This window comes from Maribacter sp. 2-571, from assembly GCF_050589625.1.
In the GTDB taxonomy this organism is placed as follows: domain Bacteria; phylum Bacteroidota; class Bacteroidia; order Flavobacteriales; family Flavobacteriaceae; genus Pelagihabitans.
Genome location: NZ_JBNGOP010000003.1, coordinates 173,014 through 229,501, shown reverse-complemented (window position 1 = coordinate 229,501; position 56,488 = coordinate 173,014). Strand labels below are relative to the sequence as shown.

At 44.8% G+C, this 56,488-nt stretch carries 56 protein-coding genes (1 of these 56 cut by a window edge); 21 read left to right on the top strand and 35 right to left on the bottom strand.

Annotated elements, in window-relative coordinates; genetic code table 11:
* Positions 1–179: 179 nt before the first annotated feature.
* Genes ACRD7P_RS03630 through ACRD7P_RS03620 form a run of 3 tightly spaced genes read left to right on the top strand, consistent with a single transcriptional unit; the run spans position 180 to position 3,256 of the window.
* Complete coding sequence (locus ACRD7P_RS03630; protein WP_430906132.1) at positions 180–1,847, top strand: ArnT family glycosyltransferase; 1,668 nt, start codon at positions 180–182, stop codon at positions 1,845–1,847.
* Positions 1,848–2,504 carry a DUF4271 domain-containing protein gene (locus ACRD7P_RS03625; protein WP_430906131.1) on the top strand — a complete coding sequence of 219 codons (657 nt, stop codon included), beginning with the start codon at positions 1,848–1,850 and terminating at the stop codon, positions 2,502–2,504. It abuts the gene before it with no gap.
* 5 nt (positions 2,505–2,509) lie between these two features.
* Positions 2,510–3,256, top strand: a complete 747-nt coding sequence (locus tag ACRD7P_RS03620) for a uroporphyrinogen-III synthase (RefSeq protein WP_430906130.1) — start codon at positions 2,510–2,512, stop codon at positions 3,254–3,256.
* A 246-nt stretch (positions 3,257–3,502) separates the two neighbouring features.
* Here the strand turns inward: ACRD7P_RS03620 and pckA are convergent, their stop codons facing one another.
* The 3 genes from pckA to ACRD7P_RS03605 all read right to left on the bottom strand — a co-directional run bounded on the left by pckA (position 3,503) and on the right by ACRD7P_RS03605 (position 5,850).
* Complete coding sequence (gene pckA / locus ACRD7P_RS03615) at positions 3,503–5,113, bottom strand: phosphoenolpyruvate carboxykinase (ATP) (protein ID WP_430906129.1); 1,611 nt, start codon at positions 5,111–5,113, stop codon at positions 3,503–3,505.
* Complete coding sequence (locus ACRD7P_RS03610) at positions 5,080–5,358, bottom strand: hypothetical protein (RefSeq protein ID WP_430906128.1); 279 nt, start codon at positions 5,356–5,358, stop codon at positions 5,080–5,082. Before ACRD7P_RS03610 ends, pckA begins: the two co-directional genes overlap by 34 nt.
* Positions 5,359–5,463: 105 nt before the next feature.
* A complete protein-coding gene (locus tag ACRD7P_RS03605; RefSeq protein ID WP_430906127.1) occupies positions 5,464–5,850 on the bottom strand; it encodes a DUF423 domain-containing protein in 387 nt (128 codons plus the stop codon).
* An 86-nt stretch (positions 5,851–5,936) separates the two neighbouring features.
* On the opposite strand from ACRD7P_RS03605, the gene ACRD7P_RS03600 reads away from it, so the two are divergent.
* Together ACRD7P_RS03600 and ACRD7P_RS03595 are read left to right on the top strand one after the other, a co-directional pair.
* Positions 5,937–7,307: a saccharopine dehydrogenase family protein gene (locus ACRD7P_RS03600; RefSeq protein ID WP_430906126.1), complete on the top strand. Its 1,371-nt coding sequence runs from the start codon at positions 5,937–5,939 to the stop codon at positions 7,305–7,307.
* A gap of 102 nt (positions 7,308–7,409) precedes the next feature.
* Positions 7,410–7,880, top strand: a complete 471-nt coding sequence (locus ACRD7P_RS03595) for an Lrp/AsnC ligand binding domain-containing protein (protein WP_430906125.1) — start codon at positions 7,410–7,412, stop codon at positions 7,878–7,880.
* 248 nt (positions 7,881–8,128) lie between these two features.
* On the opposite strand, the gene ACRD7P_RS03590 is transcribed toward ACRD7P_RS03595, so the two are convergent.
* The 4 genes from ACRD7P_RS03590 to leuS all read right to left on the bottom strand — a co-directional run bounded on the left by ACRD7P_RS03590 (position 8,129) and on the right by leuS (position 13,961).
* Positions 8,129–8,824: a zinc metallopeptidase gene (locus tag ACRD7P_RS03590; protein WP_430906124.1), complete on the bottom strand. Its 696-nt coding sequence runs from the start codon at positions 8,822–8,824 to the stop codon at positions 8,129–8,131.
* 469 nt (positions 8,825–9,293) lie between these two features.
* Positions 9,294–10,394, bottom strand: a complete 1,101-nt coding sequence (gene ald, locus ACRD7P_RS03585; RefSeq protein WP_430906123.1) for an alanine dehydrogenase — start codon at positions 10,392–10,394, stop codon at positions 9,294–9,296.
* 472 nt (positions 10,395–10,866) lie between these two features.
* The gene (locus ACRD7P_RS03580; protein WP_430906122.1) at positions 10,867–11,121 is read right to left on the bottom strand and encodes a SemiSWEET family sugar transporter; all 255 of its coding nucleotides are present in this window, start codon (positions 11,119–11,121) and stop codon (positions 10,867–10,869) included.
* A 26-nt stretch (positions 11,122–11,147) separates the two neighbouring features.
* Positions 11,148–13,961: a leucine--tRNA ligase gene (gene leuS, locus ACRD7P_RS03575; protein ID WP_430906121.1), complete on the bottom strand. Its 2,814-nt coding sequence runs from the start codon at positions 13,959–13,961 to the stop codon at positions 11,148–11,150.
* A gap of 42 nt (positions 13,962–14,003) precedes the next feature.
* Between leuS and ACRD7P_RS03570 the strand changes: the two genes are divergently transcribed.
* From ACRD7P_RS03570 to ACRD7P_RS03540, 7 genes are all read left to right on the top strand, one after another.
* Complete coding sequence (locus ACRD7P_RS03570) at positions 14,004–15,932, top strand: T9SS type B sorting domain-containing protein (protein ID WP_430906120.1); 1,929 nt, start codon at positions 14,004–14,006, stop codon at positions 15,930–15,932.
* 50 nt (positions 15,933–15,982) lie between these two features.
* Positions 15,983–17,119, top strand: coding sequence for a DinB family protein (locus tag ACRD7P_RS03565; RefSeq protein WP_430906119.1), 1,137 nt, complete (start codon positions 15,983–15,985; stop codon positions 17,117–17,119).
* 137 nt (positions 17,120–17,256) lie between these two features.
* Positions 17,257–18,135 (top strand): cell division protein FtsX, encoded by an 879-nt coding sequence (locus tag ACRD7P_RS03560; protein WP_430906118.1) that lies wholly within the window; start codon positions 17,257–17,259, stop codon positions 18,133–18,135.
* A gap of 290 nt (positions 18,136–18,425) precedes the next feature.
* The gene (locus tag ACRD7P_RS03555; RefSeq protein ID WP_430906117.1) at positions 18,426–18,689 is read left to right on the top strand and encodes a DUF3098 domain-containing protein; all 264 of its coding nucleotides are present in this window, start codon (positions 18,426–18,428) and stop codon (positions 18,687–18,689) included.
* A gap of 5 nt (positions 18,690–18,694) precedes the next feature.
* The gene (locus tag ACRD7P_RS03550; RefSeq protein ID WP_430906116.1) at positions 18,695–19,480 is read left to right on the top strand and encodes an undecaprenyl-diphosphate phosphatase; all 786 of its coding nucleotides are present in this window, start codon (positions 18,695–18,697) and stop codon (positions 19,478–19,480) included.
* Positions 19,480–20,178 carry a tRNA pseudouridine(55) synthase TruB gene (gene truB, locus ACRD7P_RS03545; RefSeq protein WP_430906115.1) on the top strand — a complete coding sequence of 233 codons (699 nt, stop codon included), beginning with the start codon at positions 19,480–19,482 and terminating at the stop codon, positions 20,176–20,178. The genes ACRD7P_RS03550 and truB overlap by 1 nt, the downstream gene beginning before the upstream one ends.
* Positions 20,179–20,253: 75 nt before the next feature.
* Positions 20,254–20,988, top strand: a complete 735-nt coding sequence (locus ACRD7P_RS03540) for a hypothetical protein (RefSeq protein ID WP_430906114.1) — start codon at positions 20,254–20,256, stop codon at positions 20,986–20,988.
* Here ACRD7P_RS03540 and ACRD7P_RS03535 read toward each other — a convergent pair.
* The 8 genes from ACRD7P_RS03535 to ACRD7P_RS03500 all read right to left on the bottom strand — a co-directional run bounded on the left by ACRD7P_RS03535 (position 20,965) and on the right by ACRD7P_RS03500 (position 29,199).
* On the bottom strand, positions 20,965–21,573 hold the full coding sequence (locus tag ACRD7P_RS03535; RefSeq protein WP_430906113.1) for a thioredoxin family protein: 609 nt from the start codon (positions 21,571–21,573) through the stop codon (positions 20,965–20,967). The genes ACRD7P_RS03540 and ACRD7P_RS03535 overlap by 24 nt on opposite strands.
* 353 nt (positions 21,574–21,926) lie before the next feature.
* Entirely contained in the window at positions 21,927–22,391 is a 465-nt protein-coding gene (locus ACRD7P_RS03530) for a hypothetical protein (RefSeq protein WP_430906112.1), read from the bottom strand.
* 2 nt (positions 22,392–22,393) lie between these two features.
* On the bottom strand, positions 22,394–22,807 hold the full coding sequence (locus ACRD7P_RS03525; RefSeq protein WP_430906111.1) for a hypothetical protein: 414 nt from the start codon (positions 22,805–22,807) through the stop codon (positions 22,394–22,396).
* 209 nt (positions 22,808–23,016) lie between these two features.
* Positions 23,017–23,898 (bottom strand): YitT family protein, encoded by an 882-nt coding sequence (locus tag ACRD7P_RS03520; RefSeq protein WP_430906110.1) that lies wholly within the window; start codon positions 23,896–23,898, stop codon positions 23,017–23,019.
* A 192-nt stretch (positions 23,899–24,090) separates the two neighbouring features.
* Entirely contained in the window at positions 24,091–25,494 is a 1,404-nt protein-coding gene (locus tag ACRD7P_RS03515) for a TolC family protein (protein ID WP_430906109.1), read from the bottom strand.
* Positions 25,491–26,846 (bottom strand): HlyD family secretion protein, encoded by a 1,356-nt coding sequence (locus ACRD7P_RS03510; RefSeq protein WP_430906108.1) that lies wholly within the window; start codon positions 26,844–26,846, stop codon positions 25,491–25,493. The genes ACRD7P_RS03515 and ACRD7P_RS03510 overlap by 4 nt, the downstream gene beginning before the upstream one ends.
* 3 nt (positions 26,847–26,849) lie before the next feature.
* Positions 26,850–28,520: a peptidase domain-containing ABC transporter gene (locus ACRD7P_RS03505; protein WP_430906107.1), complete on the bottom strand. Its 1,671-nt coding sequence runs from the start codon at positions 28,518–28,520 to the stop codon at positions 26,850–26,852.
* Positions 28,513–29,199: a TetR/AcrR family transcriptional regulator gene (locus ACRD7P_RS03500; RefSeq protein ID WP_430906106.1), complete on the bottom strand. Its 687-nt coding sequence runs from the start codon at positions 29,197–29,199 to the stop codon at positions 28,513–28,515. Before ACRD7P_RS03500 ends, ACRD7P_RS03505 begins: the two co-directional genes overlap by 8 nt.
* 134 nt (positions 29,200–29,333) lie before the next feature.
* Between ACRD7P_RS03500 and ACRD7P_RS03495 the strand changes: the two genes are divergently transcribed.
* From ACRD7P_RS03495 to ACRD7P_RS03480, 4 genes are all read left to right on the top strand, one after another.
* Positions 29,334–29,705, top strand: a complete 372-nt coding sequence (locus ACRD7P_RS03495; protein ID WP_430906105.1) for a hypothetical protein — start codon at positions 29,334–29,336, stop codon at positions 29,703–29,705.
* 198 nt (positions 29,706–29,903) lie between these two features.
* Positions 29,904–30,491, top strand: coding sequence for a DNA-3-methyladenine glycosylase I (locus tag ACRD7P_RS03490; RefSeq protein WP_430906104.1), 588 nt, complete (start codon positions 29,904–29,906; stop codon positions 30,489–30,491).
* An 83-nt stretch (positions 30,492–30,574) separates the two neighbouring features.
* Complete coding sequence (locus ACRD7P_RS03485; protein WP_430906102.1) at positions 30,575–31,150, top strand: hypothetical protein; 576 nt, start codon at positions 30,575–30,577, stop codon at positions 31,148–31,150.
* A gap of 6 nt (positions 31,151–31,156) precedes the next feature.
* Positions 31,157–31,864 carry a DUF2490 domain-containing protein gene (locus tag ACRD7P_RS03480; protein WP_430906101.1) on the top strand — a complete coding sequence of 236 codons (708 nt, stop codon included), beginning with the start codon at positions 31,157–31,159 and terminating at the stop codon, positions 31,862–31,864.
* Here ACRD7P_RS03480 and aat read toward each other — a convergent pair.
* From aat to ACRD7P_RS03465, 3 genes are all read right to left on the bottom strand, one after another.
* Positions 31,853–32,488 (bottom strand): leucyl/phenylalanyl-tRNA--protein transferase, encoded by a 636-nt coding sequence (gene aat, locus ACRD7P_RS03475; RefSeq protein ID WP_430906185.1) that lies wholly within the window; start codon positions 32,486–32,488, stop codon positions 31,853–31,855. The genes ACRD7P_RS03480 and aat overlap by 12 nt on opposite strands.
* 126 nt (positions 32,489–32,614) lie before the next feature.
* Complete coding sequence (locus ACRD7P_RS03470) at positions 32,615–32,998, bottom strand: DUF3127 domain-containing protein (RefSeq protein WP_430906100.1); 384 nt, start codon at positions 32,996–32,998, stop codon at positions 32,615–32,617.
* 260 nt (positions 32,999–33,258) lie between these two features.
* Positions 33,259–34,131, bottom strand: a complete 873-nt coding sequence (locus ACRD7P_RS03465; protein WP_430906099.1) for a flavin reductase family protein — start codon at positions 34,129–34,131, stop codon at positions 33,259–33,261.
* A gap of 180 nt (positions 34,132–34,311) precedes the next feature.
* Between ACRD7P_RS03465 and ACRD7P_RS03460 the strand changes: the two genes are divergently transcribed.
* Positions 34,312–35,460: a sensor histidine kinase gene (locus tag ACRD7P_RS03460; RefSeq protein ID WP_430906098.1), complete on the top strand. Its 1,149-nt coding sequence runs from the start codon at positions 34,312–34,314 to the stop codon at positions 35,458–35,460.
* Positions 35,461–35,486: 26 nt separating this feature from the next.
* A complete protein-coding gene (locus ACRD7P_RS03455; RefSeq protein WP_430906097.1) occupies positions 35,487–35,843 on the top strand; it encodes a hypothetical protein in 357 nt (118 codons plus the stop codon).
* A 13-nt stretch (positions 35,844–35,856) separates the two neighbouring features.
* On the opposite strand, the gene ACRD7P_RS03450 is transcribed toward ACRD7P_RS03455, so the two are convergent.
* Positions 35,857–36,249, bottom strand: coding sequence for an HIT family protein (locus ACRD7P_RS03450; protein WP_430906096.1), 393 nt, complete (start codon positions 36,247–36,249; stop codon positions 35,857–35,859).
* A gap of 32 nt (positions 36,250–36,281) precedes the next feature.
* On the bottom strand, positions 36,282–36,758 hold the full coding sequence (greA, locus tag ACRD7P_RS03445) for a transcription elongation factor GreA (protein ID WP_430906095.1): 477 nt from the start codon (positions 36,756–36,758) through the stop codon (positions 36,282–36,284).
* 458 nt (positions 36,759–37,216) lie between these two features.
* Here greA and ACRD7P_RS03440 point away from each other — a divergent pair, with 458 nt between their 5' ends.
* Positions 37,217–37,654: a hypothetical protein gene (locus ACRD7P_RS03440; RefSeq protein ID WP_430906094.1), complete on the top strand. Its 438-nt coding sequence runs from the start codon at positions 37,217–37,219 to the stop codon at positions 37,652–37,654.
* Here the strand turns inward: ACRD7P_RS03440 and ACRD7P_RS03435 are convergent.
* The 6 genes from ACRD7P_RS03435 to ACRD7P_RS03410 form a co-directional block, all read right to left on the bottom strand.
* Entirely contained in the window at positions 37,651–38,658 is a 1,008-nt protein-coding gene (locus ACRD7P_RS03435; RefSeq protein WP_430906092.1) for a Gfo/Idh/MocA family protein, read from the bottom strand. The genes ACRD7P_RS03440 and ACRD7P_RS03435 overlap by 4 nt on opposite strands.
* A 56-nt stretch (positions 38,659–38,714) precedes the next feature.
* Positions 38,715–39,362 (bottom strand): NAD(P)-dependent oxidoreductase, encoded by a 648-nt coding sequence (locus ACRD7P_RS03430; RefSeq protein WP_430906091.1) that lies wholly within the window; start codon positions 39,360–39,362, stop codon positions 38,715–38,717.
* A 216-nt stretch (positions 39,363–39,578) separates the two neighbouring features.
* On the bottom strand, positions 39,579–40,049 hold the full coding sequence (locus tag ACRD7P_RS03425; RefSeq protein ID WP_430906090.1) for an SRPBCC family protein: 471 nt from the start codon (positions 40,047–40,049) through the stop codon (positions 39,579–39,581).
* Positions 40,050–40,297: 248 nt separating this feature from the next.
* Entirely contained in the window at positions 40,298–40,747 is a 450-nt protein-coding gene (locus ACRD7P_RS03420) for a transposase (protein WP_430906089.1), read from the bottom strand.
* A gap of 448 nt (positions 40,748–41,195) precedes the next feature.
* Positions 41,196–42,113 (bottom strand): ABC transporter substrate-binding protein, encoded by a 918-nt coding sequence (locus ACRD7P_RS03415; protein ID WP_430906088.1) that lies wholly within the window; start codon positions 42,111–42,113, stop codon positions 41,196–41,198.
* Positions 42,114–42,122: 9 nt separating this feature from the next.
* Complete coding sequence (locus ACRD7P_RS03410) at positions 42,123–44,249, bottom strand: TonB-dependent receptor (RefSeq protein WP_430906184.1); 2,127 nt, start codon at positions 44,247–44,249, stop codon at positions 42,123–42,125.
* Positions 44,250–44,886: 637 nt separating this feature from the next.
* Between ACRD7P_RS03410 and ACRD7P_RS03405 the strand changes: the two genes are divergently transcribed.
* On the top strand, positions 44,887–47,361 hold the full coding sequence (locus ACRD7P_RS03405; RefSeq protein WP_430906087.1) for an ATP-binding response regulator: 2,475 nt from the start codon (positions 44,887–44,889) through the stop codon (positions 47,359–47,361).
* On the opposite strand, the gene ACRD7P_RS03400 is transcribed toward ACRD7P_RS03405, so the two are convergent.
* The 8 genes from ACRD7P_RS03400 to ACRD7P_RS03365 all read right to left on the bottom strand — a co-directional run bounded on the left by ACRD7P_RS03400 (position 47,336) and on the right by ACRD7P_RS03365 (position 54,314).
* The gene (locus ACRD7P_RS03400; RefSeq protein ID WP_430906086.1) at positions 47,336–48,709 is read right to left on the bottom strand and encodes a sigma-54-dependent transcriptional regulator; all 1,374 of its coding nucleotides are present in this window, start codon (positions 48,707–48,709) and stop codon (positions 47,336–47,338) included. The genes ACRD7P_RS03405 and ACRD7P_RS03400 overlap by 26 nt on opposite strands.
* A 403-nt stretch (positions 48,710–49,112) precedes the next feature.
* Positions 49,113–49,412, bottom strand: coding sequence for a hypothetical protein (locus ACRD7P_RS03395; protein WP_430906085.1), 300 nt, complete (start codon positions 49,410–49,412; stop codon positions 49,113–49,115).
* Positions 49,413–50,010: 598 nt separating this feature from the next.
* Positions 50,011–50,316, bottom strand: coding sequence for a hypothetical protein (locus ACRD7P_RS03390; protein WP_430906084.1), 306 nt, complete (start codon positions 50,314–50,316; stop codon positions 50,011–50,013).
* Between the two features lie 231 nt (positions 50,317–50,547).
* Positions 50,548–52,086, bottom strand: a complete 1,539-nt coding sequence (locus tag ACRD7P_RS03385) for a DUF4301 family protein (protein ID WP_430906083.1) — start codon at positions 52,084–52,086, stop codon at positions 50,548–50,550.
* A gap of 4 nt (positions 52,087–52,090) precedes the next feature.
* Positions 52,091–52,663: an AAA family ATPase gene (locus ACRD7P_RS03380; RefSeq protein WP_430906082.1), complete on the bottom strand. Its 573-nt coding sequence runs from the start codon at positions 52,661–52,663 to the stop codon at positions 52,091–52,093.
* Positions 52,624–53,256 carry a nicotinamide riboside transporter PnuC gene (pnuC, locus tag ACRD7P_RS03375; RefSeq protein WP_430906081.1) on the bottom strand — a complete coding sequence of 211 codons (633 nt, stop codon included), beginning with the start codon at positions 53,254–53,256 and terminating at the stop codon, positions 52,624–52,626. Before pnuC ends, ACRD7P_RS03380 begins: the two co-directional genes overlap by 40 nt.
* Positions 53,240–53,500 (bottom strand): hypothetical protein, encoded by a 261-nt coding sequence (locus tag ACRD7P_RS03370; RefSeq protein ID WP_430906080.1) that lies wholly within the window; start codon positions 53,498–53,500, stop codon positions 53,240–53,242. The genes pnuC and ACRD7P_RS03370 overlap by 17 nt, the downstream gene beginning before the upstream one ends.
* Before the next feature lie 181 nt (positions 53,501–53,681).
* Entirely contained in the window at positions 53,682–54,314 is a 633-nt protein-coding gene (locus ACRD7P_RS03365) for a 4'-phosphopantetheinyl transferase family protein (RefSeq protein WP_430906079.1), read from the bottom strand.
* Between the two features lie 85 nt (positions 54,315–54,399).
* Between ACRD7P_RS03365 and ahcY the strand changes: the two genes are divergently transcribed.
* Positions 54,400–55,716: an adenosylhomocysteinase gene (ahcY, locus tag ACRD7P_RS03360; protein WP_430906078.1), complete on the top strand. Its 1,317-nt coding sequence runs from the start codon at positions 54,400–54,402 to the stop codon at positions 55,714–55,716.
* A 201-nt stretch (positions 55,717–55,917) separates the two neighbouring features.
* Here ahcY and ACRD7P_RS03355 read toward each other — a convergent pair whose 3' ends face one another.
* On the bottom strand, positions 55,918–56,488 hold the final stretch of the coding sequence (locus ACRD7P_RS03355) for a hypothetical protein (protein ID WP_430906077.1). 1,082 nt of this gene lie beyond the right edge of the window; only the last 571 of its 1,653 coding nucleotides appear in the window; its start codon lies off the right edge, out of view — the gene reads right to left on this strand; its stop codon occupies positions 55,918–55,920.

Sequence of the window (56,488 nt, the reverse complement as noted above, 5' to 3'; positions counted from 1 at the left end):
TCGGGATGGAATCTTGCCCTAGATAGGAAAACAAAAATAAAGACAAAAAAATTTCGCTGCGTGCGTGGCGGAAAGCAAACGCTAGTTTGCTCCCGTGCTGTTCAATGGAATACATGCCGTCAAACAAGCCGTAATGCGGTAGAATTTGTAATTTTGCCGTCGTGAACCAAGTCCGTGCCATGCCTCCTAAGTTTCCAAAACGTTTTCTGTATCTGTTGGGCGCCATACTCGTCATCAACATTCTACAGGCCGCTTACACCGAACTGATTTTTGACGAGGCCTATTATTGGCATTACGCCAAACACATTGCTTTCGGTTATTTTGACCACCCTCCGATGGTAGCCTGGATGATACGGGCAGGTAGCCTGCTCTTTGATGGGGAATTGGGCGTACGTTTTATAAGCTGTCTGTTCTCCGTCGGTACTTTAGCGGTGTTGTGGTGCACTATCGATACGGTACATAAAAACCGTTTTGTACCCCATTTTTTCATCGTGGCGTTTTCCATGACCTTATTGAACGCCTATGGTTTTTTTACGCTCCCCGATACACCGTTGCTCTTTTTTACCGCCCTTTTTCTTTGGTCCTATAAAAAGTTTATCGCCAGTCCCTCCATCTTGATCGCCGTTGGTATGGGTCTGGTCATGGCAGGGCTCATGTACAGCAAGTACCATGCGGTACTGGTGATCCTATTCGTAATACTATCCAATGTAAGACTGTTGACCAACAAACTTGCCTGGTTGGCGGTACTGGTAGCCCTACTGGCCTACGTTCCCCATTTTTTATGGTTGTACGAGCACGATTTCGTCTCGATCTTATACCATCTTTTTGAACGCCCGAACGGCGCCTATCGCTTCGAAAAATATACGCTGGGCTATTTTGTAAACCTTATTGCCATTCTCGGGCTCACCTTCCCCTGGGTGTACCGGGCAGTGTTCAAGACCAAGGCGAAAGACCCCTTTACCAAGGCACTTTTGTACCTTACCTATGGGGTACTCCTTTTCTTTTTCGTCTCCAGTTTCAATCGCAGGGTACAGACCCAGTGGATCATTGTCGTATCGATTCCATTGGTGGTTCTGGTATTCAAGCAACTCATTCAAGACCCCGTTACCCGCAAATGGATGGTGCGTATGGGCATTGCCAATATTATGATATTGTTATACCTACGTATAGGCCTAGCGATACCGGCATTGTTTCCGGTACATTATGAAAGTCATGACAACGAGCGATGGACGGGGGAATTACAAAACGAAATCGGCAAAGGGCCCGTGGTGTTTGAAAACAGTTACCGCCTTGCCCCGATGTATGCCTTTTATACTGGCAACGAGACCTTTTCCCTGAACAACATCAATTATCGCCAGAATCAATATTCCATTGATGATAGCGAAGCGAAAATACAGGACAAGGACGTGTATTACATTTCGCGTTATATGGCCAAGGAGCCGGTAGTGTTCCGAAATATAAAGGACGAAGCGTTCTATGGAAAAAAAATACCCCATTTTGAATCGTACCGAAAGCTTCGGGTGTATCTAGAGGACAAAAAGTTCGCACTTTCGAACGATGGGCCCCATTTGCTCAAAGTATACAACCCCTATGACAAGCCCATTGCCCTTGACAAACTAACCTTCGGAATCGCTTACACCAACGATTATAAAAGGGTGAAAAAAGTGCTCCCTTTACAAACCGTACTTCAGGACACAAAAAAAACGGCCTTAATGGCAAATGATACCACTTATTTTACGTTTACCTTTCCAAAGACAACGTTTAAGGACCCCGGATACTTTCGAATCGGACTTTCCGGGAACGGCCTGCACGTCGGACTTAACGGCAAAACCACAAAATTGGAGTAAATGGAACCCATACTAAGAACGAGTACGACCGTCGATTGGATTACCATATTGCTTTTTACCAGCTTGCTTTTTATGGTCATGGCCAAGAGCATGTCATATACCCGGTTTCTAAATTTCATTATTTTACCCTTCAACAATAAGTACGTATTCCTTTATAACAAGAAAGACCGTTTGATGAACTGGTTTCATGTGTTCTTCACCCTGTTCCAACTGATCAACGGCGCTATTTTTATTTATTTGGCCCGGGGCATTCTTCTGGATATGGGACGTGAATCGTATCCCTCGGTTTTTTTGTTTACCCTGCTCTTCTTATTGCTGTTCTTGACCACGAAAGTGTTGCTGCAACTGGGGAACGGATATATTTTTGGATCGAAAAAAGTGATTTCGGAAATACTGTTCAAAAAATTGTCGTATTTGAACTATAGCGGTATTCTCATGTTTCTCGCCAATTGCATCCTCTGCTATGTGCTAAAGGACTCGAAATTTGTAGTTTACGCAGCAATTTTAGGAATTGTATTGGTAAATGCCATCGGTTGGGTGCTGGCCTTAAGGAATCATCAAAAATTTATAGCCTCCCATTTTTTCTATTTTATTTTGTACCTTTGCGCACTCGAAATTGCACCCTTGGTAATAATTGGTAGCTACCTAAACCACTGAAAACTATGAAAGTAAAGACGATTTTGGTATCCCAACCAGAACCGAAAATGGAGAATTCTCCTTACGCACGACTAATAGATAAGGAGAAAGTTAAGGTAGACTTTAGACCTTTCATTCATGTGGAAGGCGTTGATGCCAAAGAAGTTCGTCAACAAAAAATCGACCTTAAAAACTACACCGCCATTATCCTGACCAGCAGAAATGCTGTAAACCATTATTTTCGCCTTGCGGAAGAAATGCGTTTTAAGGTTCCGGACACCATGAAGTATTTCTGCCAATCGGAAGCGGTTGCATACTACCTTCAAAAATATGTGGTGTACCGCAAAAGAAAAATATATGTGGGTAAAATGAACTTTATCGACATGGTACCCATGTTTAAAAAGTACAAGGGCGAAACCTTTCTATTGCCCTCATCCGATTCCTTAAAGCCGGTCGTTCCCGAAACACTGGATAAACTTGGCGTGAATTGGACCCGTGGAATTTTTTACAGAACGGTCATTAGCGACCTATCCGATCTGCGCGATGTTTATTATGACATTCTGGTGTTTTTCAGCCCGTCGGGAATAGAGTCGCTTCTTAAAAACTTTCCCGATTTTGAACAGAACGACACGCGAATAGCCGTTTTTGGAAACTCAACGGTAACCGCCGCTACCGATGCGGGCCTCCGGATCGATATTAAGGCCCCGACTCCGGATACGCCTTCGATGACCATGGCATTGCGAAAGTATATCACCGAAGCGAATAAAAAATAGTACTTATCCAAACATTTAAAAAAACCCTTTTAGCAATGCTAAAAGGGTTTTTTGCGTTTCTCGGCAATTTTTAATAGGTAATTTTAACCCGGATTATGCATTAAAACTTCGTAATGAAGCTTTTAGCTGCGATAAAATATGACATTTTTAAATGTAGCGCAGCACCATATTTTGAAGTAGATGGAAGCTGTAATAGATTTTCTAATGCATAAAGCGGGTTTAAGGTAAAAATGGTAATAGGCTTCCTTAAAAAGCGTACCGCTGTGGTCCGCCCCTTCGAATTTCCTCACTGGCGTAAGCTTCAAACTTTTTAAAGTTTTCACGGAAAGCGTTCGTCAGCTTAAAAGCGGTGGTATAGTAGGCCTCATCATCGTTCCAGGTAGCCCTTGGGCTAAGCACCTCTTTTGGAACACCGGGACAACTGCGCGGTTGCGCCACCCCGAATACCGAGTGAATGTGGTAGTCGTCATAAGAATAAAGGCCCAGTTCCCCGTTCAATACCGCATTGATCATTGCGCGGGTATAGGACAATTTCATGCGGGTCCCCACGCCATAGGGACCGCCGGTCCAACCCGTATTCACCAGCCATACGTTCACACCGCTTTCCTGCATTTTTTTGCTTAACATTTCCGCATATTTCGCGGGATGCAACGGCATAAACGGCGCTCCAAAACAGGCGGAAAAAGACGGTACCGGCTCCACTACACCAGCCTCCGTTCCCGCTACTTTTGCGGTATAACCCGATATAAAATGGTACGCCGCCTGGCTAGGCGTCAGTTTTGATATGGGAGGCAACACGCCAAAGGCATCGGCGGTTAGGAAGAAAATGTTTTTTGGGTCGTTCCCCAAAGAGGGTCTTTTTACATTCTCGATGTGATATATCGGATAGCTCACCCTCGTATTTTGGGTTATGGAAGTGTCGCCAAAATCAACTTCCCCGGCGTCGTTCATGACCACGTTCTCCAGAAGGGCACCCTTTTTAATGGCGCCAAAAATCTCCGGTTCCTTTTCTTGGGACAGGTTGATCACTTTGGCATAACATCCCCCTTCAAAATTAAAGACCGCGTTTTCGTTGTTCCATCCATGCTCGTCGTCACCGATAAGCTTTCGCGAGGCGTCCGTGGACAAGGTGGTTTTTCCAGTTCCGGAAAGCCCGAAAAAAATAGCGGTCTTTCCATCGTCCCCCACATTGGCCGAGCAATGCATCGGCAGGGTGTTCTTTTCCACCGGAAGAATAAAGTTCAATGCCGAAAAGATGCCTTTTTTAATCTCCCCGGTATACCCGGTACCGCCGATCAACGCTATCTTTCTGGTAAAATTCAAAATGGCAAAGTTGTGTTGGCGCGTACCGTCAATTTCGGCATCCGCCATAAACCCGGGAGCGTTGATCACCGTCCAGGAAGGGTCGAAATTTCGTAGTTCCTCGGCGGTCGGCCGAATGAACATATTATAAGCAAACAAATTTGACCACGGATATTCGTTGATTACCCGAATATTCATCCGATAATTGTCATCGGCACAGGCGTAGCAGTCCCGAACATACAGTTCTTTTTCATTCAAATAGGCAATAACCTTATCGTACAAGGCATCAAATTTGGATGGTTCGAACGGGATGTTGATGTCGCCCCACCATATCTTGTCGGCAGTAATGGCATCTTTTACGATAAACCGATCCTTAGGGGAACGCCCGGTAAATTCACCCGTATTTATGGCCAATGCGCCCGAAGATGCTTCCCGGCCCATACCCTTTTCCAGGACATGCTGGTGCAACAGCTCCGAACTATACTGATAATGAACCCGTTGATGGCCTATGCCGTAAGACGCTAAAGAGATTGTGGAAGGTGTGTTTTTTGACATATTCGTGTTGTAAAGCGGTTATCCTGTAAAATTATCACAAATTGACCGCTAAATGAGATAATTTTAAAAGAAATTCGCTCTGGAAAGATTGCCAAATCCAAAGCGGCGGAAAGGAAAACCTCAAGAACGGTCCATGGATGACATCCCCACAATGCGCCAAGAAACCCTAATACCATTTTTGCTTTGAAATTACCCAAATAAAAAGCAGCCATTTTTTGCTTGGACGAAAAAGAAAAATCAAGCATAGCCGTAGCTACGGTTGTTTTTTATTTTGAAGTATTAGCGGAAAAGGGCAATTTTTAATGGCTAATTTCAAGGTAGAAATGGTATAATAACGGAAGAATACCACACTATTTTACGTAGCGCATAACCCGCAGTGCGAATACGACCCAACCCAAAATCAATAAAACGCCGCCCAAAGGGGTGATAAAACCAATAACCTTAAAATCAAAGGCGGTAAGCGTATTGGTCGCCAAAGCGTAAATGGAAAAGGAAAAAAGAAGGATTCCCGCTGTCAACGACCAGTATACCCATTTTTTTTGCGGGGCGGGTATTTGCTGAAGACCCCCAACAAGCAGCAACAATAATGCATGGTACATTTGATAGCGTACACCAGTTTCAAAAGTTTCGATCTGGTCCGGTTTTAAAAGTGCTTCCAACCCGTGTGCGGCAAAGGCCCCTAAAACGACTGCAAGTCCTCCGAATACGATACCAGTAACCAATATTGTTCTGTTCATAACTTTAGTATGTAATATTTTTAAAAATATAACAATTTGATACCTTAGGGAACCGTTAGACAAAGGTACTTAATACTCAAAAAAGAATGCGAAACATACTGGTGCTAGGAGCGGGAAAATCGACTTCCTACTTATTGGATTACTTTTTGGAAAAGTCGGCTTCCGAAAAATTGTCGCTGACCATTGGGGAGCTAAACCCCGAGCGTATTGCGCAGCATATCAGGACACATGAAGCATGCCAGGTGGTCCGACTCGACATTTTTGACGCTGCGCAGCGCAAAAAAGCGATCCGCGGGGCGGATATCGTCGTTTCCATGCTACCGGCACGTTTTCATATAACCGTTGCCACGGATTGTATCGCTTTTGAAAAGCATCTGGTAACAGCTTCCTATGTGAGTAAGGAAATTAAGGAACTTGACGAAGAAGCCAAGAAAAAAGGATTGGTGTTCATGAATGAAATCGGTCTGGACCCGGGAATCGATCATATGAGCGCCATGCAGGTAATCGACCGTATTCGCGATCAAGGGGGAAAAATGCTGTTGTTCGAATCGTTTACCGGAGGCCTGGTCGCCCCCGAAAGCGACGACAATCCCTGGAACTATAAATTCACCTGGAACCCCCGAAACGTGGTACTGGCCGGCCAAGGCGGAGCGGCCAAATTTATCCAGGAGGGCACCTACAAATACATTCCCTACCAAAGGCTGTTTCGCAGAACGGAGTTTTTTGAAATCGAAGGTTATGGACGTTTTGAGGGTTACGCCAATAGGGACTCGCTCGATTATCGGGAAGCGTACGGTCTCGAAAATGTGCTTACGCTGTATCGGGGAACCATGCGGCGCGTGGGATTTTCAAAGGCTTGGAACATGTTTGTACAGTTGGGGATGACCGATGATAGCTATGTTATTGAGAACTCAGAGGGAATGCCCTATCGTGATTTTGTAAATCTCTTTTTACCCTACTCCCCCACAGACTCGGTGGAACTCAAACTGCGGCATTATTTAAAAATCGATCAGGACGACCGAATGTGGGACAAACTGGTGGCCCTTGACCTTTTTAACTCCGAAAAGACAATTCCCCTAAAAAATGCGTCACCGGCCCAAGCATTGCAGCATATACTAGAGGAATGTTGGACCTTAGGGAAAGCGGATAAGGACATGATCGTCATGTACCATAAGTTCGGATTTGAGCTCAAGGGCGAAAAGCATCAAATAGACGCTAATATGGTGGTTATCGGGGAATCCGACACCCATACGGCAATGGCCAAAACCGTGGGCCTACCGGTAGCTATCGCCACACTACTTATTTTAAACCGTAAAATCACCACCCCGGGAGTACAAATCCCCATCACCAAAGAGGTCTATCTTCCCATACTAAAAGCCTTAGAGGCTTATGGAGTCATTTTTAAGGAATTTGAAGTGCCCTATTTAGGGTATAATCCCGATTCCGTTTCCAACTGACCGGTAGTACCCCGGCGAACCCCCTTTTCTTGGCAAACCTCATAGGTTTGTTACTATTTATTACAAAATGGTTATTTTTAAAGGAAATATGAAACCATTTTTATGAAATCGCCTAAGGAAAAACTTAAGATAGACGGCATTGACAAAAAAATCCTTCGTTTTTTAATGGCGGATGCGCGAAAACCCGTGCTGGAGATTGCCCGTAATATTGGTATTTCAGGTGCGGCCATCCATCAACGGCTACGCAAATTGGAAGCATCCGGTCTGTTGGTGGGCTCTAAATTCATCGTTAATGCCAAGGTGATGGGATACACCACAATGGCCTATGTGGGTATTTATTTGGACAAGGCCATGAGCAACCCTATGGCGGTAAAACAGCTAAAGAAAATCCCGGAAGTACTGGAATGCCACTACACCACCGGCAATTGGTCCATTTTGGTAAAGATCCTCTGTCGGGACAATGAACATTTAATGCAGGTGCTGAACAACGAAATTCAACAGATCGAAGGGGTGTCCAGAACGGAAACCTTTATCTCCCTGGCCCAGCAAATCGACCGGCAGATTACCATATAGCAACGCTTTGATTTTATAAATACGGCGCTGTCACAATTGATAGGCATCTTTCCGAAACCTAAGGGCTATCGGAACCACCTTTGCCGGTGAATTTTTGGACCGGTTTTCCGGAAGAAATCGCATCACCAATACTATTATGACCCTAGGGCATTGAACTTGCCCAGACGCGCAGGTGACAGCTAGTACATATAAAATCCCGTTCAGTACCGAACGGGATTTTGTATAATACCAAGTATGGTTACCGCAAATTAATCCCTGCCACCCAATACTTGCATGCCCCAGTAGACCAAGGTGGCCAATGAACCAATGGCAGCGACCAAATAGGTTCGTGCCGCCCATTTTAAGGCATCTTCCGAACCCTTATATTCCTGTTGTGTTACGATGTTTTTGGATTTTAACCAGGCCAATGCCCTATTGCTGGCATCATATTCCACGGGCAAGGTAATAAAGCTGAACAGTGTCGCCATGGCCATCATTACCAATCCTGCAACGGCTACCCAGTACCCTAGACCGACGCCTGCGGCCGCGCCCAGCATCAGTCCACCGAACACCACCCACATACTCATTCCGGAAGTCACTTGAACCACCGGCACCAGCTTAGAACGCATGGTCAGCCACTGATAGGCCTGTGCATGCTGCACCGCATGGCCCACTTCATGAGCAGCCACGGCCGCAGCGGCAGCGTTTCGTTGGCTATAGACCCCTTCACTGAGGTTTACCGTTTTGTTGGAGGGGTTGTAGTGATCTGTCAGCATTCCGCCCGTCGATACTACTTTCACATCGCGGATGCCATGGTCCGCCAACATTTTTTCGGCGATTTCGGCACCGCTCATGCCATTTTGTAAATGTACCTGACTATAGTGTTTGAACTTGCTCTTTAACTTACTGCTTACCAGCCAGCTTACCAAAGCGATCGCTCCGATCAGTATATAATAGCCCATCATAATGTTTCGTGTTTAAATTATACTTAAAGATACTAAAGATTCCTGTTCCGATAGTACTGAATATAGCAAACAAAAACCCCGCCATTCTTCCCGAATTAGTCAACAGGAAGGGGCAGGGCCTTTGCAATCCCATTTCTACCTTAAAATTATCTATTAAAAATTACCCTTTTACGTTTATACTTCAATATAAAAAACAGCCGTAGCTACCACTATGTGTATACCTTTTTAACCTTGAAATAGCACTAATAAATAGTTTCTTTTTCAGTTATTCTTCGTTAAAAAAAATAACCGTAGCTACAGCTATGCTTAGGTTTTTCGCCTTGAATACCGAAAAAATAATCCAATTTTTATACGTGCCATTTCAAAGTTAAAATGGCATTAATTTTTCGTTTTCGTCTAAGCAAAAAATGGTGGCTTTTATTTGGGTGATTTTAAAGCAAAAATGGTATAACTGACAAAATGTACGTTTTTATGCCATGGCGGTCTCCCGACCAAAGGCTTGGGCAATTTCTTGGTATACCACTTTTCCTTTTACGATATTCAGTCCTTTTTGTAAAGCGGCGTCCGTTTCCACGGCTTTTTCCCATCCTTTATTTGCCAATTGGAGCACGTAGGGCAGGGTAACGTTCGTTAAGGCCATAGTAGAGGTATAGGGTACCGCTCCCGGCATGTTGGCCACGGAATAATGCACCACATCGTCGATAATGTAAACGGGGTCTTCATGTGTAGTGGGGCGGGTGGTTTCCACGCAACCGCCTTGATCTACCGCTACATCTACGATAACGGTACCTGCCCGCATAAGCTTGAGCATATCGCGGGTAATTAAATTTGGGGCCTTGGCACCTTTCAAAAGCACGCCCCCTATAATAAGATCGTGGTCTTGGATGTGTTTTCTAATATTGAATTCGTTGGAAAACTCTGTGACCACATGTGGGGGCATTACATCGTTCACATACCGCAACCGTTTCATGTTCACATCCAGAATGGTCACATGGGCACCTAGGCCTGCGGCCATTTTTGCCGCCTGAATACCGACCACACCTGCACCGAGCACCAATACTTTTCCCGGAGCCACACCGGGCACACCACCTAGCAATACCCCCCTTCCCTTTACAGGTTTCTCCAAGTATTTGGCACCCTGTTGAATGGCCATACGACCGGCCACTTCGGACATAGGGGTAAGCAAGGGCAAGGTTCCCTCTTCATCTTCCACCGTTTCATAGGCGATACAGACCGCCTTACTTTGTATCATGGCATTGGTCAACGGCTCGCTCGATGCAAAATGAAAGTAGGTGAACACCACTTGGTCTTTTTGTACCAGCTCATACTCCTCGGCAATCGGCTCCTTAACCTTTACGATCATTTCGCTCATGGCGTACACCTGACCTATGGTATCAAGGATCAGTCCGCCCGCTTTTTTATAGTCCGCATCGCCAAAGCCGCTGCCTTCCCCGGCGGAGGCTTGTATGTACACGGTATGACCATTTTTCACAAGTTCGAACACCCCGGCAGGGGTCATACCTACCCTACTTTCGTTATTTTTAATTTCTTTTGGAACACCGATTACCATAGCCGACCGTTTTCGATTGCGATGGTAAATTTGAAACAAATTAAAGAAACTAAAAAACTTTTTCGATGAAAATTTAGGGGTAACTGATAAAAATCATATAAAATTTTAATTTGCACCCTATAAAAAATAGGGGTATGTGCTTTATTTTATAAAATTATTCTAATGAACCCCTCTATTTTAAGGGGTGTACTATAAAAATTACTAGGCATATGCTCTTAAATATCACGTAATCCAAATTTCGATTCGGGTTCTTTGATAAAGAACCCAACAACTTCATTAGTTAGTTTTGTAAACAATGGGGTGAAAAGCAGGTATTATCTTTTCCTTCTTTAATCTATTTGTCGGCCCATCTATGCACTTCGGGGAAAGGACTTTTTAAGAGCGCGACCAAATCGTATTAACCGTCTTATTTTTCTTTTTCACAAGTTCGGTCTGTTTTAGGGCACACCGACAAGAAGATAACCTCCTCAATTCATTTATACCTCATTTTCATAAGGAGCATTAGAACAATGAGCATACCGGTAATTCCATTGGCCAGTACCACGGGCAAACTATCGATAAGCAACCCATAAACGAGCCATAGAATCACCCCTATAAAAAATACGGTATACATGGTCAGCGAAATTTCCTTGGCCGATTTTACCTTCCAGGTCTTGTACACCTGTGGCACAAAGGCCGCAGTGGTCAAACAAGCCGCGACCAGACCCAAAACTTCGATTTTATCCATCCGTTTTTTTTGCGCTTGGCCCCGGGCTACCCAACAATATTTACAATTTTACCGGGCACCACAATTACTTTTTTGGGAGTCCGGCCCTGTAATTGCTCTTGGGTTTTTTCGTGGGCCATAACGGCCGCCTCGATCGCCTGTTTGTCCATATCCGCTGGAAGCTCCATTTTAAAACGCATTTTACCGTTGAAGGAAATCGGATACTCCTTGCTGCTTTCTACCAAATGTTTGGGTTCAAAAACCGGAAAGGCGACCTTGGCAATAGAACCGCTATTTCCCATTTGCTCCCACAATTCTTCGGCAATATGCGGGGCATATGGCGATACCAAAATGGCCAAAGGTTCCAGAACGGCCCTACTCGTACATTTTTGGGCCGTAAGCTCGTTCACACAGATCATAAAGGTGGACACCGAGGTATTAAAACTGAAATTGGCAATATCGTCCTCAACCTTTTTAATGGTCTTATGTAGGGTTTTTAAACTCTCGGGACTAGGCTGCACATTGGAGACCTTGCTTCCGTTCGTATCAAAATACAGCTTCCAGAGCTTCTTTAGAAAACCGTGTACTCCCGTTATGCCAGCAGTGTTCCATGGCTTTGATTGCTCCAAAGGCCCCAAAAACATTTCGTAAAGGCGCAGGCTATCGGCCCCGTACTGCTCGCAGATCTCATCGGGGTTGACAACGTTGTATTTGGATTTGGACATTTTTTCGACTTCGCGACCTACAATGTATTTACCGTCCTCCAAAACAAATTCTGCATCCGTATAATCTGGCAACCATTGCTTGAAACCATCAACATCCAACTCGTCAGAACTGTTCACCAAGGCTACATCTGCATGTATGGGCACAACATTTTTCCCCGCTATTAGCCCTTTCGAGAGAATGCGACCGGTATCGCCTTCTCGATAGACAAAAGCGCTCGTCCCCGTAATCATCCCTTGGTTGATCAGTTTTTTGGCGAACTCGTCCTTAGGTACCCAGCCCCTGTCGAACATGAACTTTTGCCAAAAACGGGCATACAGCAAGTGCCCGGTGGCGTGCTCGCTTCCTCCGATATACAGGTCTACATCTTGCCAATAGGCTATGGCTTCTTGCGAGAAGATCTCATGTTCGTTTTTTGGATCCATATAGCGGTTAAAATACTGGGAACTACCCGCCCAGCCCGGCATGGTATTCAATTCCAAAGGGAAAACCGTTTTATGGTCTATAGCGGTATTGGCGACCACTTCATTTTTTATGGTATCCCAGGCCCAATGCGTAGCGTTCCCCAAAGGTGGCTCCCCGGTTTCCGTCGGCAAATACTTTTCCACATCCGGCAAGGTGATGGGCAACTGTTCGGCAGCGATCATTTGGGGCATACCATCTACATAATACACCGGAAAGGGCTCTCCCCAATACCGTTGGCGGCTAAATACGGCGTCCCGCAAACGATAATTGACCTTTCCTTGGCCCTGGCCCAATTGCTCCAATTCAAAAATGGCACGCTTTACCGCCTTTTTATAGGGGAGTCCGTTCAAAAAATCGGAATTGGCGATAACCGTCTTCTCCTTATCGGAAAAGGCTTCATCGGAAATATCGACACCCTCGAAGATATTCGGGATAGGAATATTAAAATGTTTTGCAAAATCGTAATCGCGTTGATCTCCACAAGGGACCGACATCACGGCGCCGGTACCATAACCCGCCAACACATAGTCCCCGATCCAAATCGGAATCGGTTCTTTCGTAAACGGATGTAACGCATACGCCCCGGTAAAGGCCCCTGATATGGTCTTCACGTCGGCCATACGTTCGCGTTCCGATCGTTTGGCGGTACGTTCCACATAGGCATCCACCTCAGCTTTTTGTTCAGGGGTCGTTATTTTTGAGACCAGTTCATGCTCAGGGGCCAAGGTCATAAAACTTACTCCAAAAATAGTATCGGGGCGGGTGGTAAATACTTCTATCCCCCTATCCCCAAAGGGGACTTCAAATGTTACGCTAGCGCCTTCACTCCTGCCGATCCAATTGGTTTGCGAATCTTTTAAAGGTTGTGGCCAATCGACCCCGTTTAACCCATTCAACAAGCGTTGGGCATAAGCAGAAATACGCATGCTCCATTGGGTCATTTTTTTCCGGATTACCGGATGCCCACCACGCTCCGAAACACCATTGACGATTTCGTCGTTCGCCAACACGGTCCCTAGCTCGGGACACCAATTTACTTCACTTTCCGCTAGGTAGGTGAGCCGGTATTTCAACAATACCGCTTGTTTTTGGGTGTCGGAAAAAGTTGCCCACTGCGCCGCAGAAAAAACTGCCGTATCCTCGTCGCTTATTGCCCTTACCTTGGCATTACCATCTTTTTCGAATAGCGCGGTCAGCGTCTCGATCGGTGCCGCCTTATCATTTTCGATATCGTACCACGAATTGAACAGTTGGATAAAGATCCATTGTGTCCATTTATAATAGCTTGGATCGGAAGTACGCACTTCCCTGCTCCAATCAAAAGAAAAACCGATTTTATCCAACTGCTCCCGATAGCGCTTGATATTCGTAGCGGTGGTTACCGCAGGATGCTGACCCGTTTGAATGGCATATTGCTCCGCGGGCAACCCAAAAGAATCATACCCTTGGGGGTGCAGCACATTAAACCCTTTGTGCCTTTTATAACGCGCATAAATATCGCTGGCAATATACCCGAGCGGATGGCCCACATGAAGTCCGGCCCCTGAAGGGTAGGGAAACATGTCCAACACATAAAACTTCTCCTTTTCCTTGCTTTCGGAAGCTTTGAAGGTTTCGTTTTCGGCCCAATATCGCTGCCATTTGGCTTCTATAGCATTAAAATCGTACTGCATTTTATCGTTTTCTTTTCGGTATCGGGCAAAAATAAGTCTAATATGGGAAAGGGGAAAAGATATTGCTATCTTCCACGTCCTAATACCATTAAGGTGCACAAGTCCCAAAAACATTTTAATTACCTCCTTTTAACGCTCTTGCTATTTGGGGTTTCCGAACTTCATGCACAGCTGGGGTTTTGTACCGGCAATTCGGGCGACGCCATATTCACTGAAACCTTTGGAACGGGCGTTACCGACGGTCCGCCCCTAGGTGCCGGGGTCACCAGTTATACCTTTACCTCGGGCACCCCTACCGATGGCGATTATACTATTTCCAGCACCACCAATTATTTTGATTGGCACGACACCGAGGATCATACCGAAAACGACCTTAACGGTAAAGCATTTATCGTGAATGCCAGTTTTACCGCCGATGAATTTTTTAGGCGCACCGTAACCGGACTTTGTGAAAATACCTCCTATGAATTTTCCTCCTGGTTGATAAGCCTTCAAACCAGTCAGGGATGCGGGGGAAACGGGATACCGGTAAACGTGAAGTTTGAAATATGGGACAGCAGCAACACTACCCTGTTGGCCTCTGGAAATACGGGCAATATCCCAAATACCTCGTCCCCTACTTGGCGACCTTACGGACTTGTTTTTAAGACCGCCCCGGAACAGACATCCGTCATCCTGAAAATGAAAAACAATAGTGATGGAGGCTGCGGGAACGATCTTGCGATCGATGATATCGTTTTTCGGTCCTGTGGTGATTTTATCGGTGTTAGCGATCCCGAGCTTGCAACAGGCCGGGGAATTTGTGATGATGAAGTTCCTTTCAACACTACCTTGACCGCAAATCCCGACTTTACCATCTACACGACCCATGCGTATCAATGGCAGGTAAGTACCGATTTTGTCAACTGGACGGACATCGTAGGCGAAACGAACCAAACCTACGACACCCCGGCCATTTTTAATGATACCTTTTATCGGGTGTTGGTTGCTGAAGATGCGGTAAACCTAACCAATCCCCGTTGCAATTCCGCATCCGAAATTTTTCGGATCAATGTTGTTTCGCGACCCTTGGCCCCTATAAGCAATGGCGATGGCGCAAGCTGTGCAAACGACAATGGCACCATATCGGTATCCGTGCCGGAAGGGATTACCGTGAATTGGTACGATAGCGCCGTGGGAGGCCTGTTGTTGGGCGAGGGAAGCACCGTTTTTCAACCGCCCGGTACGGGTACTTATTACGCCGAGGCGGTTTCCTCTTTGGGAGGTTGCGGGTCGGCCTTACGAACCGCGGTCGCTTTTGAAGCACTGCCAATTCCTGTCCTTACTGACGAAGTGTTGGCATTTTGCCAAAATACCACTACCACCCTATCGGCGGGCCTGGAAGCCGCTTCCTATGCCTGGAGTACGGGCGAAACCACTCGCGACATTACGGTCGATAGGCCGGACACTTATTCCGTAACGGTCACCGATGCCCGAGGCTGTTCCAATTCCAAATCGATTCGACTGGAGGAAATACCAATCCCCGTAATCAAGGACATCCGCTCGGAGGGGTATTCCATTGAAATCCTCACAGAAACCGACGGCAGCTACGAGTATTCCATTGATGGTATAGACTATAGCGCATCCCCGATTTTTGAGGGCGTTGCGGGAGGGCGCTATGATATTCGGGTACGGGAGGACAATGACTGCGGGGAAGCGGTAACCTCCTTTGTTCATTTTGTTGTCCCCACCTTTTTCACCCCTAATGGGGATGGCCGAAACGATATTTTTGAAGCCGAGGGTATCGCCTTTTTTCCAAATTCCGAAATTGCCATTTATGACCGTACCGGAAAATTGTTGAAACACGTTGTTGACGGGCCCATTTCATGGAACGGCACTTTTAACAACAGCCCTTTGCCCGAAAGCGATTATTGGTATATGATTCGAGTGGCCGATACGGTTTATAAGGGGCATTTTAGTTTGAAAAGATAAAATTTGGTTTAAAAACGGTAACTTTTCCGTTCAAAATAGCGTTGATACATATGAAACTAAGAAACCTCAGCACCCTTGTATTATTATTATGTGGTTTTCTTGCGATAGCGCAAGAAAGTGGAATTTCCCGAGATTGGACTTCTTTTGTACAAACCATAGAAGTTACTACGGATAAGCCCATAAAGTTTAGGGTTGTCGGGCTCGCAAAGACCGATGGTGAGCATGATTCGAGTTGGTCCGGCATTTGGGCGAGGGTCGACAACACTGGTAGTGAGCCTGGATTCTTTGATAATATGGGAGACCGCCCCATTATTTTAAATGAGTGGAAATCTTACACCGTTGAAGGGGAATTTGGAAAGGATGCTGAAAAGTTAAGTTTTGGTGGTATTTGTATAGGAAATGGAACTTTTTTGTTCGATTCCTTCGAGGTATTTACCGAAACCCCTACCGGGAGTTTCGAAAAGCTTGAAATTAAGAACTCCGACTTTGAAAATCAGGTCAAGAAAGGGATGATCCAGGATTGGGACCTGGGTATTCGTGCTGGCCAAAATATCCGGGTAAAAGAGTTTGCGTATACCTCTTGCTCGGATGCCGCAAATGGAAAGTACAGTTTAATGATCAAAGGTACTGGAATAGAAGAGGGTCCTTCCGATGAAATAGGACCTAAAGAAGGGTTCTCACCTCAAATAGGAACTTTAATCAGCATGCTCGATAACCTTAGCATACGTGTGGAACGGACTGTCGGAAATCTCAAAGAAAGAGAGTTGGATTTTTTACTCGATGAAAAAGCGAATTCCATAGGCGCTTTGATTATGCATTTAGTAGCTACCGAGGTATACTATCAAAAAAGGACGTTTGAGGATATCTCCTATACTAAAGAAGAAGAGGAAGCTTGGGAGTTTGCCATGTCCCTTGGTGAAAAAGGCAGAAAAAATATAAAAAATCATGACGCCAAATATTACTTCGATATTTGGAAAAATGTAAGGGAAAAAACAAAAGCGGAATTACAAAAGAAGGATGACGACTGGTTGACCTCTAATATACCCGGATCAAATACAAGCAACCACTTTGCTTGGTTTCATGTTATGGAGCATCAATCCAGCCATTTAGGACAGATTTTGTTGATAGCAAAGCGTATCCCACCTGATCCAAAAAAAATTACCGTAGAAGAAAAAATAAAAGATTAGCAAAAGAAAACCACAATGTCCTTCCAGCCTAGCCGGTATAGTCGCTTTTCTTAGACCAGGAGATACTCAAAATCACCCTTGTTAAAAAGTGAAATCATTAAAAAAAGTATTGCTAATTTTAGTTGTTAAACTGTGTTATGGGCAAATCATTTGAAAACTATCAAAAAAGAAAGCTGATATCCTCCTATTTTTCGGTGGTGTTGAGTATTGCCCTCGTATTATTCTTATTGGGGGCCTTGGGAATGCTGTTGTTGAACACCAAAAAAATGGCGGACCATTTTAAGGAACAGATTACGATTTCACTATTTCTAAAGGAGTCTGCAAAGGAAATCGAAATCAACCAACTACAAAAAACCTTGGCGTTGGCCGAACATGTGAAATCGGCGGTCTATGTTTCCAAGGAAGAGGCAGCGGAACGGCACAGCAAGGAAATCGGTGAAAATTTTATGGCGTTTTTGGGGTACAACCCTTTAAAGGACGCTATCGACGTGCAATTGATGGCCGATTTCGTTACCCCCGAGCGTATTGAGGAAATGGTGTCCGAAATGACCGCGAAGGCGTACGTAGCGGAAGTGAGTTACGACAAACCTTTGGTAGGCCTATTGAACGACAACGTTAAAAAAATCGGTTTCTGGATTTTGGTGGCCAGTGGTATATTCACCTTTATCGCAGTATTGTTGATCAACAGTTCGATACGGCTGAGCATCTATGCCAAACGCTTCATTATAAAGACCATGCAAATGGTAGGCGCCACAAAAGCGTTCATAAGACGGCCGTTCATATGGACCAATATTCGCTTGGGCATGTTGGGAGCGGTTCTTGCCATACTCGCGCTCGGCGGACTGCTGTACTACTTGAACACTGTTTTTCCGGAACTGGGCCTTTTTGGGGACTATACCGAAATCGCAATACTTCTCGGAGGGGTCTTTCTTTTGGGTATCCTTATTTCGTGGATCAGCACCTTTTTTGCCACCCAGCGTTTTTTAAACCTTCGTACGGACGAGCTTTATTACTGAAGTGGTTTAAACTTTTTCTCCCGAACCGTCGGGAGGCTAAAAAATGATGCTTTTTCACACTTTTTTCGACTTTTTTTCATTCCGTAGCCCTGCTATGCAACGCAAAAAAGGCTTCAAAAGAGCAAAAAATCAAGGAAGCCTCGGGATCGCTTCAATCCAAAAAGTTTAAATCACTTCACTGAAAACGATTCGTACCATCCCGATGTTTCCAACACCAACGGTATTGGTTTTCCTTTTTTATACCCGAGGAAAGCTCCATTAAAATGGTAACTTTTTCCTAAATTTGCGCCATGGCGAAAAACAAACACAACCAGCCCGAACATCGTACGCAGCAGGAATATATTTTTCAGCGTAAAAATTACCTGTTCATGTTTATCGGACTTGCCCTGATCGCGCTCGGGTTCATTTTAATGAGCGGCGGCGGTAGTGACGATCCCAATGTATTCAACGAAGAGATCTTTAACTTTCGAAGAATACGTTTGGCCCCTACCTTGGTATTGATCGGTTTGGGAATCGAAGTATACGCGATTTTGTTGAATCCCCATAAGAAGTAGTCACCTTGGATTATTTACAAGCTATTGTTCTCGCCATTATCGAGGGAATTACCGAGTACCTTCCCGTATCTTCTACCGGGCACATGATCATCGCCTCTTCCTTTTTTGGTATTGCCCAAGAAGATTTTACGAAACTGTTCACTATCGTTATTCAACTAGGGACCATCTTATCCGTAGTAGTCCTTTATTTTAAGCGGTTTTTTCAAACGGTCGATTTCTATTTGAAGCTTCTGGTGGCTTTTATGCCGGCAGTAGTGCTCGGACTATTGTTGAGCGACCTTATCGATGCATTGCTCGAGAACCCGGTTACCGTTGCCGTATCATTGGTGCTTGGCGGTATAGTATTGCTCCGGGTGGACCATTGGTTCGGAGACGCCGAGGAAACGGAAATTTCCTATTTAACCGCCTTAAAAATCGGCTTTTTTCAGTGTTTGGCAATGATACCGGGCGTATCGCGCAGTGGCGCCAGTATCGTCGGGGGAATGTCCCAGAAACTTTCCCGTACCGCCGCCGCCGAATTTTCGTTTTTTTTAGCGGTACCCACTATGCTGGGAGCTACCCTAAAAAAAAGTTACGACTATTACAATGCCGGATTTACCTTGACCTCGGACCAAATAAACCTGCTGATCATCGGAAATGTAGTGGGCTTTTTGGTAGCCCTGCTTGCTATAAAATCCTTTATCGGATACCTGAGCAAACACGGTTTTAAGTTGTTCGGGTACTACCGGATCATCGTAGGTGTCGCCCTGCTATTGCTCCATTACTTTGTACGTCCCTTAACCGTAGTCTGATGACAAAGACCGATTTTCTTGATGGCCAATTGTTGTTGATCGATAAACCACTGGGGTGGTCCTCGTTTCAGGCGGTGAACAAGTTAAAGTGGGCGATCCGAAAAAAGTTTGACCTGAAAAAAATTAAAATAGGGCATGCGGGAACGTTGGACCCTTTGGCTACCGGACTTCTTTTGATCTGTACCGGAAAATTCACCAAAAAGATAAACGAACTTCAAGGACAGGTAAAGGAATATACCGGCACCATTACCCTAGGCGCGACTACCCCTTCTTACGATCTGGAGTCGGAGGTAGATGCGGTTTTTCCAACGGACCATATTAGCCCGCAGGCCATCCATGAAAAAACAAAGGATTTTCTTGGGGAAATCGCACAACGCCCACCAATTTTTTCCGCTTTAAAAAAGGATGGGAAAAGACTATATGAATACGCACGGGAAGGAAAAGCGGTAGAAATACCAACGCGAACGGTACGGTTGTTCTCCTTTGAAATAACGGCTATCGACATGCCGGAAATCCAATTTAAGGTGGTCTGTTCAAAAGGTACCTACATCCGCTCCTTGGCCCACGATTTTGGGAAAGCTTTGGATAGCGGCGGACATTTGTCTACCCTAAGGAGAACCAAAATAGGGGAATACAACGTAAATAAAGCCTTAGACCCCTTAATTTTTGCTGAAAATCTACTTGGAACGGCACAATAATTGCCAAATAAAGGTGACAAAGCTTCCGTTCAACGAATAATTAAAATAATTTTTAGAAATTGAGGTTATAGCATTATGAGTCTCAACCGCAAACATTTATCGTTTTTGATTACATTGTTCGCCCTTGCAAACATCATACTGGTAGCATTCAACATCAGTTTGGGCAAGGAGCGTGCGGAGGAGGACGAATATGTTGTGGAGATGATATTGGCGGAAGAGGATATCGAGGAATTATTGGAAGAAAAAGAGCGCTTGGAAGAGATGGCGCAAGCCGAATCCATAAAAAGCCATTTGGCCTATAATGAAACTGCCAAACCGAGCTATGGCAATCCCGAACCGCTAAAGACTTTGGAGGAATTGATGGAGGAACGCGCCGAAAGTGCTGAAGATGGGGATCCCTCTGATATGGTGACGGACTCTGAATATGCGGAACGCGTAAGGGAATTGGCCAAAAAGCGGGAAGAGAAAAAACAATTGTTAGGCGAAAAAGAAGCGGAGAAAAAGGAGTTTACCAATAATTTGGCGAAGCGCCGAACGTCCGTTTCGTATTCCTTGGTAGACCGTAACAATTACAGATTGCCCCCACCAATTTACACCTGTATCGAAGGTGGCAAAGTAGTAGTAAACATTCAAGTAGATGCTTTGGGAAATGTTACCGAGGCCGATTTCAATCAAAAAAGTAGTGGTACTTCCAACGGATGCCTTGTCGATAATGCCATTGCATATGCGTTAAAAGCGAAGTTCAATTCTTCCTCAAAAGCTACCCAAAAAGGGACCATTACCTATCTATTCCAGCAAAAGGCGCGTTAGGTCGTCCAGAACGTTTTTACCCTTATCCTTATTGTACCACACCTGTAGGTCTTCCTTAAATTCGGGAGTCAATGTTCCATGTTCTTTTTTGTAGGCCGCTACAAGCGCCGTTGCCGCATTGGAACGGGGACCCCAGGTGTTAACTACCGCTCCCGAAACATCATCGATCATGATCAGTTTGGGTATCGATAGCGCGCCATTGGTCAAAAAACGCTGCATCAGCTCCGGATGTTCGTCCCTGAGGAGTATTTTGAAGGTGATGTTCGGGTTCAACTCCGCTATTTTATGCATCACCGGCAAGGATGGCGAAGCATCGCCACACCAGCTTTCTGTAAATACCAACCAAGTCACCTGCTTGTTAAACGAGGCTATTGTTCCTTCTATTTCCGTGTCAAATTTGAGCGTTTTGTCCCATCGCCTCATCCGACGATCGTTCAACATCGTATAATTGACCAAGGCCTCTTTCTGCTCTGATCCCGTCGTTTTACCATTTTGGGCCAACGTGCTGACCAAATTGCGATATTCGGAATATGACATGGCCGTTATCAAACCCTTCTTTATCAACGCTTCGGTTGTATGTTCCATTTGTATCAAAGCTATTAGTTTACCCTATTTTTTGTCTTATACCATTTTAACTTTGAAATGGTATTACTGTTGTAGTAGTCTGAAAACCATCGCAAATCTTACAGATTATGCCCTCATGGGTCTACAATACAAAAATAGATGTCCCAATCCTATTTACGTATCCTGAATATCCTGAGTTCTCCCTCGGAACATATACAGTGAACTGCCGTGGCCCAAGACTTCCCTAATGTTATACCACAAACGGAAGAACGTTCCCAAAAATAACATCGGGAACGTTCGTAGCACAGCCAATACCTTTTTAACTTGGAAATGGTGAAATTTATTAATGGACAGCACCTAAATGCCGACCTACACTATTCCATTTCTTCATACTCCTTAACCTCTATATCACTGATATCAAATACCATTCCTTGATAAGGATTAAAGCCTTCCGGCAAATACAGGTAATGGTCAAATCCTAGGTCGGTGCTTATCTCGTTCTGGTCGGTTTTCATCTGCTCCATATCCCAAATGGTTCCCGAATAAGGGTTGAAGTTTTCGGGCAGGTACAGGTAATGGTCAAAACCCAAAGCTACTTCTTCCGCTACTTCGATCACTTTTATGGAATCGACCATAACCTGCATTCCCGAATAGGGATTGAAATCCTCGGGAAGGTATAGGTAGTGATCAAAATCCAAGGAAACATTTTGTTCCGATCTTTCGTTGTTTTCGACCTGCGCGTTGCGCTCCTCTTTGTCGTTGCCCAAGGTTGGATCGGGAAAAAGGGCCAGTGTCCCCATTAAAACGATACTTACGAATGTATTTTTTGTTGTTGTCATCTTTATTTGTTGTTTAAAAGTTCAATATTAATCGCTGCTTTTTCTTCTAGACTTAATGGTACTATTTCATGATTTTTTATGCTTTGTTCCTTTTCTGCAAACACTTTCAAAACACCTTCGAAAAATGGGCTCCCATCGGTCTTCATCAGTACCAAAAAGTGATTGCCATCCTTCATGCGCAAGATGCTCGTTACCTTGACCGTGACATTCCGTATCGCTGAAAGTTGCTGTAGCATTTCCAAACGATGTCCCATAAAATTGAGGGAGTAATGTACGAACTCGTAGTATCGGTTGGCCGGTTCCTTTAACTTAAACATATCGCCCGCAGCCACGCTTACCACTTCATTTTTCCCCGGAGTTTTCTCCAGGGACTTACCCATCTCCTCAAAGAAATCGATATGCTTTTTTTTGGCCATTGTTAACCGTTTTTAGAATGGCATACAAAAATACGACGGGAAGCATGAAAACAAAAGCATTACTCCGTTAAACAATAGTTAAACTATCACTTTTAATAGCTTTACTATTAAAATGTAGTTTAAAAAAGTAGCGAAAGATTAACGCCAGCATGTAATAGGAAGACAGGAAACACACCAATGGTGCATATAAGGGATATTAACAGTAGGACCTACAACACCCTCTTTTTGATCATTCCCCCTCGCGTATCGTTTATTTTGGTCATGACCACGAACGCTTTCGGGTCTATTTTCGTGATCTCTATATTCAGGCGTCGAATTTCCAAACGGGTAATTACGGTAAACAGCACATCATAATCGTTATGGATTCCCTCCTTCCCATAACCGCCCTTTCCGTCGTACATAGTTACTCCCCTACCCATAACCTCAATGAGCATCAACCGGATTTCCTCGCTATATTTGGAGATAATGGTCACTCCCGTATACTCCTCTATACCCTCTACTACAAAATCGAGCGTTTTTGATGCCGCCAAATAGGTAAGCATAGAATATAGGGCCGTTTCGATGGACAATAGGTAGGCGGCCGCCATAAAGACCAGTATGTTTACCAAAATAATAATGTCGCCAATGGTAGTGCTCAGTTTTCTACTCAGATAGATGGCCAAAACCTCGGTGCCATCCAGAACACTTCCTCCTCTAATGGACAACCCGATACCCGCTCCTAGAAAAAACCCTCCGAAAACCGCGACCAAAAGTTTATCCTGCGTGACCTCCGGAAAACTAACGGTAGCCAAGGTAAGGGCCAAAAGTAAAATGGCCACGGTGGTCTTGAGCGCGAACATTTTTCCGATTACCCGCCAACCCAAAAACATAAAGGGAATGTTCACCAATACGATCAGCAAGGACAGGGAAAGATCGGAAACCTCCGCGACCAACAAGGATATGCCCGTTGCGCCGCCATCTATAAAACGGTTCGGAAACAAAAAGCTCTCCAGCCCGAAAGCGGCGCTCAATACGCCCGTCAGGATAAAAAATACATCCTTGGACATCTGTCGTAAATTAAACTGCGCATTATCCTGCTTTTCAGATGCCATTGCTTATTTGTTTTTACTGAAGTGGTTCAACCTTTTTGTTATCTAGCCCTGATACGTCGGGGTCGCATTTTGCATCCTGACCTTGCCATTTTTGAATACCGTAATTTAAACGATACTACTAAAAAATAGCTTCATAAGATCACAAAAGCGTTCATTTTTGGCCCCAACCAAAAAGTTTAAATTACTTCAAACCTAAAGGTCGACCGGATTGACCGCCAAACTATTGAAGAGTTTTGCCTTGGTAGTATAATATTTGTTCTGGACCGAATTCTGTTTTAACCGTGCCTCAATCAGTTTTATTTCGCGGGAATTGATCAAGAACAGGGAACTTTCCCCAAAACTAAATTTGCGTTCTTCGGCAGCTAACAAGGTTCCATAGTTATCCACGATTTCGAAGATCAACTGGTTCTGCGACTGAAAGGATTCCAACTCATTGTATATGGCGAAAATTTTATTGCGGATCTCTATTTCGGCAAAATCAAAATCGAGCTGTGCATCCTGTAGTTTTAGTTTGGCCAACTTTAAGTCGCCCCGTTCCTTGCGAAGGAACAAGGGGAATTCAAAATTAATGCCTCCTTTATACTGCTCCGTGCGAAAGGCGTTGATGCTTTCCGGGGTTTCGGTCAAAAAATTATATTCCAGATCAATTTTCGGCAACAGCTTGTTCGCCTTTAACCGTTTTTCCACTGCCAAACCATCTATTTTGTAACCGAGCGATTTCAACTTGGGGTGATTGGTAATCGAAAAGCTGTCCAAAGGCTTTCCCAGTATTTCAAGGGTGGTATCGATATCGCCTTCCAAATCGGTATCCGGAATGATATTGGGCTGTAACTCTACGGGAATATTATCGCCTAGCCAAAGGAAATTGGCCAGTCCCAAACTTTTGTTCACCAAACGTACCCTTGCCTGCTCTAACCCTAAAGCCCGATCTTGCACCGCAATTTTGGCCTCCACGGTATCGATTGCGGCAATTTCGCCCACTTGGGCACTCTTTTGTATTCCCCTATACCGCAGTTCGGCATTGCTCAAAAATTGCTCGAATACCTGCGCGTCCTGATACGCCTGTAACCACTCGAAATAGGTGAGCGATGCCTCGTACAGGATTTGGTTCACCAAAAGGTCGCGGTCCGCCTTGCTCTGCTCCCGGAACAATTTGGCCTGTTTTAACGTGGCCATTCTATTGTTGATCCAAAGTCCCTGGGCAACGGAAACGGACACCCCTGCACTGTAAAGCCCGTCGGTGGGAAGGGTTTCGTCGGCATTTAAAAAATCGCCCTCGTTCTGTTCAAAATTCCCCTTTAAAGTAACGCCATACCAGGTCGGTATTTTAAAGGTGGCGTTCAATCGATCGTAATAGGTGGTGTTCTTAAATACTTTTCGGTCATAGTCGGCCTCTATTTTTGGATCGAAACCGCCGCGCGCCTTCATCAAACTCGCCTGCCCTACATCTATGGCAAGGCCTGCCTGTTTGGCTATGGGGTGAAACTTTTTCACATACCCCATGTACTCCTTAAACTCCAGCACTTGGGTGTCCAGTTCTTGGCCAAAGGCGGTACCGACCAAGCCGATAAAGAAAATGACAAGGGTTTTTCTCATTTCTTTTTTGACTTTTCGGTTTTAGCGCCTTCCGGTTGATAGTAATTCGGCGGGAAACCGTTCAACTGTCGCCATAGTTCGTACCAAATGGGCACATCCTCCAACAGGGCAATGGTATTCGCCCCGGAACCAACGCGAATGTCCTTTGGCCAAGGATGGTCCTCGGGATCTGGTGCCAACAAAATACGATACTTTCCATTGTCGCTTATAAACGTTTCAATGGCGACCACTTCGCCTCCATAGGTACCGTATGACACATTGGGCCAACCGCTAAAAACGATCGCGGGCCAACCATCGAACCGAATCCGTACTTTTTCGCCCAAGTGCATCAAAGGAAGGTCCAGCGGCTCTACAAAGGTCTCTACCGCCATATCGTAATCGGCGGGCATAATTCCTACCAGGGCGTCCCCCTCCTTGAAGGTCTCCCCGATACCGCCTTGGAGCGCCTTGTTGATAAATCCATTTTGTGGCGCCTTAATGTAATACAGGCTGTTCCGCATTTCATAATTGGTAAATTCATTTTCCAATTTGGTCACCTGTGCCTCGGAATCATACTGATTGGATTGGGCCGTAAAGCGATCACTTTGGGCCTTTGAAATTTTATCGGCATATTCGGCCCGTACACGATTGATCTCTACCTCGGCATTGATCACTTCGTTTTTGGCGGTCAGTAACTTGTTTTCCTGGGAAATCAGTTTGGCCTGGGTCTCCTGAAGTTTTAACCGTTTGGCCTCAACATCGGTCACTGCCTTTAATCCTTCGGCCTGCAACTGTTCGGTACGCTCATACTGGCGTTCCGCAATTTTAATGTTCGTTTTTGCCGCTTCCAGATCAATGCTATCGCTTTTTACCTTCAAACGCGATTGCAATAATTTGTTTTGTGCCTGTTCCAACTTTAGCGAACGCTCGTTGCTTAGGGCGGCGATCTGGTTTTGAAGTGCGTTCACTTTCCCTTCGTACGATTGTACCGCGGACGATTTTGCCCTGATCTGCTGTCCGGTACGCTGTACGAGGTTGGGATCGAAATACTCGTTCTTAATTTCGGAAATAAACAGGATGGTGTCCCCTTTTTTAACGTAATCCCCTTCTTTTACATACCATTTCTCTATTTTACCGGGAATCGGCGATTGTATGGTCTGAGGGCGTTGCCCAGGGGTAAGGGTTGTCAAAAAACCCTTTCCGGTCACGTTCTGCGTCCAAGGTAGAAACAACATGATAACGGCGATTACGGTAAAAACTTTGAGGAACCGGTTAAAATGACGGAAGTGCCGTGCATGAAACACCCTTTCGGTAGAACGGTAGCCTGACAGATCCACATTTTTATGTACACTATTTTTTGATATGTTCAACATAGCTTACTGCTTATCGTTGGTTATTTTACCTTCTTTCAATGTTAAAATACGCCCACATTGGGTTAACCACTTCGGGTCTTGGCTTACGACGATCAGTGCCCACGGCCTATCGGGATTCACCAAAAACTTCATGATCCGTAACGCCTCCACTTCATCGAACTGATCCAATGGATTACGCAATAGCAGCATTCGCGGTCGCTTGACAATACTTCGGGCCAATACGATCTTTTTTCCGGTGGTGTAGGAAATCTGTTTTCCTTCGGGATAGATTATGGTCTGTAGCCCCTTGGGCTGCCTTTTAACAAAATCGGAAAGCCCACACTTCTCTATGGCCCAGTAGATGTCGGCCTCACTTACCGATTTATCTCCAAAAGTGATGTTTTCCCATAGGGTCCCCTCAAATGGGGACTCCCCGCTCAAAGACTGCCCTACGTGGCTTCTGTAATAGTTCAGATTTAGGTTTTCCAACCGCCTACCGTTCACGAAAATGCTGCCCTCGTCCGCCGAAATAATACCCGCAACCAAGTTCAACAGGGTCGATTTTCCCGATCCGTTGTCCCCGTTGATCAAAATGGAACAGTTGGGCGTAATGGAAAGCGACACCCCGTCCAATATCCGTTGTGTGGTCCCCGGCACATGGTATACCACTTTTTCCAATTCTACGGTAAATGCCTCGGACTCTTCAAAAGGCTTTTCGCCTTGTTGTGGTTCCAAGTCCTTATCGACCACCTGGCCCAATTTCTCCAAAGAAGTCAAAAGGTCATAGAAGGATTCCAAGCCAAGAATGAGCTTTTCTACGGAACTGATTACCAAAAGAATGATGATTTCCGCCGCCACAAATTGACCGATATTCATTTCTTGGTTCAGCACCAATAATCCCCCTATTAGTAATAGTCCGGCGGTAACCAGTACTTTAAAGCCTATCATTTGGATAAACTGCAGTACCAGCACCCGGAAATGGCTTTCCCTCGCCTCCAAATAACCATGTACCAACCGATCACTTTTCTCCAATGCCAAACTGGTGCGTCCCGAAAGTTTAAAACTGATAATGGAACGGGCGACCTCCTGTATCCAATGCGCGACCTTATATTTTCCCTTGGATTCGGACAAACTGGTGTCCAATCCACGTTGTATGGTAAACTTGAATACGATGTAGATCAATACGATCAACAGAATACCGTAAATAATGAAGAATGGGTGGTAAAACGACAATAACAGCAAACCAAAAATGATCTGCAACAATGCCGCCGGAAAATCGATTAGCAATTTGGAAACGCCCTTCTGTACGTTGAGGGTATCAAAAAATCGATTGGCAAGTTCGGGCGGGTAGTAATCCCGTAACTCGCTCATCTTTATTTTCGGAAATCGATATGTGAACTCAAAAGAGGCCCTCGTAAAAATTTTCTGTTGGATATTTTCAATGATCCGTATCTGCATCAATTGCAATACCCCGGCAAAAGCGACGCCCATGGTTACCAAAACTACCAACATGAACCATGAGGTACTTACCTGCGCCCCCTGTATCAGGTTAATGATCGCCTGTATGCCCAAGGGCAGGGAAAGGTTTACCAGACCGGCAAAAATAGCGTAATAAAACACCTGCATTACGTCTTTCTTGTCCAGTTTGAGCATGCCGAGCAGCCGTTGCCAAGCGGTCAGTATGTTTTTAGCCATTAGAATCGATTTTTAGGGAATTGAATACCAAATCGGTAAAATATTCGGTAGGTGCCAAATGTTCATGGCAATCCGTCAAGGACGTAAAATGATCTATCAAGAAGTGTTGGTGCAACGATCCTTCCAAAATGGTACTGGCAAGGCTGGACGGGAATTTATAATCGCCATCCACCATTTCGACCATTTTACTGATGCGAGCGACCAAGCGTTTGTAAATAACAAAGTAACCTTCCTTGTTTTCACTGTCCACTTCCTTGGTCAGGTAGGACTTGGAATATTCATTGATGACGATTTTATTGAGCAACACCTCGTTTACATGGGAGAAAGCGGAATCCTCCTTGGTCGCCCTCGTAACGATTTCGATAGCCTTTTGAAGTTTCTCTTTGGGGTCGGCGATACTGTTAGTGGCAAATACCAATTGATACTCCAACCAGCCCCAATACCATGAGGTCAAATAGAGCAACAACTTGTGCTTGTTTTCGAAGTACCGGTATATGGAACTTTCGTTGGACCCTATGTGCACCCCGAGTTTACGAAAGGTAAAGCTCTCGAATCCCATATCGTTGATCATTAGAATGCTTTCCTCCACAATGCGTTTGCCCAAGGCAGAAGATTGCGGGTCCTTTACATAAATTTTTTCGTTGATCCCTATTTTTAAAGACTGTAACAACTGTTCCATAACATTGTTTTTTCATTGTACGAACGCAAATATAATAGCATTACTATCGTATATTGACAGTTTAACTATTTTTTAACCAAAGTAATACTGTTCAACCCTTCATTTCCCTTTATTTTTGTTTTAAAATTATTCCTATGAAAAAAAGCTACATTTTACTCTTTGCTCTCGCATTCACGGCATCCTCCTTTGCACAGCAACAAATGTTGGTTGTAGACGCTTTTCAGGAAGTAGCGACGGCTTCGAACACCGGCTCCAATTTTATCAAGCTCCCCAGCAAAAAAGTTTTTCCGGTTCTTGGCGGTTTGAACGATTGGGACGGAATGAACAACCACATCAATGTTTTTGGAAGCAAACTGCTCATCGAGAGCAGTGAAATAGGGTCAGATGGCATTACCAGACTGGTGTTGCGCAGGGAAGATGGTCTCGACTTTTTTCAGCTGTTCCCCACGCTCAAGGCCAAATTGGTACCGATGCCCTTGGTGAAAGATTATTTGGACCGTTCGTAACGAACCCTATGTTAATTTTCTGTTCCTCCTGAAGGCTTTAAGCCGTTCCGAAAGTGTCCATTTTTGATGTTTGAGAACCGTTTGGTTCCGGTGAGCCTTACCACAGGCGCTAACCGTTCGGAACTTTTCTAATGCTAACATTGCGCAAAACCACTTTAAAAGTTTCAAGTATCTTTACCGTAAAACAGTCAAAGACCAATGAAACAAAAAAAATGTGGCTGGTGTGTCGGCGATACCCAATATGAGGCCTATCACGATACGGAATGGGGCAGTCCGGTAACCGATGACGCGGTATTGTTCGAATTCTTGTTACTGGAAACTTTTCAAGCAGGCCTTAGTTGGATAACGATTTTGCGAAAACGGGACAATTTCGAAAGCGCCTTCGACGGATTCGATTATAAAAAAATAGCGCGTTATAACGAGAAGAAAATAGCGGCCTTGCTACAGGATGCCGGAATAGTGCGAAATAAGTTAAAGGTACGGTCGGCCGTATCCAACGCCCAAGCTTTTATAAAAGTACAGGAAACGTTCGGGAGCTTTAACACCTACTTGTGGAACTTTGTGGGCGGTAAAGCCATACACAACGAAGTAAAAAATTACAAAGAGGCCCCGGCCACTACCCCGCTATCCGATAAACTCAGTAAGGACCTCAAAAAAAGAGGTTTTAAATTTGTAGGGAGTACGGTAATTTATGCGTTCATGCAAGCAGTGGGTATCGTCAACGATCATGAAACAAGCTGTTTTCGATATTCGGAAATCCGACAAAATGACCCGGTCTTGAAATGAAACCGCCCTTTCAACGTTACATTTGAACCATTAGATGAGTATTCTTGGTTTCACAATCTTCAAAACAAAATAGTTTATAAAATATGAACCACTTTGTTCTTACCATTGCTCTGCTGACCTTTTTTACGGGAACGGCACAAAACAAATATGAACGGGAGCACCGCATTCGAAAAAACCAATTTCCCGAAAATGCCTTGGCCCACGTGGCCGAACAAATGGTCGACGCCAAAAAAATTCGATTTTATAGGGAAACCGATAGCGCCAAGGTCAGCTATGAGGTCAAGTTTAAAAAAGACCGTTTACGGTATAGTGTGGAATTCGACAAGGACGGTACGTTGGAGGATATTGAAATACTGATCAAGGTTGTCGACATTCCCGATGAAAGCTTTTCAAACATTACCAATTACCTGCAAAGCACCTTTAGCAAGTACCGGTTTCGACGCATGCAACAACAATATCCCGTGGGAACCGAAAACCCTGAAAAAACCATTAAAAATGCATTTCAAAATCTAATGCTCCCTACCATAAAATACGAATTTATCGTTTCCGGAAAAAAGGACAAGGAGTATATGCAATACGAAATCGTTTTTGATGCCGATGGCAATTTTGAGAACATGAGAAAATCACTTCCTCCCAACTATGATCACGTGCTGTATTAAGAATGTATGACGTTCGGTAACTTTCATTTTCGCCTCGGAACGGCAGCGTGTTTTTGTGTTGCGCTCTTCTGGTTCCATGCAACACTTAGCGCACAATCCAACTTTACCGGCTTTATAGAACCCGATGTTTCGGTGAATTATAAGGTTGCCCGTAACTACGACCATAATTTTAAACTGTCGACACGTACTTTTTTTTATGACGATGATGCCTATGCCTTACGTTCCCGCCAAATAGATGTGGCCCATTTTTCCAAACTTAAACTGACCGACGACCAAAGTTTGGCCCTAGGGATCCAATACCGTTTTAGAAAAGCTTTTGAGTCAGACCGTGAAAACGAACTCCGAATTACCCAGCAGTACAACCTCACCTTTAAGCCCAATGTGGTGCGTTTCGGGCAACGGTTTCGCAGTGAACAACGTATTCAAACCTCGCGTACCGTTCATCGTTTTCGGTACCGCTTTGCAGTAGATTTTCCGTTACAGGGCGAACAATTGGATGTTGGCGAAACCTATTTGGTCACCGCTACGGAAGCATTACTGAGCGTCACCCGAAATGCTGGCCCACAATACGATCAGCGCTTCCATTTGGATTTAGGCATCCTTATCGACTCGGGCATCCGCATACAGACCGGTATCGCCTACCGGCTCGAAGACTACACAAATGAAACTGAAAACATTATGTTCATCAACGCTTCGTTGATCTTACGACTCTAGCATCTCAATAAACCGGTCCCGCGGTATTTCTTCGGCACCCATACTGGCCAAATGTTCGGTATACAATTGACAATCGATAAGGGTGTATTTTTTTTGTTGCAGTTCCTGTGCCAGATAAATAAAAGCGACTTTAGAGGCATTGGTAACCGTACTGAACATGCTCTCCCCACAAAACACCTTTTTTAGACCGATACCGTAGAGGCCTCCCACCAAATCACCGTTTTCCCATACCTCGTACGAAATGGCGAACCCTTTTTCGTGTAGTTTGAGATAAGCCTTTTTCATATCCTCGGTAATCCAAGTACCTTGCTGGCCCACCCTTTTCATACCGGCGCAGGCGTTCAGTACGCGCTCAAAACAACTGTTTTTAGTTACCTCGAACTGCTTGGTGCGCAGCACCTTGCGCATACTCTTTGATATTCGGATGTTTTCCGGGAACAACACCATTCGGGGATCCGGGCTCCACCATAAGATAAGGGAATCTTCATTGAACCACGGGAAAATACCGTTCTGGTATGCCAAAATAAGTCGTTCCGGGGACAGGTCGCCCCCGACGGCCAAAAGTCCTTCTTCGTTGGCCAGCGCTACTGGTGGGAATTCCAGCCTATCGTTTAGAAAGAACATGGAACGTTTTTCCCGATCGTTTTTCAAAGCGTGTTTTTCTTTTAAAGATACGCAAAAACACAAAAAAACCCCAGTGGTACGGAACCTTTGGGGCTTTTAAAATTTGTTTGGGATGTGTTGAAACCCTTAAAACGGTAAATCGTCGTGATCTTCCTCGTTCAAGTTGTCCACAGGCTCAAAAGCTTCTGCTGGTGGCACAGGGGGCATGCCCTGTGTTTGTCCTGCTCCAGCGGGTTGCAAACTTTCGATCCGCCATCCTTGAATAGAGTTGAAGTATTTTACTTCGCCTTGCGGATTGGTCCATTCCCGGCCCCTAAGATTAATGCTTACTTTTACCGGCTGACCTACGGTAAAACTATTCAACAAGTCGGTCTTGTCCTGAACGAATTCGACCATAATATGTTGCGGATATTGCTCTTCGGTGGTGACGACCAATTCTCTTTTTCGAAATCCGTTACTTCCAAATGTTTGGGTCTCCCCGATCAGTTTAATTTTTCCTTCTACTTCCATGACTATGAATTATATGACTAAAATTATAAGGGAATAAATGTATGGGTAATCACCTTAGCAACCTAACAAAATCAGGACAAGTTATGAGCCGTTTTTCAAGAACGGTACCCGATAGATTTCCGGGGCAACAACAGCACGTTAATACTTGGGAAAAGCAGTGAAATTGCGAAAGAAAAATAGACGGAAACAGTGTTCCGAAAAGATATAGTACCGCATTAGGGCACCGACCCAAACAGTCCTTTTAAACGGAACACAAGGGTTTACTTCGCCAACAATACCTTCCAGGCGCTTTCTACATCTTGTTTTGCCAAATATACTTTGGCCTTTGCTTCCAGTTGCGCCCTATCGTCACTGCTCAAAATACCGCGTAACACATGATCCGAAGCTACAAAATCCTCGATTTCCTTCTTGCTTGGCAACCGTTCGATATTTCCCAACAGCCCAAGATCATTACCGCTAAGGGTTTTACTCAATCGGATATGCGCGGGCATTCGGTCGACCCCTATGCCCAATGTAGAAAGCGGCTTGGGTACTTCGAACATTCCTTGGTTGGCCCTACTGTACCAATTGCCCCCCATACGCGCTACTTGATCGATTTTATGCTGGTCAATTCCTCCTTCGGCATCTAGCAGGTCGGTTCGGACATGTATTTTCAGTACTTCGGAAAACACCAGATTGCCCGCACCACCTTCGGTACCCAGGGGCTCGATCTTTGTTACTTTACATTCAAACTGTACCGGGGACTCCGCCACCCGAAATGGCTTCACCAATTCGGAAGTTTGCATGGTAAGCCCGGCTTTTTTAAACTCGTTCTCCCCCTCCGGATATTCCGTGCTGGATAACGACATTTGTTGTACCATGGCGTAATCGACGATATTGATAACGACCTCCTTTACCGTTTTCACGTTTTCCAAGGTATGTTTTACGGTGTTGTTGCGTACGCGCCGCGCCGGCGAAAAAATTAAAATGGGCGGGTTCGCGCTAAAAACGTTGAAAAAACTAAAGGGCGATAGGTTCGGTCGCCCTTCGACGTCTACGGTACTTGCGAAAGCGATGGGCCTAGGGCCGATCGCCCCCAACAGATATCCATGTAATTTGGCGGTAGGCACATCGCCAACGGTAATAGTGGTCATACTTGTATACATCCCATAAAGGTACATATTTCGCCCCTTTATGACGTCTTCATAGCTATTGCTTTGCCCATTTGGAACGAAACGGACAACTCGGCCCCCTGGCTTCGGATTACATCAAATTGCGCTATATTTGAAGATAATCGTTATAACAAAGGCTAAACGCCCGATAACATTCCTTGGATGAATTTCAGTCCTCAAAAAAAGACTTCCAATTTTATTTTGCTTATAGCATCCTTTGTTATCGTAAGCCTCATTTTATGGAATACCAATAGTTTTTTTAAGAAATTTAAGGAGGAAGAGCGGCATAAAATGGAAATATGGGCCACTGCGCATTCCGAACTATTGCAAGCCCCGTTGGATGCGGACCCTGGTGAGCTGCCCATAAAAATTTTTCAAAACAACACCTCCACACCTATGATCTTGGTGGATAAAGACGGTTCCACCAAGGTTCACAACATACCCAAGGAACGCGCCAAGGACAGTGTTTATATACAAAAGGCCATTGAGACCTTTACCATTGAAAACAGCCCCATTGTTATCGATTACCTGGGCGAAGAACTCGCTACCCTCTACTACGGCAATTCGGAAGTACTCAATAGGTTGAAGTACTATCCCTTGGCCCTATTATTGATCATTTTCTTATTTGCAACGGTCATTTTCTTTTTCTTTAAAACGAACAAGGCCTCGGAACAGAATAAACTTTGGGCAGGCATGGCCAAAGAGACCGCACACCAGATCGGAACACCGCTTTCCTCTCTATTGGGATGGAACGAACTCTTGAAGGCCGAAAACATCAACCCCGAAATTACACGGGAAATCGAAAAGGATATTTCCCGCTTGGAAACGATTACCGAACGCTTTTCAAAAATCGGATCGCTACCGAACCTGGAAAAACACGATATCGTCGCACAAACAAAAAACGCCTTTGATTACTTAAAACTGCGCAGTTCAAAATTGGTCGATTTCTCTTTTGATTCCCATATAAAGGAAACCGCGGTACTACTGAACCCTTCCCTGTTTCAATGGACCATTGAAAACTTGGTCAAGAATGGTATCGACGCCATGCGCGGCAAAGGAAAAATAGGCATCGAAATCGCAAAGGACAATAATTACGTACATATAAAAGTATCCGACAGCGGACATGGGATTCCCAGGAGCGACTATCAGACCATTTTCAACCCTGGGGTCACCTCAAAAAAAAGAGGATGGGGACTTGGGCTTTCTTTGGTGAAACGTATTGTTGAGGAATACCACAACGGCAAAGTAAAGGTATACGCTTCGGGAAAACAGGGCACCATCATGCAGGTAAGTCTGCAAATCGTAGCCTGAGGTCATCACTGTACATTTATAGCACTATGGCAAAAAAGAAATTACGGACCATTAAGGAGACGGCAATCCAAAACCACTGCCCTGAATGTTTTAATCAGGAACTTGAGCTACACTTTTATCAAAAACATTTGTACTCGCGCATGTATCATAAGATTACCGCGGAAGTTACCCATCAGATAAAATGCAACAAGTGCGGATCAACGATATACCCCGCGCAGTGGACCGACGATATCGAACGTATTTTCAACTACTACCAAAAAATGGCGGTTCCCGAAAAAAGCGCCGTCCGGTTTACCAAGTTGTTCTATGCAGTATTGCTGTTGCTATTGTTTGCCGTTGCCGGTGCGGCATACCTCTTTATGGAGGGCCTTATACCATTTTAACTTTGAAATGACATTATTCCAGTGCGCCCCTGATTTTGGCCGCAACGGACTCGAAGGCTTCCCGATCTAAGCTGACTTTTTGTTGAAATGTGGCGTCCGACATGCTATTCAAAGGTATCAGATGTACATGTACGTGCGGCACTTCCAAACCGATGACCGACATTCCCACCCTTAGGCAGGGTATTGCTTTTTCCAGTGCCTTTGCTACCTTACGCGAAAATGCCATTAACCCGAGATAGGTTTCTTCATCCAGATCGGTGAGTTTATCCACTTCCCTTTTTGGTATGCATAGGGTGTGACCGGTAGCGTTGGGATTTATATCCAAAAAAGCAAAAAAATGCGCGTCCTCTGCGATTTTATAAGAGGGAATTTCCCCATTGACGATTTTGGTGAAAATTGTGGCCATCGGTGGTATGTTCTGAACGGAACAGGGAAACGTTACGCTCTGGTTATTTCTAGAATTTCAAATTTCAAGGTTCCGTTTGGGACGGTAATCTCGGCGGTATCCCCGACCTCTTTTCCCAACAGCCCTTTTCCGATAGGCGAACTTACCGATATTTTACCTGTCTTCAAATTGGCCTCGCTCTCCGCAACCAAGGTATAGGTCATCTCCATACCATTGCCGGTATTTTTAAGTTTTACCGTCGATAGCACCAATACTTTTGAGGTATCCAATTGCGATTCGTCGATCAACCTGGCATTGGATACCGTTTCTTCCATTTTGGAGATTTTCATCTCAAGGAGACCTTGGGCCTCCTTTGCGGCATCATACTCCGCGTTTTCCGATAGATCACCCTTGTCGCGCGCTTCAGCTATGGCTTGTGAAGCCTTAGGTCGCTCCACATCGCGCAGATGGTCCAACTCCTGTTTTAACTTCTTCAACCCTTCGGCCGTATAATAGGATACCTTACTCATAATTTCTTGTTTAAATGAACGAACAGTACCGTTTTTTAAAAATCGTTATCTTTTTTGTTCTTTTTCAAACGGGCATCTTGCCAGCGTTGCTTCAACTTGAGGCAGGATAAAAAGTTTGATGGAACCAATTAGATCGTGAAACCGCGCAATGCGGTACTTTCAAAACAATTTAAAGTCTGTACGTGTTCTTTGAGCTCTTTTGAACCGTTTCTCGCCCATGGATATCGGCAGCGGCACTATAACTTCGTCATTCAAACTGCCGAAACCCAAAATCGGTAAACCATAGCCCTTACAATAAAGCCTCGTAACCGTTGATCTTGGCACCGAACGACAATACCATCGAGTTCAATAAGAAAATCCCCTACTGCTACGATGCGATGCATTGTTTTTAGAGAGGATTTAACGCAAATATACATATTTTTTGTTCAACTTTGTTGCGGTATCTTTAGACTGTGACCATGAAAAAAATTTGTGCCATTTGTGCCTTAATAACGCTGTTGTCCTGCGATGACGACCCCGGTATTCGAAACCCTTTTTTGCAAGAGGTCGGTTTCCGTTTTGAACTCAATTTGAGCCTTCCGCTATACAGTCCGTTGACCAATACCGGCAATGCGGTCTATGTCGGCGCCAATGGTGTGGGAACCCGAGGGGTATTTGTGACCAATGTCGGTTTTGATCAGTTTCGCGCCTTTGAGGCGAGTTGCCCGAACCACGTACCGAACGAATGTTCTACCCTGGAACTTACGGGTCAGACCGCGCTGTGCAGTTGTGAAGATTTTGAATACAGCCTATTTACCGGTCAGCAATTGTCGCGCCCGGACGATGGAAACCGTTATTACGACATGTTGGAATATCGGACCACCTTTAACGGGGGTGTGGTCGTCGTCACTAATTAGGGCACGGCAGACCCCAACGGCCGGTTGCCTATGAGTATTTGATCCATTACCCAACTGGTTTGCAACCCGGAAGCACCCAATGATGGATGCACGGCCGACCCTAAGAGGTGTTTTTGTATGTTTTCAACATGGTATTTTTGAATAGGATCGGGATTGGGAACCAATAGCTCCCGCTTCCCGTTTTGGTTGACCAGAACCAACGGTCGCTCGTGAAATACCGAAAAGCGCAGCACTCCTTTACTTCCTATTATTTCCACTTCATCGCGATGTTCGTGACTCCCGAAACTCCAGCTCCCCGTTCCCATTACGCCATTTTCATGCATCCAACAAGCCGTTACGGTATCCAAGGCCGAATAATGGCCCCAACGGTTTGCGGTATACCCTTGTGCCGTTTTAATGGTGCCCAACAAGTACATAAACAAGTCGATACCATGACTGGCAAGGTCGTCAAAGTAGCCGCCGGGCGCGATTTTGGCATCGGTACGCCAGTTGTACGCGCCGGACCGGTCCAAATCCGAAGCTGGTTTGGAGAGGTGCCATCGGACTTGTATTACCGTTCCGATCTCCCCTTCGTCCAACCATTTTTTAACTTGGATAAACCGTGGTAAGGAACGCCTGTAGTAGGCAATAAAAAGGGGAACTCCCTTATTTTCAAAAGCTTCATATAGGGCCAGGCTATCCGCATAAGAAGGCGCCATCGGCTTTTCGATACAGCAGGGTTTTCCTGCTTTGGCCACCAATAAGCCGTATTTTTTGTGGGTATCCGGGGGCGTAGCAATGTAAATGGCGTCAATATCTTGTGTATGTATCAGTGTATCGGCATCTGAAAAATAACGGGGCACTCCGTGCCGTTTTGCGTAATCGTTTCCTTTTACACTATCCCGGCGCATCACCGCATTAAGTTCAAATCCTTTGGTCTGTTGGTAGGCGGGGCCACTTTTTACCTCGGTTACCTTCCCGCAACCAATAATGCCCCATCGCACAATTCCAGCTTCGTTCTCCATAAGCGTCTTGTTTTTTTGGCAGTCCCTACAATTTTATCGAGCAATCCACATTTCTTTTACGATACCGTTATCGTTTTTAAACGTAGCGTTTTTTCGGTCAATGCCACGATTAAAAATTCCGCCAATGCCCTCCTGCCGATTGTGAGTCGTGGTCTTGGACGTTTTCCGTGAGTCACCCGAACTTGTTTTTCACTTTTGGAGGCGGTGAGGCCAACGGGCCGCACAATGGTCCAATCGATATCGGAACTACGCACGATTTCTTCTTGCCGTTGGTGATCGGCATACGCATATTTGATATTGCTATGATCGATGGTCGCCCGGAACCACCAAGGAATATCCTTTTTGGAATCGCCAACGCCCCAAGCAGAACAGACCACTACCTTTTTAATTCCTACCGTTTTGAAAATTGTAACAAGCACTTCCATCGTGGAGGAGAGCAGCGTTTTGGGTGTACGTAAAGGCGCCCAAGGAAAATCGGATGTCCTTGAGATGTTCAACACCGTAATTACGGCCGTGCATTCTTTGGCCGCCTTTAAAACCGCATCCCTTTCGGCAGGCAAACCCTCGAACACCTGCAAGTTTGATTGCGGCCCTACCTTGGTAGCATCCCGTACCAAAACGTTTACCCGAAAGCCCTTTTCCAATGCCATTTTCAAGACCCATTTACCCGTTCTTCCCGTAGCACCCAGCAAAAGTAGTTTCATCTGTTTATATTTATTGTTTTTGAATGGTCAGATGTAATTCGCCAATAATCATTTCGGTTGGCATCAAAAATTGTTATGGCTCATTTCAACTGTTTAAAATTTTGTAGTTTACTGTAAATGAATAAACTAAAAATTTCTGCACATTCAGTAATTCGCATAAACTTATTTTAATCATCTCGGTAGGGTATGCTTAAAAAAGTTTATGCTCATTTCATATTAAAGAATGGTTTTCCATTGTTCCGACTCCGCAAACTGTTTGATAATGGTATTGCGTGTTTTCAAAAACCGGGTCATGTAGCGCTCTAAAAATATATGATCGGCCAACTTGCCCAGCACCCCCAAAGGAGCGGTATAGTGAAAAACGTCGACCATGAGCGTAACCCCATTTTCCATAGTAAAAAAGTGTTCGTGCAAAAACCGTTTAAAAGCACCACGGACCATTTCATCGGCAAAATAGCTAGGGGAATCCAAGGCGGTAACCATAGAGGTAAGCGTCTGCCGAACACCAAGGTGCCTTGCGCGCCAAGTAACTGTTTCCCCCAGTTCGATAAGACCCGAAGTTTTTCCGGCAATGGCCTCCTCCCCGCTGTTCGCCGTAGAAATTTTATGCAAATCGATACTACGTACCAAATCAAAAACGATATGGATGTCCGCGCTTATGGCTGTCTCCAAAGTTATTTTAGGCATTCCCGTTCTTTTTCCTTCTTAAAATTAGCTTTTTAACCTGGTTTATGTATTATGCCAATTTACTTTGGTGATTAGGGTCGAAAATAAAACAATTTCTGTTGCCGTACTTCCCGTAACTGCTTAAATGAGTTTGTTTTATACTACTTTAAAGAACTCTTGCGTTCCTTTTGCTTTTGGCTCATAATCTACGGCAAGGACATATATGAACTCGTAAAACGTTTTTTGCTGTATCCATACATATTTTGCTGTCATAATTTAGATGTGGTATGAAATTTATCTTCCTTCCAACGGGTGGGATTTGTAATGATATAATTTGAAATGCGCGCATAAGATCGATGATTGCGGACAATGTGGTCGTGATAACGGGATTGCCATGCAAAATCGGGACGTATGCGTCGTGCATTTTTGGTAACCCCAATTTTAAACCCACGGATAATGGATGCCAAATTTTTTGATTGTGGCCCAAATTGATTTTTGCGTGGTGATTGTGACAACGGTGACGTTGCTATTGGTGACGGTAGGGGCGCAAAATTTTGCGCCCCTACAATGGCGTTATCATCATTCGTTTTGGCAATTTCAATAATACCGTGTACATGATTGGGCATAATAATGTGATTGTGTAATACCACAAACGGAAAATGTTGGGGAATTTCTAACCAATATTTTTCTGCCATTGCGCCTATATCGGATAGGCGCATTGCCCCTTTGGAAATGTTTCCAAAAAAATGGATTCTATTTTTACAACAAATGGTTACAAAATACAGGGCATTTGCACCATAATCCCAGCTAGGCAAACGGGTGGTCGTTGTGCGGTATTTGTTTTTGTATTTGCCCATTTTAATTATTCGTAGAGACGCAACATTTTGCGTCTCTATTTATGGTTTTCCAACAATTTTCCTATAGGGTCAATGGTCAGCCAAATGGTTTCGTCCTTTAGCAATACCATTTGTGAAAATCCACCGTAGCAATTGGTATTATATCATTTCCGAAAGAAATATACATAAATAAAAACAGGGATTTTCTGTGTAGGCGAAAAAGAAAATCTAAACATTGCGTTGGCTACGGCTATATTTTATTTTGAGGTATACACGGAAAAGAAGAATTTTTTAAGGGGTAAACGTATACCATTTTAACTTTGAAATGGTATTACTTCGTTGGATCCCGAAGCAGGTCCCAAACGATTTCTTCAAAGGAAAAACGGTGTTTCTCCAGTCCGTTCTCGGCCAACCAATTTAAAAATAACAGTACCCGTTCCTTTTCCATAAGGCCCCAGGTTTCGGATGTCCCATAAAAAGGGGCCGTGTACCGTTGGCTTTGCATCAGGTCGATATCACCGTCCTGTTCGGAACATAAGGGGGCAAGCAGGGCTACGGTTTCCTTAGGATGTTCCGCGGCGTACAGATAGCCTCTTCGAGTAGCCTCCAAAAAGAGACGGTACTCTTTGGTGGAGGCGGCTGCAGCACTTTTTCCGGCCATTATTATAGGGGAATAACCGTAAGGAATGCCAAAATCCGATAGCAGAAAGGCGTTCAGGGCAATGCCCCTGTTTTGTGCCTGTATCCCCTCCCAGTTCATAAATACCCATGTAGCGTCGGCCTTTTTGGTCAACAGGGTTTCCCATATCCCCAATTTATCGCGATACTCCAATTTTAGCTCCCCCTTTCCACCATCATTTTTCACCATTGCGGCAACAATGGCATCCTCATACCGTGCTTTGTAGGAGGCATAGCTACGGCCATCCAAATCCTTCGGTCGTTCCAAGCCACTTTCCGACAAGGTAACGATGGCGCTGAGGTCCTCTTGAAAAAGGGTTGCGATGGCCACGGCATCAAAAGGGGCTTCTTTTACGCGATAGCTAAGGACGCTCTCAAACGGGCATAGGGCAAAATCGACCTGCCCCAGTTCCAATTTTTTGGCGGGTGTGGTACTATAATTGTCCATCTGTGGCGAAACAATGTCTACCTGCAGGCCTACCTCGGCATAAAAGCCTTGTTGTTGGGCCACAAAAAAACCACTATGGTTCGTGTTCGGGGTCCAATCCAGCGCTATGGATAATGCTTTCATGTCTTTTTTTTAAAATCGTATCGTTGCCCCTACCAAAAAGTTTCGTCCCGCCTGAGGATAAAATCCTGCCCCTTCGACGGTAGTAACCGTTCCGGGATTCGAAAAATCATCGTCAAAGGTGAAAAAATAGCCATTGGAAACAATATCCTGATCCGCTACATTGTTGATCAAGGCGGAAAAGGTAATACTGTCCACAAACCTATTGATCTCCCACAGGTATTGTACGTTAACATCCAACTGGGAATAGGCCTTCAACACCGAGTTATCGGAATCGATATTGCCCATGTATTGCTTGCCCACATATTTGGACAACAAGGAAACGTCCAAGGTTTGCAATGGGGAGTAGGTAAACCAGTTACCGATGACCAGACCGGGCGAAAACGCGATATTGGTGTTTCCGAGGTTCTGAAGCACCCCGTCCCTTTCGAAAACAAAATCAATGTTTCTGTTGTCGCTCCATGCGAGATTGGGTCGCCATTGAAACTGTTCGCTAAAGGTAATGTTCGCGTCTATTTCCAGTCCCAAGCGGTAGCTATCCCCAACATTGGCCCGTAGCGGGGCCCCTACATCATTAAGTTCCCCGGTCAATACCAATTGGTCCTTATACCGCATATAATAGAGGTTGGTATTTACCTGAAGGCTTGGGGACACGTAGCGCCAACCCAACTCGATATCCTGCAACCGTTCCGGCTTTGGATTTCCATTTTCGTAGTCGTTCCGGTTGGGTTCCCGGTTTGCCACGGCGTAACTAAGATAAAAGTTATTGTTCCGGTTCAGATCATAGGTAAGTCCTGCCTTGGGATTGAAGAAGTTAAAGGTATCATCGACAATACCGGTATCCTCTCCGTTGGCCGTATACCCGACGGTCCGGTACTGAAGATCTCCGAACAGGCTCCATTGCTCATTTAGACCATAATTGGCTTTTGCATACAGGTTAAAATCGGTTTTTTTGGAAGAATCGTCGTAATAACGATCTCGAATCTCGCTATCACTAGCAAAACGCGCCCAGATGACCTGCCCAAAATGATCTCCTTCATAACGGTTATACCCCCCACCAAAAATCAGGTCCAGTGCATCGTTACGGTGGTTCAATGAAAAAACGGTTCCGTAGAAGTCGTTATCGAGCCAACGTCTACGGATCAAATCGGTGGTATTCACCTCGGCTCCATCTACCGTTAATGGCGTAAACCCATAGGTGGAAAAATCATCGTCCTCTCGAAATTGTTCAAAATACCCTCGACCACGGGTATAGTGAAAAGCGATATTGGCGTTCCAACGATCGGAAAGTGTTTCGTTCCATAACAACTGCGCGTGATCTTGTTTGTAGTTGTCCACTTCGTTGTCGTAAAATTGCGTGTTACCCTCGTCATCGGTATAAATACCCGAAGGATTAAAGGTTCTATCGGTCGCGAGCGTTTCGCGATCGATGCCGTACCACGCTTGATACGTAATCTCATGCCCTCCGAAGAGTAGGGCTTTGATCAGCCGTTTGTCGTCCTTGTAGGCCCCTTGTAAAAAATACGCGTCAAGATCGGCCCGTGCCCTATCGATATAGCCATCGGAATTGATGCGGGACAAACGCCCGGAAAGCTCGATGTGCTCGTTCAGCAACCCGGTACTGAACTTTAAATTGTTCCGCAAGGTTCCAAAACTTCCGATGGAGGAAGAAATCTGGCCGTAGGCCTCTTCGGAAACCGCATCGGTCAATAAGTTTAAACTGGCCCCAAAGGCACCCGCACCATTGGTGGAGGTTCCTACGCCGCGCTGCAATTGCAGGCTTTCTGTTGAGGAGGCAAAATCGGGCATGTTTACCCAAAAGGTTCCATGGGATTCCGAGTCGTTATAGGGAATGCCATTGATAGTGACGTTTACTCTTGTAGCGTCACTGCCCCGAACCCGGATCCCGGTATACCCTACCCCGGCACCAGCATCCGAAGTGGTGACCACCGAGGGTAAAAAATTCATCAAAATAGGGATGTCCTGGCCCAAATTTCTTGGTGCGAACTGCTCTTTGGTAAAGTTGGAAAAGGTAACCGGCGTTTCATTGGTCACCCGTATGGCGGATACAAAAACTTCATCGAGTACCACCTTTTTGCCTTCCAGGGAATCCGTCGGTGTTTGGTCCTGGCCCGACATACTGCCAATAGCGGCCGACGACAGAAGAAGCGTCAGTAATCGGTTTTTAAAAAATCGGGAACTTGTCCGTTCGGTAAAAAGTTTGCCGCACCTAGCAGGTGCGTTTGCAAAAATTGAATAGTGCATTTTCATTCGTACTAAATAATTAGTGACGAATAAAAGGGGTCATTATTCTAAATTAAACATGATTTTTGGCCAATTAAAGACCGTTGTAATTCCAAATAGTGGCTTTCGCCATCCCTTGGCAGCATTACCCGCCCAGGTTCATTGGGTATAATCTCAGCCGTTATCGTTCCGTGTTTTTCACCTTCACAATAAAAGCACCCCTTTGAGATGGCGCAAATGTAATACCGAAATTTTTAGCGCCCTAACAATACCTCAAAAATATTAACGCTTAACGATAAACAATATGGCCCGCTGATACGTATCTATATACGGAAGTTGTTTATGTTTTTTGGCGAACCGAAATCGATGTCTTATGCCTTCTTTGACCTTTTGGTTGTAAAGCGGCGCTACACTCCTTTAAGGAGCATCGAAAAGGAAACAAAAGCGTAGGTTTTCGTTTAAAACGAAAAGCGTTGAAACTTCTTTACGGCGGGCAACCGCGCTACTTTGTACTTATTTTATAATAGCCAATATGAAGGAAAAATCCAAGAGCAGGTTCACTTTCAAGATTATTTTCAGCTATTTGGTGCTCGGGATTCTATTTTTGACGGCCGGATATTTCATTTACACCGAACTACGGGTAATCGTCTACAACGAAATGGACGACAAAACAGGAGTAAAACTGTTAAAGACGGGAGCGCTGGTGGCCGACCTGTATGAAGCGGAAAGCTTATCGAACCTGGCGCAGCAGAACAATACCCAAGAGAGTTTTAACGCGTATTCCGCTAAAATCGACACCATACTATTGGAAATCGATACGCTCAGTACCATTTCCAACCAGCCACAGCAGAAAGCACAATTGGACAGTGTTCGGGCCTTATTGCGGCAGAAAGTCGCCAACAGTAATGAACTACGTGAACTATTGGGAAAGAACCGTGCCAGTAGCTCTATTGACAATGCGCTCAAAGGACTCCGGAAAATGGAATCGTCTTTCGGGAAACTGACCGCCTATGACATTCATCCGAATCCGGAGAGCCTTTCCGGTTACGAACGAAAGGTTTTGGACGATTGGGTCACCTATTTGAACGAAAACATTCCTACCGATAGTGCTGACGTTCCCGATTCCCAAAAGATAGATTCGGTTTTGAACGCTTCGAAAAGCCTTTTGGTAGAAGCCAAACGAAAAGATGCGAAAAACCAGCGCTTTTTGGCCCAAAAAGAACGTGAAATCAATAGCAACGATCTGGAACTATCGCAACAGTTACATTCCATCATCGCCGATTTTGAACAAGAGGTCCTTTCGAATACCTATGCCCAAAGCGCCCAACGAAAAACGGCATTACGCCGCAGTATCCGTTTGGCCGGTTCCGCAGCGGTACTGGGTTTTTTGGTCGTGGGCCTATTTACATTTTTGATCAACAGGGACTTTTGGCGCATACAGACCTATCGGCAAAAACTGGAAAAAGAAAAGAAATTTTCCGAATCGCTCCTAAAAAGTAGGGAACAATTGATTTCTACCGTAAGCCATGATCTGCGCACCCCATTGAACACCATTACGGGCTATACGGATCTTATGGAAAGTACCCCGCTAAGCGACAAGCAGCAGCGTTATCTGAAAAATGTAAAATCCTCTTCGAAATATGTCGGAAATTTGGTCAACGACCTTTTGGACTTCTCTAAATTGGAGGCCGGTAAACTGAATATTGAAAAAGTTCCGTTTATCGCCGCGCACCTGATACAGGAAACGGCCGAAAACCTTCAGGCCCTTCACCTGCACAAAAAATTACAGCTATTTTTAGAAATCGATCCCGCGCTGGGGCAACCCGTTTTGGGGGACCCGTTCCGTATGCGACAGATATTGACGAACCTTATCGGAAACGCTTTTAAGTTTACCGAGGAAGGACACATCAAAATCGATGCTTTCATTTCCGGAAAGGGAAAACAGATACGGGCCCAAATCAACGTGACCGATACCGGAATCGGCATTCCAAAAGACAAGCAGCAGGCCATTTTCAAGGAATTTGCGCAAGCCGACGAAACTACCGAGAAAAAGTACGGGGGGTATGGCCTTGGACTGACCATCTCCAAAAAACTATCGGAGCTCCTTGGGGGATCGCTCCATTTACAGAGCGAAGTAGGCCAAGGTAGCACTTTTTCCTTTGAAATTCCCTTGGAGATTTCCAAGGAAAAGGTATCGCCCAAAGCTGAGGCCCCCTACATGATGCCAAAACTACGTATGCTTATCGTGGATGACGACAGCGCCCTGTTGCGCATGCTTCGGGAGATGGCCGAAAGTATCGGTATAACCACTCATGTGTTCTCAAATTTCCTACAGGTAGAAAAGGATACGCACTTGGCGTACGACCTGGTATTGACCGATATCCAAATGCCCCAAATTACCGGTTTCGAAGTTTTAAAACGCTTACAGGAAGGGGAATACAAACACTATACGGGCCAACCGATCATTGCCATGACAGGAAGGAGAGACCTGGAAACCGAGGCTTACACGTCCTTAGGGTTTGCCCAAGTACTACAGAAACCCTTTTCAAAGGGTGAACTTATTGGTATGATCAGGCTTTTGGGCCTACAGTTGGGTGAAATCGATACAAAAGACGAACCGACGGAGACCAGTGTCCCATCGACCAAAAACCAGCTGTACGACCTTGACATCATCCATTCGTTCTTAGGGACCAACCAAGACGCTATTCATGAGGTATTGCAACTATTTCTGTTGGACACCACTACCAATGTTCAGTTGTTGAAAGAGACTGTGGCCAACCGCGATTTCAAACAAATAAACAATGTGGCCCATCGGATGTTGCCCATGTTCAAACAATTGAAAGCTTCGGCCTGCATTCCCGAATTGGAACGATTGGAGCATCTAAAGGAAGGAGAAATAGCATCTGCGGTATTGGACAAAGCGGTAGCAGTGCTGCTCGAGCAAACAGACCATCTGGTAGCCGCGCTCAGGAAACGTATGGCTACAAGTCCAATTTATAATGGCTGATCTTGTTGTAGAGCGTTTTTCGGGTTACCTGAAGCAGTTTTGCAGCCTCCGATTTGTTAAAATTGGTTCGTTTTAACGCTTTGATGATGCGGTCTTTCTCAAATTCGGATTTGGAAAATTGCTTTTCCACGGTACTTACTGATGGCTGTCTTACTTCTTGGGGCAACACCTCTATTTCTACCATCGTTCCGGTGGTCAACAACACCGAACGTTTGATAACGTTTTGAAGCTCCCGAAGGTTGCCCGGCCAGTGATATTGTTTGAACACATTCCAAACGGATGGGGAAAACCCCGTAACATTTCGATCTAAGGACCGATTCGCTTTTATCAAAAAATGTTCGGCGAAAGCCTTTAAATCTTCAAAGCGATCGTGAAGCGACGGTATTTCTATTGAAAACTCGTTTAAGCGGTGATAGAGGTCTTCCCTGAACGTACCCTTTTCTACGGCTTTGGTCAAATCTTCGTTGGTAGCGGTGATGATACGTACATCGACCACAATTTCTTTGGTACTCCCTACCCGCTTGATCTTTCGTTCCTGTAATGCGCGAAGTAGTTGAATTTGATTGTTATAGGAAAGATTTCCTACCTCATCCAAAAAAAGGGTGCCCTTATTGGCAGCCTCAAAATTTCCGATCTTATCTTCTACCGCTCCGGTGAAGCTTCCTTTGATGTGGCCAAAAAACTCACTGGTCGCCAACTCTTTTGGAATGGCTCCACAATCCACGGCCACAAATGGATGTTCTTTTCGTTTACTGCAATCGTGTATCGCCTTTGCCGTTACCTCCTTACCCGTACCACTTTCTCCCGTGACAAGAACGGACATATCGGTAGGTGCCACCAAGTTGATGTATTCGTAGAGTTTAAGGGATGCCTCACTGGTACCCTTAACAATATTCGTTTTTTCGTGAACGTGCTCTTGTTGCTCCTCTTCTTTTGGAAGCGAAAGCACAACGGCAGCTTCTTCGTTACCTCCCTCGGCCAGAACAGGCTCCGCTCTTAGGGCATTTTTGATTACACGAACGATCTCATCGGGAGTGAAGGGCTTGGACACATAGTCATAAGCTCCTTTTTTCATCGCGTTTACGGCCGTGGCGACTTCGGCATACCCGGTCATTAGAATAACCTGGGTATTTGAATTTACGGCCTTTATATCGGTAAGCAATTGTATGCCATCATAGTCGGGCAAGCGCAAATCGGTCAGTACCACGTCAAAAAAAGTTTCGGAAAACTTCTTTTTGGCATCGGGGGCACTAAAACTTGTCTGCACCTGATAGTCATGTTTGGTCAGAAACTTCTGCAGCATTTGACAAAATGCGGCATCGTCCTCGATGATCAAGATGTTTGGCATACTTGGGTCTTTGTGTCTGTATGTACGTAAAAATAACCCTTGATAGTTGAGAAGTGCCCAAAATTTTCTTAAAAGAAGTAGGAATTCCCCACTCGAAACCTTTACAAACCCTTTCTGGCATTACATCCGGCCTTTCAAGGGCCGATCAATAATGGCCATAAAAAAACGGCCTTCACCTTTAATACCGTAGTGATGCCGTGACCAATGTATTGTTGCCATATACCCTATTCGGATAGGGTTAAGCCGGTAGACATTTTTTCATATCCATTCAAATTTATGTGCATTCAAGCCTGTATACTACGAAGGTGCACAAACCGATACAAAATAGAAAGGGGCCCTATTTACATAAGACCCCTCTCCGACCAAACCAACTTGATACAAAACAAATAACTCAAGTTATTACTTACATTTCAATCCAGTTACCATTTTCATCGGCATACAAGGTTCCGGCAGTACCGTCTTCCAAAGACACCTCTAATTTGAACTGTTTTGCTTCATTTACATATGCTTTATCGATAGTGGCAGTAGGATAATTTTTTGTTACCGCTGCAGTCACCGCTTCCGGTAATTCGCTTGCAGCGATTTCAGCAAAATCGTCCTGTGCAACCGCTTCTGTGGCCACTGCTTCTACTGCGTCCGCTTCTTGAGCGTATGTGGTTAAACTTCCTATGGCTAAAGCTACTACTAAGATTACTTTTTTCATGATATGTGTTTTTCTAATTATAGAATTCCCTTTACCTATAGAAAATATGATACCAAAATTTAAAACTAACACAAATATCAGAATATCAACATCTTACGATTTCATGTTGCTATTTTCGGTGTGTAATTCTGTATACCATAGTGTATAAACGTATAAAAGCTACACGTTCCAAAACCACCCGGACAGATCGGTGGAACCGTTCTTTCATCAGTGGTTATCAAAAAGCACCTCTTATATCTCGATGGTAATACCGATTTCCTAGGGTACGCCCATAATCCGGTTTCCTAAAAGAAAGTTCTCTTTAGACGATATAAACGAAATAATACCATTTTACCTTTGAAATGGTATCAGGAACTTCCCTCGTAGCATACGCCGCGTTTTGTAATTTGATCGTCCCTATCGGATAGGTGGCATCTTGATTATATTGAAATATTGTATTGGCTTCCCGGAAACCTATCGCATTGTGAAGCGAGTATGGATATTGGGGCCGTATTGCCTTTTGAAACGCCGGCAACACAAAAAAGCCCCGACAGCTATATGCTGTCGGGGCCTTTTATTTTCAACCCTTTCGGGTTATAGTGTTGTAGGTTGTAACAACTTACATTTCGATCCAGTTGCCTTCGGCATCGGCGTACAATTCTACCGCTTCACCATCTTCTTTGGTAACGTCCAACTTGTATTGTGCCGCTTCGTTCACATATGCTTTGGAAATGGTAGCACCTGGGTGGGCAGCTTCCAAAGCAGCTGTAATGGCTTCAGGAAGTTCTTCCAATGCTACTTCGGCGAAAGCATCTTGTGCTTCAACTACCTCAGTAGTAGTCGCTACTGCTTCTGTTGCTTCTTCTTGTGCTGATACGGTCAACGTTCCAAACGCTAAAGCCGCTACTAATAATACCTTTTTCATTTTGATGTGTTTAAGATTTACAATGATTCTATGTTTCGCTCTAGGTAAAGAGAAAACAATGCCAATCGTCAACACTAGCTCAAAACATATTCAAGTATTTGATTTTCAATTATTTAAACAAATTAAAGAAATGCCTTTCGCTGTATAAGGGTGTGTAATTTCCCGATATGTGTGTAATTTTTATACACCTTTAGCGCCCTTTCGATGTTGACAAGCGCGATTGCTAAATCCTTATTCGCCCTGGTGCGAAGGCCTTAAAAGGTCGTTTACCGTTTTTACCGGGTTAAACGTCACCGTGGGCACCTCAACAAAAATGGTGTTCCAAAAGGCCATTGCACCGTTCCATAGACCGGGAAGTTCCAATGCCTTTAACTCGCGTCCCTCTTTTGTTTTTCCGGTAATGAAACCAAGCTTGGCATCAACATAGTTGAGCAGGTCGTATTTTTCCCCTTTATAATTTTTTACCCCACACACAAGGTCTACAGGATTAAAATGGGTAGAACCCTTTAATATCCCCACCTGTTCCGTATTGGACATGTCCACTTGGGCGGATTCTACGATTTGAAGCGATATGTTATCGTTTTGGTCTCTCACCCAAAACGGTCCACCACCGGGTTCCCCTTCATTTTTTACCATACCGCAAACGCGGATCGGACGGTTCATTTTATCTTTCAAAACCTTTATTTGGTCCATGAGACTAAAATGCTCGAAGCTATCGGCAAAACGCACATTGAGTTCCGAGCCCAAAAATGTTTTGATTTCGATCAGTGCGGTGGCATCCGGTGTTCCAGAATCCAACAAACGGGCATATTCAAAAATTTGCTGTTGTACCTTTAAAAGCGCTCCTCCCAATATTTTTTTACTTTGGGCGACCGCTGCAAGATTTCGCGAAGGAACCACATTGTCGATGTTTTTGATAAAAATGACATCGGCGTTTTGGTCGTTCAGGTTTTCTATGAGCGCTCCATGACCGCCTGGGCGAAACAGCAACGAGCCGTCGGTATTTCGAAAGGGCTTGTTGTCCGTGTCTACCGCAATGGTATCGGTGGCGGTCTTTTGGAAGGAAAAGTCAACATCGAAATCGATTCCCGTCCGATGATGTACCCGCGCGCGGGCCACTTCAAATTCTTGTTTGAACAACAGTTCGTGTTGTGGCGATATCGTAAAATGCAAGGAGGCCTTTCCGTTGGTTTCCGCATAACGGGCCCCTTCCTTTAAATGTTCCTCAAAAGCCGTAACCACTTTCTTTTCGTAGGAATGAAAGGGCAGTAGCCCCTTTGGATAAAAACCATAGTTTAATCCCTCTTCGGAAAGCATTTCCTTAATAAAAAGATATTTCTCTTCATCCTCGGACATCGTTTTCCCCGCTATCCGTTCCTGTATGTTGCGGTAAAAGGGCATTTCTTTTCGGCGTTCCAATAATGTTTCCACATCCGTTCTTTTTGTTCTTTGGACATAGGCTTCAAAGGTTTCGTTACGAACATCGAACTCTTCCAAAAACGCGAACATGGATTTGAACATTCGCGAAGCGGCCCCGGAGGCAGGTACAAACTTTAATAGGTCCGACCCGGCCGCAACTGCCTCAAAAGCGGCAACGAGTGCTTCCCCCTCTGTATCGGAAAATCGTGAAATACCATTGCCGACGATTGCCGGTTCCTCTAAATGAACAAAAGGGATGCCTTCCTTAAAAGTATTAATTTGATCAACTACCTTTTCCTTGCTAACCCCTTTTTCGGAAAGTTGTTTTAAATCCGTTTCTGAAAACTGCATGTGTTTAAATTGCTTTTGTTCGTAATAATCTATTGATATGTGTTTTTGCGGTTGCCAAGCGTGTTTCCTTGTCCCCCGTTAAAGTAACGAAATTACGTTGATACTTTTCCAATGTACTTTTGAAATAATCGAACATCTTGGCCCGTTCGAGGGGTTTGTCCCTTAAGTCGTCCTTAACCCAAGGCACATCGATACCCGTAAGAAAATAGAGGTCGTAAGTGTTCAAGAGCGCATACTTTTCTAAAACGGGATCGCAATACCCAACATAATACGCTTCGGAATATACTTTGGTCTCCAGCAGATCGGTATCACAGAACAGTACCTTATTTGCCTTTTTTGTTCCTTCGTTTTCCAATCGCATTTGACCTGCCGCAATGGGAAGTAGATCCTCTGGCTCACACACTTTTTGTTCCTTGTCCCATTTCCGTTGCAGGTATTCCCGTGCGTATTCGGGGACCCATTCCGTACGGTAACATTCGGCCAACTGTCTCGACAAGGTCGTTTTTCCCGTAGATTCGGGACCGAATAAAACGATTTTTAGGATGTTTGAAGGCTCTTGTCGATACTTTTCTTCCATAACAGGTAGGCTTGTACGGCCAAAACAGTAAATATAACATATTGAAAAGAAAGCATTCCCCAACCCCTGTAGGCATATAGGGGTATCGTAATCAAGTCGGCTATGATCCAAAGTGTCCAGTTTTCCAACTTTTTAAGTGCCATATACCACATGGCGGTAAAAAATATACCCGACGTTACCATATCGATATAGTTTGAAGGCGCAATGTCGTACTCAAAAAAACGATATACGGCATAGTTGAAAAGGATGGTCCCAAAAAACAACAGAATACCGATGCTTTTTTCCCTGGCATTGGTCCGGGTAACTTTCACCAATGTTTCGCCCGCTTTCTTTCTGCTCCAGTTCCACCAGCCGTAGATACTCATTACGGACCAATAAAAATTCATCATCATATCCCCCAACAGCCCATCTTTTAAAAACAGGTACACCGTAATCACCGTAGCCACCAATCCGGTCGGATACGCCAAAATGTTTTGCTGCTTTGCGAACCAAACACTGGCAATTCCGCTAATGAAAACGATTGCCTCTAAAATGATGACGAAGTTCTCCTTTCCTCGGTAGGCGTCTATAAAAAAATCAAAAATGGGGTTCATAGGTACTTCGGTCGGTTTTCACCATTTTAAGGTACATCAGCCCTTTGTCCATCAACTCAAAAGCCGTTTTTATTTCGGTATGTAGTACTGCCATTACCGCATCATACTCGCCGTAAACCTGAGTACTTAACGGATTTTCGAGAACGGTAAGACCGGATGCCCGAAGGTTTTGTATGAAACGGATGATGTGTTCTTCAAAATCGTCTTGAAGCGGCGAAAAAGTAAGCGCTACGGAAATATCCATGGTGTTCTTGTATATGGGTTTGTTCTGAAAATATCAAATATTGAACTCGTTTTGGGCCGTTTTTTTAGCTGTTAACTTTGCATTTTCAAGGGACAAGATACATAATCCCGTTTTATGTATTAGAAAATCTATTACGGCACGAAACTGCTTCAAAACCGGGATAATTGTGGGGCATCTACATTCATTGCGCGATGGCATACACGCAGGTAAAACCTTCGAATTCCAGAAAATGGATACGATATCCGGAAAGCTTTCCCTTATAGCGTATTTCCCCCGTTGTCGTGCCACTTTCCAATCCAAAATCTTTGATGTCGATATGCTGTAAAAAACTGAGCCCAGGCTCCGCATAAATTTTGTATAACGACTCTTTACAGCCCCAAACAATGGTCAGTTTTCGCACCAGGGCATCCGAGTTGGCCAGGGTTCGATATTCGGTTACCGGCGTAAACTTATGGGCAATCCGCAAAATTTTATCCCGTTGTTTTTCAATATCGATACCTACTTCATCGGTATCGCCGATAATGATACCGGTAAACTGATAGGAGTGCGTAATGGAAATGTGCTTACCATCCTTAAGATGGGGTTTTCCGTTCGAATCGTAATACAGGTCATGATCGACATACCCCGCCCGGGCCAGCAAATGACGAATACTTAAAAAACCTCTCCGATGCAGCTCCGATTTCATTCCCACCATTCGCTTTTGGCAATGCGGTGTCAACTCAATATCCTTTGCGAGCTCATTTTCAGACTCTTGGATCTTCCATACGTAGACGACCGTTGCGGAATTTAATTGTATTGTCTTATAAATGGGCATACGTTTCCTAAGAGAATTTGTACCTTTGCGGTTCGAAAAAGGAGGCATTTGCACCTCGCAACGAAAGTAAAAAATAAAAAATAATATGAGTACAGAAACTGTTCCTTATGTACCCTATAAAGTGAAAGACATCTCTTTGGCCGATTGGGGAAGAAAAGAAATAAATTTAGCTGAAGCCGAAATGCCGGGGTTAATGGCATTGCGCGAAGAATATGGGCAAGAACAGCCTTTGAAGGGTTCCCGTATCGCCGGTTGTTTGCACATGACCATTCAAACGGCGGTATTGATCGAAACTTTGGTGGCATTGGGCGCCGATGTGACGTGGAGTTCGTGCAATATTTTTTCTACCCAGGACCATGCAGCGGCGGCAATTGCGGCAGCTGGTATTCCGGTATACGCCTGGAAAGGGATGAACGAAGAAGAATTTGATTGGTGTATCGAACAAACCTTATTTTTTGGAGAGGACAGGGAACCACTGAATATGATCTTGGACGATGGTGGCGATCTGACCAACATGGTACTGGACCGTTACCCTGAACTGGCCAAGGCCATTAAAGGACTTTCCGAAGAAACCACTACCGGGGTGCACCGTTTGTACGAACGGGTTAAAAATGGCACTTTGCCGATGCCCGCGATCAACGTTAACGACTCGGTAACAAAATCGAAATTCGATAATAAATATGGATGTCGCGAAAGTGCGGTAGATGCCATTCGAAGGGCTACCGATACCATGCTGGCCGGGAAACGGGTTGTCGTTGCCGGTTATGGCGATGTCGGTAAAGGGACCGCCGCTTCTTTTGCTGGTGCCGGTGCAATAGTAACGGTAACGGAGATCGATCCTATTTGCGCATTGCAAGCCTGTATGGAAGGGTTTGAAGTGAAAAAATTGGAAACCGTTATCGGTAACGCGGACATTGTGATCACCACAACGGGCAACAAGGATATCATCCGGGCCGAACACTTTAAGGCACTTAAGGATAAGGCTATCGTTTGTAACATTGGCCACTTCGATAACGAAATCGATATGGCATGGTTGAACGGCAACTACGGAGATACCAAAGATGAAATAAAGCCCCAAGTGGACAAGTATACCATCGATGGGAAAGATATCATTATTTTGGCCGAAGGGCGTTTGGTAAACTTGGGCTGTGCTACGGGACACCCTAGTTTTGTAATGAGCAACTCGTTTACGAACCAGACTTTGGCACAAATCGAACTTTGGAAGCATAGCGAAAATTACGAGAACCAGGTATACATGTTGCCCAAACATTTGGATGAAAAAGTAGCGGCATTGCACCTATCGCGATTGGGAGCGGAATTGACGGAGCTGAAAAAAGATCAGGCCGATTACATCGGAGTTACCGTGGAAGGCCCTTTTAAGCCCGAGTATTATAGGTACTAGGGTTTATGAGTTATGAGTTATGAGTTATGAGTTATGAAAGAACAATGTTCATGATGCAAACGCAAACACTGACATCATTAAATGATTGTTGTTTTTCCATTGATATGGATTTAGAGGAATCAATATAGACTAGAAAAACCTGCTGTAACCAGCAGGTTTTTTATGGTATGAGTTAGCTTGTTTACCGGTTAATTGGGAGCATTATTTCAATTCTTTCAGCAATTGTCGGGCCTCAACGGCAATAGCGCCATCGTCCATAGTCATTGCTTTTTCCAAAAATGAGGTAGCCTCATCAACAGCCCCCGTTCTGGCATACGCTGCCCCTACATTTTTCCATGCCCTTGCCGAATCGGGAAAAAGTTGGGCGATCATGTGAAATACCTGTACCGAAGCCTGAACTTCCCTTGTTCTCCCGCTATTCAATAAAAGCTGTCCTTTTTTGCTCAATTCCGTTTCAAAGTCTACGAATCCGTATCTAGGGTCGTGGATCATTTTGGGGAGTTCCGTAGCCAGCTCCTCAGTTTTTCCGGCACTGTATAAATCGGTTACGTACTGCATGGGGTTGGGTTGAAAACCTTGGGCATCGAACGACAATGCGGCTTGTAGTACAGGATCCCGGTTATCGACATATTGCTGGAAACTTGGCTCTATTTTCATCGTCGGCGCAAGCCATTCGGCGTTTTCCCAAACCGGTTTGTCCTGCCACCAGGCAAAGGAAAGGTATACCGGTATGGTACTGTTCGGTAACGCAACCGGTCGCGCATCTCCCCAA

What these genes read in the sequence shown, in the direction of transcription:
- ACRD7P_RS03630 (WP_430906132.1), top strand. Translation starts at nt 180, where the DNA reads ATGCCTCCTAAGTTTCCAAAACGTTTTCTGTATCTGTTGGGCGCCATA.
- ACRD7P_RS03625 (WP_430906131.1), top strand. Translation starts at nt 1,848, where the DNA reads ATGGAACCCATACTAAGAACGAGTACGACCGTCGATTGGATTACCATA.
- ACRD7P_RS03620 (WP_430906130.1), top strand. Translation starts at nt 2,510, where the DNA reads ATGAAAGTAAAGACGATTTTGGTATCCCAACCAGAACCGAAAATGGAG.
- pckA (WP_430906129.1), bottom strand. Translation starts at nt 5,113, where the DNA reads ATGTCAAAAAACACACCTTCCACAATCTCTTTAGCGTCTTACGGCATA.
- ACRD7P_RS03610 (WP_430906128.1), bottom strand. Translation starts at nt 5,358, where the DNA reads ATGCTTGATTTTTCTTTTTCGTCCAAGCAAAAAATGGCTGCTTTTTAT.
- ACRD7P_RS03605 (WP_430906127.1), bottom strand. Translation starts at nt 5,850, where the DNA reads ATGAACAGAACAATATTGGTTACTGGTATCGTATTCGGAGGACTTGCA.
- ACRD7P_RS03600 (WP_430906126.1), top strand. Translation starts at nt 5,937, where the DNA reads ATGCGAAACATACTGGTGCTAGGAGCGGGAAAATCGACTTCCTACTTA.
- ACRD7P_RS03595 (WP_430906125.1), top strand. Translation starts at nt 7,410, where the DNA reads ATGAAATCGCCTAAGGAAAAACTTAAGATAGACGGCATTGACAAAAAA.
- ACRD7P_RS03590 (WP_430906124.1), bottom strand. Translation starts at nt 8,824, where the DNA reads ATGATGGGCTATTATATACTGATCGGAGCGATCGCTTTGGTAAGCTGG.
- ald (WP_430906123.1), bottom strand. Translation starts at nt 10,394, where the DNA reads ATGGTAATCGGTGTTCCAAAAGAAATTAAAAATAACGAAAGTAGGGTA.
- ACRD7P_RS03580 (WP_430906122.1), bottom strand. Translation starts at nt 11,121, where the DNA reads ATGGATAAAATCGAAGTTTTGGGTCTGGTCGCGGCTTGTTTGACCACT.
- leuS (WP_430906121.1), bottom strand. Translation starts at nt 13,961, where the DNA reads ATGCAGTACGATTTTAATGCTATAGAAGCCAAATGGCAGCGATATTGG.
- ACRD7P_RS03570 (WP_430906120.1), top strand. Translation starts at nt 14,004, where the DNA reads ATGGGAAAGGGGAAAAGATATTGCTATCTTCCACGTCCTAATACCATT.
- ACRD7P_RS03565 (WP_430906119.1), top strand. Translation starts at nt 15,983, where the DNA reads ATGAAACTAAGAAACCTCAGCACCCTTGTATTATTATTATGTGGTTTT.
- ACRD7P_RS03560 (WP_430906118.1), top strand. Translation starts at nt 17,257, where the DNA reads ATGGGCAAATCATTTGAAAACTATCAAAAAAGAAAGCTGATATCCTCC.
- ACRD7P_RS03555 (WP_430906117.1), top strand. Translation starts at nt 18,426, where the DNA reads ATGGCGAAAAACAAACACAACCAGCCCGAACATCGTACGCAGCAGGAA.
- truB (WP_430906115.1), top strand. Translation starts at nt 19,480, where the DNA reads ATGACAAAGACCGATTTTCTTGATGGCCAATTGTTGTTGATCGATAAA.
- ACRD7P_RS03540 (WP_430906114.1), top strand. Translation starts at nt 20,254, where the DNA reads ATGAGTCTCAACCGCAAACATTTATCGTTTTTGATTACATTGTTCGCC.
- ACRD7P_RS03535 (WP_430906113.1), bottom strand. Translation starts at nt 21,573, where the DNA reads ATGGAACATACAACCGAAGCGTTGATAAAGAAGGGTTTGATAACGGCC.
- ACRD7P_RS03530 (WP_430906112.1), bottom strand. Translation starts at nt 22,391, where the DNA reads ATGACAACAACAAAAAATACATTCGTAAGTATCGTTTTAATGGGGACA.
- ACRD7P_RS03525 (WP_430906111.1), bottom strand. Translation starts at nt 22,807, where the DNA reads ATGGCCAAAAAAAAGCATATCGATTTCTTTGAGGAGATGGGTAAGTCC.
- ACRD7P_RS03520 (WP_430906110.1), bottom strand. Translation starts at nt 23,898, where the DNA reads ATGGCATCTGAAAAGCAGGATAATGCGCAGTTTAATTTACGACAGATG.
- ACRD7P_RS03515 (WP_430906109.1), bottom strand. Translation starts at nt 25,494, where the DNA reads ATGAGAAAAACCCTTGTCATTTTCTTTATCGGCTTGGTCGGTACCGCC.
- ACRD7P_RS03510 (WP_430906108.1), bottom strand. Translation starts at nt 26,846, where the DNA reads ATGTTGAACATATCAAAAAATAGTGTACATAAAAATGTGGATCTGTCA.
- ACRD7P_RS03505 (WP_430906107.1), bottom strand. Translation starts at nt 28,520, where the DNA reads ATGGCTAAAAACATACTGACCGCTTGGCAACGGCTGCTCGGCATGCTC.
- ACRD7P_RS03500 (WP_430906106.1), bottom strand. Translation starts at nt 29,199, where the DNA reads ATGGAACAGTTGTTACAGTCTTTAAAAATAGGGATCAACGAAAAAATT.
- ACRD7P_RS03495 (WP_430906105.1), top strand. Translation starts at nt 29,334, where the DNA reads ATGAAAAAAAGCTACATTTTACTCTTTGCTCTCGCATTCACGGCATCC.
- ACRD7P_RS03490 (WP_430906104.1), top strand. Translation starts at nt 29,904, where the DNA reads ATGAAACAAAAAAAATGTGGCTGGTGTGTCGGCGATACCCAATATGAG.
- ACRD7P_RS03485 (WP_430906102.1), top strand. Translation starts at nt 30,575, where the DNA reads ATGAACCACTTTGTTCTTACCATTGCTCTGCTGACCTTTTTTACGGGA.
- ACRD7P_RS03480 (WP_430906101.1), top strand. Translation starts at nt 31,157, where the DNA reads ATGACGTTCGGTAACTTTCATTTTCGCCTCGGAACGGCAGCGTGTTTT.
- aat (WP_430906185.1), bottom strand. Translation starts at nt 32,488, where the DNA reads ATGTTCTTTCTAAACGATAGGCTGGAATTCCCACCAGTAGCGCTGGCC.
- ACRD7P_RS03470 (WP_430906100.1), bottom strand. Translation starts at nt 32,998, where the DNA reads ATGGAAGTAGAAGGAAAAATTAAACTGATCGGGGAGACCCAAACATTT.
- ACRD7P_RS03465 (WP_430906099.1), bottom strand. Translation starts at nt 34,131, where the DNA reads ATGACCACTATTACCGTTGGCGATGTGCCTACCGCCAAATTACATGGA.
- ACRD7P_RS03460 (WP_430906098.1), top strand. Translation starts at nt 34,312, where the DNA reads ATGAATTTCAGTCCTCAAAAAAAGACTTCCAATTTTATTTTGCTTATA.
- ACRD7P_RS03455 (WP_430906097.1), top strand. Translation starts at nt 35,487, where the DNA reads ATGGCAAAAAAGAAATTACGGACCATTAAGGAGACGGCAATCCAAAAC.
- ACRD7P_RS03450 (WP_430906096.1), bottom strand. Translation starts at nt 36,249, where the DNA reads ATGGCCACAATTTTCACCAAAATCGTCAATGGGGAAATTCCCTCTTAT.
- greA (WP_430906095.1), bottom strand. Translation starts at nt 36,758, where the DNA reads ATGAGTAAGGTATCCTATTATACGGCCGAAGGGTTGAAGAAGTTAAAA.
- ACRD7P_RS03440 (WP_430906094.1), top strand. Translation starts at nt 37,217, where the DNA reads ATGAAAAAAATTTGTGCCATTTGTGCCTTAATAACGCTGTTGTCCTGC.
- ACRD7P_RS03435 (WP_430906092.1), bottom strand. Translation starts at nt 38,658, where the DNA reads ATGGAGAACGAAGCTGGAATTGTGCGATGGGGCATTATTGGTTGCGGG.
- ACRD7P_RS03430 (WP_430906091.1), bottom strand. Translation starts at nt 39,362, where the DNA reads ATGAAACTACTTTTGCTGGGTGCTACGGGAAGAACGGGTAAATGGGTC.
- ACRD7P_RS03425 (WP_430906090.1), bottom strand. Translation starts at nt 40,049, where the DNA reads ATGCCTAAAATAACTTTGGAGACAGCCATAAGCGCGGACATCCATATC.
- ACRD7P_RS03420 (WP_430906089.1), bottom strand. Translation starts at nt 40,747, where the DNA reads ATGCGCCTATCCGATATAGGCGCAATGGCAGAAAAATATTGGTTAGAA.
- ACRD7P_RS03415 (WP_430906088.1), bottom strand. Translation starts at nt 42,113, where the DNA reads ATGAAAGCATTATCCATAGCGCTGGATTGGACCCCGAACACGAACCAT.
- ACRD7P_RS03410 (WP_430906184.1), bottom strand. Translation starts at nt 44,249, where the DNA reads ATGTCGGGCCAGGACCAAACACCGACGGATTCCCTGGAAGGCAAAAAG.
- ACRD7P_RS03405 (WP_430906087.1), top strand. Translation starts at nt 44,887, where the DNA reads ATGAAGGAAAAATCCAAGAGCAGGTTCACTTTCAAGATTATTTTCAGC.
- ACRD7P_RS03400 (WP_430906086.1), bottom strand. Translation starts at nt 48,709, where the DNA reads ATGCCAAACATCTTGATCATCGAGGACGATGCCGCATTTTGTCAAATG.
- ACRD7P_RS03395 (WP_430906085.1), bottom strand. Translation starts at nt 49,412, where the DNA reads ATGAAAAAAGTAATCTTAGTAGTAGCTTTAGCCATAGGAAGTTTAACC.
- ACRD7P_RS03390 (WP_430906084.1), bottom strand. Translation starts at nt 50,316, where the DNA reads ATGAAAAAGGTATTATTAGTAGCGGCTTTAGCGTTTGGAACGTTGACC.
- ACRD7P_RS03385 (WP_430906083.1), bottom strand. Translation starts at nt 52,086, where the DNA reads ATGCAGTTTTCAGAAACGGATTTAAAACAACTTTCCGAAAAAGGGGTT.
- ACRD7P_RS03380 (WP_430906082.1), bottom strand. Translation starts at nt 52,663, where the DNA reads ATGGAAGAAAAGTATCGACAAGAGCCTTCAAACATCCTAAAAATCGTT.
- pnuC (WP_430906081.1), bottom strand. Translation starts at nt 53,256, where the DNA reads ATGAACCCCATTTTTGATTTTTTTATAGACGCCTACCGAGGAAAGGAG.
- ACRD7P_RS03370 (WP_430906080.1), bottom strand. Translation starts at nt 53,500, where the DNA reads ATGGATATTTCCGTAGCGCTTACTTTTTCGCCGCTTCAAGACGATTTT.
- ACRD7P_RS03365 (WP_430906079.1), bottom strand. Translation starts at nt 54,314, where the DNA reads ATGCCCATTTATAAGACAATACAATTAAATTCCGCAACGGTCGTCTAC.
- ahcY (WP_430906078.1), top strand. Translation starts at nt 54,400, where the DNA reads ATGAGTACAGAAACTGTTCCTTATGTACCCTATAAAGTGAAAGACATC.